Annotated in this window: 54 protein-coding genes, 1 tRNA gene and 1 pseudogene (1 of these 56 cut by a window edge); 28 read left to right on the top strand and 28 right to left on the bottom strand. The window is 63.1% G+C overall.

Going from position 1 to position 55,879, the window contains the following annotated elements:
- The 7 genes from AC0L3K_RS02005 to AC0L3K_RS01975 form a co-directional block, all read right to left on the bottom strand.
- On the bottom strand, positions 1-356 hold the 5' end (the start) of the coding sequence (locus tag AC0L3K_RS02005) for a ParA family protein (RefSeq protein WP_007598621.1). Its footprint begins 499 nt before the window's first position; the window shows 356 of its 855 coding nt (coding positions 1-356); its start codon is at positions 354-356; its stop codon lies beyond the left edge, outside the window.
- 29 nt (positions 357-385) lie between these two features.
- Positions 386-1,159, bottom strand: coding sequence for a 16S rRNA (guanine(527)-N(7))-methyltransferase RsmG (gene rsmG / locus AC0L3K_RS02000; protein ID WP_219681893.1), 774 nt, complete (start codon positions 1,157-1,159; stop codon positions 386-388).
- 7 nt (positions 1,160-1,166) lie between these two features.
- Positions 1,167-3,047, bottom strand: a complete 1,881-nt coding sequence (mnmG, locus tag AC0L3K_RS01995; protein WP_473365424.1) for a tRNA uridine-5-carboxymethylaminomethyl(34) synthesis enzyme MnmG — start codon at positions 3,045-3,047, stop codon at positions 1,167-1,169.
- 446 nt (positions 3,048-3,493) lie between these two features.
- On the bottom strand, positions 3,494-4,852 hold the full coding sequence (mnmE, locus tag AC0L3K_RS01990; protein ID WP_473365423.1) for a tRNA uridine-5-carboxymethylaminomethyl(34) synthesis GTPase MnmE: 1,359 nt from the start codon (positions 4,850-4,852) through the stop codon (positions 3,494-3,496).
- A gap of 307 nt (positions 4,853-5,159) precedes the next feature.
- Positions 5,160-6,425 carry a transcription termination factor Rho gene (gene rho / locus AC0L3K_RS01985; RefSeq protein ID WP_007598612.1) on the bottom strand — a complete coding sequence of 422 codons (1,266 nt, stop codon included), beginning with the start codon at positions 6,423-6,425 and terminating at the stop codon, positions 5,160-5,162.
- A gap of 246 nt (positions 6,426-6,671) precedes the next feature.
- Positions 6,672-7,106 carry a protoporphyrinogen oxidase HemJ gene (hemJ, locus tag AC0L3K_RS01980; protein ID WP_473365422.1) on the bottom strand — a complete coding sequence of 145 codons (435 nt, stop codon included), beginning with the start codon at positions 7,104-7,106 and terminating at the stop codon, positions 6,672-6,674.
- Positions 7,107-7,282: 176 nt separating this feature from the next.
- On the bottom strand, positions 7,283-7,498 hold the full coding sequence (locus tag AC0L3K_RS01975; RefSeq protein ID WP_473365421.1) for a hypothetical protein: 216 nt from the start codon (positions 7,496-7,498) through the stop codon (positions 7,283-7,285).
- A 66-nt stretch (positions 7,499-7,564) separates the two neighbouring features.
- Between AC0L3K_RS01975 and AC0L3K_RS01970 the strand changes: the two genes are divergently transcribed.
- The 4 genes from AC0L3K_RS01970 to dnaQ are packed head-to-tail and all read left to right on the top strand — an operon-like array spanning position 7,565 to position 10,400.
- Positions 7,565-8,404 carry a pyruvate, water dikinase regulatory protein gene (locus AC0L3K_RS01970; RefSeq protein WP_007598606.1) on the top strand — a complete coding sequence of 280 codons (840 nt, stop codon included), beginning with the start codon at positions 7,565-7,567 and terminating at the stop codon, positions 8,402-8,404.
- A 19-nt stretch (positions 8,405-8,423) separates the two neighbouring features.
- On the top strand, positions 8,424-9,032 hold the full coding sequence (locus AC0L3K_RS01965; protein ID WP_473365438.1) for a Maf family protein: 609 nt from the start codon (positions 8,424-8,426) through the stop codon (positions 9,030-9,032).
- A 23-nt stretch (positions 9,033-9,055) separates the two neighbouring features.
- The gene (coaE, locus tag AC0L3K_RS01960) at positions 9,056-9,655 is read left to right on the top strand and encodes a dephospho-CoA kinase (protein WP_007598603.1); all 600 of its coding nucleotides are present in this window, start codon (positions 9,056-9,058) and stop codon (positions 9,653-9,655) included.
- A gap of 28 nt (positions 9,656-9,683) precedes the next feature.
- A complete protein-coding gene (gene dnaQ, locus AC0L3K_RS01955) occupies positions 9,684-10,400 on the top strand; it encodes a DNA polymerase III subunit epsilon (protein ID WP_007598597.1) in 717 nt (238 codons plus the stop codon).
- Here the strand turns inward: dnaQ and secB are convergent.
- On the bottom strand, positions 10,397-10,879 hold the full coding sequence (secB, locus tag AC0L3K_RS01950) for a protein-export chaperone SecB (RefSeq protein ID WP_007598595.1): 483 nt from the start codon (positions 10,877-10,879) through the stop codon (positions 10,397-10,399). The genes dnaQ and secB overlap by 4 nt on opposite strands.
- Positions 10,880-11,293: 414 nt before the next feature.
- On the opposite strand from secB, the gene AC0L3K_RS01945 reads away from it, so the two are divergent.
- From AC0L3K_RS01945 to AC0L3K_RS01905, 9 genes are all read left to right on the top strand, one after another.
- Positions 11,294-11,989: a Tim44/TimA family putative adaptor protein gene (locus tag AC0L3K_RS01945; RefSeq protein WP_007598593.1), complete on the top strand. Its 696-nt coding sequence runs from the start codon at positions 11,294-11,296 to the stop codon at positions 11,987-11,989.
- The gene (mltA, locus tag AC0L3K_RS01940; RefSeq protein ID WP_007598591.1) at positions 11,967-13,493 is read left to right on the top strand and encodes a murein transglycosylase A; all 1,527 of its coding nucleotides are present in this window, start codon (positions 11,967-11,969) and stop codon (positions 13,491-13,493) included. Before AC0L3K_RS01945 ends, mltA begins: the two co-directional genes overlap by 23 nt.
- Positions 13,490-14,080: a Smr/MutS family protein gene (locus tag AC0L3K_RS01935; protein ID WP_007598590.1), complete on the top strand. Its 591-nt coding sequence runs from the start codon at positions 13,490-13,492 to the stop codon at positions 14,078-14,080. Before mltA ends, AC0L3K_RS01935 begins: the two co-directional genes overlap by 4 nt.
- Positions 14,081-14,377: 297 nt before the next feature.
- Positions 14,378-15,694 (top strand): sn-glycerol-3-phosphate ABC transporter substrate-binding protein UgpB, encoded by a 1,317-nt coding sequence (gene ugpB / locus AC0L3K_RS01930; protein WP_219681901.1) that lies wholly within the window; start codon positions 14,378-14,380, stop codon positions 15,692-15,694.
- 47 nt (positions 15,695-15,741) lie between these two features.
- A complete protein-coding gene (ugpA, locus tag AC0L3K_RS01925) occupies positions 15,742-16,623 on the top strand; it encodes a sn-glycerol-3-phosphate ABC transporter permease UgpA (protein ID WP_354200327.1) in 882 nt (293 codons plus the stop codon).
- Positions 16,623-17,471 (top strand): sn-glycerol-3-phosphate ABC transporter permease UgpE, encoded by an 849-nt coding sequence (gene ugpE, locus AC0L3K_RS01920; RefSeq protein WP_007598587.1) that lies wholly within the window; start codon positions 16,623-16,625, stop codon positions 17,469-17,471. The genes ugpA and ugpE overlap by 1 nt, the downstream gene beginning before the upstream one ends.
- Before the next feature lie 5 nt (positions 17,472-17,476).
- Positions 17,477-18,556 carry a sn-glycerol-3-phosphate import ATP-binding protein UgpC gene (locus AC0L3K_RS01915; RefSeq protein ID WP_354200326.1) on the top strand — a complete coding sequence of 360 codons (1,080 nt, stop codon included), beginning with the start codon at positions 17,477-17,479 and terminating at the stop codon, positions 18,554-18,556.
- Positions 18,557-18,853: 297 nt separating this feature from the next.
- Positions 18,854-19,279: an Hsp20 family protein gene (locus AC0L3K_RS01910; RefSeq protein ID WP_007598583.1), complete on the top strand. Its 426-nt coding sequence runs from the start codon at positions 18,854-18,856 to the stop codon at positions 19,277-19,279.
- 51 nt (positions 19,280-19,330) lie between these two features.
- Positions 19,331-19,603 carry a BQ00720 family protein gene (locus AC0L3K_RS01905; RefSeq protein WP_007598581.1) on the top strand — a complete coding sequence of 91 codons (273 nt, stop codon included), beginning with the start codon at positions 19,331-19,333 and terminating at the stop codon, positions 19,601-19,603.
- Positions 19,604-20,165: 562 nt separating this feature from the next.
- On the opposite strand, the gene AC0L3K_RS01900 is transcribed toward AC0L3K_RS01905, so the two are convergent.
- From AC0L3K_RS01900 to AC0L3K_RS01845, 12 genes are all read right to left on the bottom strand, one after another.
- Complete coding sequence (locus AC0L3K_RS01900; RefSeq protein ID WP_354200325.1) at positions 20,166-22,487, bottom strand: S8 family peptidase; 2,322 nt, start codon at positions 22,485-22,487, stop codon at positions 20,166-20,168.
- Between the two features lie 29 nt (positions 22,488-22,516).
- Positions 22,517-23,329 (bottom strand): AAA family ATPase, encoded by an 813-nt coding sequence (locus AC0L3K_RS01895; protein WP_354200324.1) that lies wholly within the window; start codon positions 23,327-23,329, stop codon positions 22,517-22,519.
- 478 nt (positions 23,330-23,807) lie between these two features.
- The gene (locus tag AC0L3K_RS01890) at positions 23,808-24,920 is read right to left on the bottom strand and encodes a tetratricopeptide repeat protein (protein ID WP_354200323.1); all 1,113 of its coding nucleotides are present in this window, start codon (positions 24,918-24,920) and stop codon (positions 23,808-23,810) included.
- Positions 24,921-25,023: 103 nt separating this feature from the next.
- The gene (gene ptsN / locus AC0L3K_RS01885; protein ID WP_027514736.1) at positions 25,024-25,485 is read right to left on the bottom strand and encodes a PTS IIA-like nitrogen regulatory protein PtsN; all 462 of its coding nucleotides are present in this window, start codon (positions 25,483-25,485) and stop codon (positions 25,024-25,026) included.
- Positions 25,486-25,723: 238 nt separating this feature from the next.
- Positions 25,724-26,341, bottom strand: coding sequence for a ribosome hibernation-promoting factor, HPF/YfiA family (gene hpf / locus AC0L3K_RS01880; RefSeq protein ID WP_007598572.1), 618 nt, complete (start codon positions 26,339-26,341; stop codon positions 25,724-25,726).
- 80 nt (positions 26,342-26,421) lie between these two features.
- Positions 26,422-28,035, bottom strand: a complete 1,614-nt coding sequence (gene rpoN, locus AC0L3K_RS01875) for an RNA polymerase factor sigma-54 (protein WP_354200322.1) — start codon at positions 28,033-28,035, stop codon at positions 26,422-26,424.
- A gap of 91 nt (positions 28,036-28,126) precedes the next feature.
- Positions 28,127-29,125: an LPS export ABC transporter ATP-binding protein gene (gene lptB, locus AC0L3K_RS01870; protein ID WP_354200321.1), complete on the bottom strand. Its 999-nt coding sequence runs from the start codon at positions 29,123-29,125 to the stop codon at positions 28,127-28,129.
- Positions 29,126-29,355: 230 nt separating this feature from the next.
- Entirely contained in the window at positions 29,356-30,084 is a 729-nt protein-coding gene (locus tag AC0L3K_RS01865; protein WP_354200319.1) for an LptA/OstA family protein, read from the bottom strand.
- The gene (lptC, locus tag AC0L3K_RS01860; RefSeq protein WP_354168486.1) at positions 30,081-30,806 is read right to left on the bottom strand and encodes an LPS export ABC transporter periplasmic protein LptC; all 726 of its coding nucleotides are present in this window, start codon (positions 30,804-30,806) and stop codon (positions 30,081-30,083) included. Before lptC ends, AC0L3K_RS01865 begins: the two co-directional genes overlap by 4 nt.
- A gap of 145 nt (positions 30,807-30,951) precedes the next feature.
- Positions 30,952-31,566, bottom strand: a complete 615-nt coding sequence (locus AC0L3K_RS01855; RefSeq protein WP_007598566.1) for a ribonuclease D — start codon at positions 31,564-31,566, stop codon at positions 30,952-30,954.
- A 119-nt stretch (positions 31,567-31,685) separates the two neighbouring features.
- The gene (locus tag AC0L3K_RS01850; RefSeq protein ID WP_473255373.1) at positions 31,686-33,206 is read right to left on the bottom strand and encodes a glycosyltransferase family protein; all 1,521 of its coding nucleotides are present in this window, start codon (positions 33,204-33,206) and stop codon (positions 31,686-31,688) included.
- Positions 33,203-34,726 carry a hypothetical protein gene (locus AC0L3K_RS01845; RefSeq protein WP_354200317.1) on the bottom strand — a complete coding sequence of 508 codons (1,524 nt, stop codon included), beginning with the start codon at positions 34,724-34,726 and terminating at the stop codon, positions 33,203-33,205. Before AC0L3K_RS01845 ends, AC0L3K_RS01850 begins: the two co-directional genes overlap by 4 nt.
- Before the next feature lie 241 nt (positions 34,727-34,967).
- Here AC0L3K_RS01845 and AC0L3K_RS01840 point away from each other — a divergent pair, with 241 nt between their 5' ends.
- On the top strand, positions 34,968-35,225 hold the full coding sequence (locus AC0L3K_RS01840; protein ID WP_354200315.1) for a type II toxin-antitoxin system ParD family antitoxin: 258 nt from the start codon (positions 34,968-34,970) through the stop codon (positions 35,223-35,225).
- Positions 35,222-35,482, top strand: a pseudogene (locus AC0L3K_RS01835) (type II toxin-antitoxin system RelE/ParE family toxin); the annotation flags it as partial. The gene AC0L3K_RS01840 and the pseudogene AC0L3K_RS01835, both read left to right, overlap by 4 nt.
- Before the next feature lie 70 nt (positions 35,483-35,552).
- On the opposite strand, the gene AC0L3K_RS01830 reads toward AC0L3K_RS01835, so the two are convergent.
- Positions 35,553-35,639 (bottom strand) — tRNA-Leu (locus tag AC0L3K_RS01830).
- A gap of 161 nt (positions 35,640-35,800) precedes the next feature.
- On the opposite strand from AC0L3K_RS01830, the gene AC0L3K_RS01825 reads away from it, so the two are divergent.
- Complete coding sequence (locus AC0L3K_RS01825) at positions 35,801-36,766, top strand: complex I NDUFA9 subunit family protein (protein ID WP_354200314.1); 966 nt, start codon at positions 35,801-35,803, stop codon at positions 36,764-36,766.
- Between the two features lie 133 nt (positions 36,767-36,899).
- Here the strand turns inward: AC0L3K_RS01825 and AC0L3K_RS01820 are convergent, their stop codons facing one another.
- Positions 36,900-37,706: an undecaprenyl-diphosphate phosphatase gene (locus AC0L3K_RS01820; protein WP_007598554.1), complete on the bottom strand. Its 807-nt coding sequence runs from the start codon at positions 37,704-37,706 to the stop codon at positions 36,900-36,902.
- A gap of 170 nt (positions 37,707-37,876) precedes the next feature.
- Here AC0L3K_RS01820 and AC0L3K_RS01815 point away from each other — a divergent pair, with 170 nt between their 5' ends.
- The 3 genes from AC0L3K_RS01815 (at position 37,877) to AC0L3K_RS01805 (ending at position 40,707) form a co-directional block, all read left to right on the top strand.
- The gene (locus AC0L3K_RS01815; protein ID WP_007598553.1) at positions 37,877-38,569 is read left to right on the top strand and encodes a glutathione S-transferase family protein; all 693 of its coding nucleotides are present in this window, start codon (positions 37,877-37,879) and stop codon (positions 38,567-38,569) included.
- Positions 38,518-39,708: a tRNA epoxyqueuosine(34) reductase QueG gene (gene queG / locus AC0L3K_RS01810; RefSeq protein ID WP_354200313.1), complete on the top strand. Its 1,191-nt coding sequence runs from the start codon at positions 38,518-38,520 to the stop codon at positions 39,706-39,708. The genes AC0L3K_RS01815 and queG overlap by 52 nt, the downstream gene beginning before the upstream one ends.
- Before the next feature lie 201 nt (positions 39,709-39,909).
- On the top strand, positions 39,910-40,707 hold the full coding sequence (locus AC0L3K_RS01805; RefSeq protein WP_473365420.1) for an acyl-CoA thioesterase domain-containing protein: 798 nt from the start codon (positions 39,910-39,912) through the stop codon (positions 40,705-40,707).
- 17 nt (positions 40,708-40,724) lie between these two features.
- On the opposite strand, the gene AC0L3K_RS01800 is transcribed toward AC0L3K_RS01805, so the two are convergent.
- Both AC0L3K_RS01800 and AC0L3K_RS01795 read right to left on the bottom strand, forming a co-directional pair.
- Positions 40,725-41,192 carry a nuclear transport factor 2 family protein gene (locus tag AC0L3K_RS01800; protein ID WP_354200312.1) on the bottom strand — a complete coding sequence of 156 codons (468 nt, stop codon included), beginning with the start codon at positions 41,190-41,192 and terminating at the stop codon, positions 40,725-40,727.
- 149 nt (positions 41,193-41,341) lie between these two features.
- Positions 41,342-42,178: an alpha/beta hydrolase gene (locus AC0L3K_RS01795; RefSeq protein ID WP_473365419.1), complete on the bottom strand. Its 837-nt coding sequence runs from the start codon at positions 42,176-42,178 to the stop codon at positions 41,342-41,344.
- A gap of 249 nt (positions 42,179-42,427) precedes the next feature.
- Here AC0L3K_RS01795 and infC point away from each other — a divergent pair, with 249 nt between their 5' ends.
- Positions 42,428-42,967 (top strand): translation initiation factor IF-3, encoded by a 540-nt coding sequence (gene infC / locus AC0L3K_RS01790; protein ID WP_085349942.1) that lies wholly within the window; start codon positions 42,428-42,430, stop codon positions 42,965-42,967.
- Between the two features lie 106 nt (positions 42,968-43,073).
- Here infC and AC0L3K_RS01785 read toward each other — a convergent pair whose 3' ends face one another.
- A complete protein-coding gene (locus tag AC0L3K_RS01785; RefSeq protein ID WP_473365418.1) occupies positions 43,074-43,478 on the bottom strand; it encodes a hypothetical protein in 405 nt (134 codons plus the stop codon).
- Positions 43,479-43,747: 269 nt separating this feature from the next.
- Here AC0L3K_RS01785 and rpmI point away from each other — a divergent pair, with 269 nt between their 5' ends.
- Both rpmI and rplT read left to right on the top strand, forming a co-directional pair.
- Entirely contained in the window at positions 43,748-43,948 is a 201-nt protein-coding gene (rpmI, locus tag AC0L3K_RS01780; RefSeq protein ID WP_007598540.1) for a 50S ribosomal protein L35, read from the top strand.
- Positions 43,949-44,028: 80 nt separating this feature from the next.
- Positions 44,029-44,388, top strand: coding sequence for a 50S ribosomal protein L20 (gene rplT, locus AC0L3K_RS01775; RefSeq protein WP_007598538.1), 360 nt, complete (start codon positions 44,029-44,031; stop codon positions 44,386-44,388).
- Positions 44,389-44,391: 3 nt separating this feature from the next.
- On the opposite strand, the gene AC0L3K_RS01770 is transcribed toward rplT, so the two are convergent.
- Entirely contained in the window at positions 44,392-44,802 is a 411-nt protein-coding gene (locus AC0L3K_RS01770) for a hypothetical protein (protein ID WP_354127087.1), read from the bottom strand.
- 150 nt (positions 44,803-44,952) lie between these two features.
- On the opposite strand from AC0L3K_RS01770, the gene pheS reads away from it, so the two are divergent.
- The 4 genes from pheS (at position 44,953) to AC0L3K_RS01750 (ending at position 49,790) form a co-directional block, all read left to right on the top strand.
- On the top strand, positions 44,953-46,035 hold the full coding sequence (gene pheS / locus AC0L3K_RS01765; RefSeq protein ID WP_027514765.1) for a phenylalanine--tRNA ligase subunit alpha: 1,083 nt from the start codon (positions 44,953-44,955) through the stop codon (positions 46,033-46,035).
- Positions 46,036-46,121: 86 nt separating this feature from the next.
- Positions 46,122-46,592 (top strand): endonuclease domain-containing protein, encoded by a 471-nt coding sequence (locus AC0L3K_RS01760; RefSeq protein WP_354200310.1) that lies wholly within the window; start codon positions 46,122-46,124, stop codon positions 46,590-46,592.
- A complete protein-coding gene (pheT, locus tag AC0L3K_RS01755) occupies positions 46,589-48,997 on the top strand; it encodes a phenylalanine--tRNA ligase subunit beta (RefSeq protein WP_473365417.1) in 2,409 nt (802 codons plus the stop codon). Before AC0L3K_RS01760 ends, pheT begins: the two co-directional genes overlap by 4 nt.
- A 22-nt stretch (positions 48,998-49,019) precedes the next feature.
- Positions 49,020-49,790 carry a sulfite exporter TauE/SafE family protein gene (locus AC0L3K_RS01750; protein WP_473365416.1) on the top strand — a complete coding sequence of 257 codons (771 nt, stop codon included), beginning with the start codon at positions 49,020-49,022 and terminating at the stop codon, positions 49,788-49,790.
- A gap of 148 nt (positions 49,791-49,938) precedes the next feature.
- Here the strand turns inward: AC0L3K_RS01750 and AC0L3K_RS01745 are convergent, their stop codons facing one another.
- Positions 49,939-51,336 (bottom strand): flavin monoamine oxidase family protein, encoded by a 1,398-nt coding sequence (locus AC0L3K_RS01745; RefSeq protein ID WP_473365415.1) that lies wholly within the window; start codon positions 51,334-51,336, stop codon positions 49,939-49,941.
- 192 nt (positions 51,337-51,528) lie between these two features.
- On the opposite strand from AC0L3K_RS01745, the gene AC0L3K_RS01740 reads away from it, so the two are divergent.
- The gene (locus AC0L3K_RS01740; RefSeq protein WP_354200306.1) at positions 51,529-52,506 is read left to right on the top strand and encodes a YiiX/YebB-like N1pC/P60 family cysteine hydrolase; all 978 of its coding nucleotides are present in this window, start codon (positions 51,529-51,531) and stop codon (positions 52,504-52,506) included.
- Positions 52,507-52,736: 230 nt separating this feature from the next.
- On the opposite strand, the gene AC0L3K_RS01735 is transcribed toward AC0L3K_RS01740, so the two are convergent.
- Positions 52,737-53,012 carry a metal-sensitive transcriptional regulator gene (locus tag AC0L3K_RS01735; RefSeq protein WP_007598521.1) on the bottom strand — a complete coding sequence of 92 codons (276 nt, stop codon included), beginning with the start codon at positions 53,010-53,012 and terminating at the stop codon, positions 52,737-52,739.
- 50 nt (positions 53,013-53,062) lie between these two features.
- On the opposite strand from AC0L3K_RS01735, the gene AC0L3K_RS01730 reads away from it, so the two are divergent.
- Complete coding sequence (locus AC0L3K_RS01730; protein WP_473365414.1) at positions 53,063-55,498, top strand: heavy metal translocating P-type ATPase; 2,436 nt, start codon at positions 53,063-53,065, stop codon at positions 55,496-55,498.
- The last annotated feature ends 381 nt before the right edge of the window (positions 55,499-55,879 follow it).

Raw genomic sequence — 55,879 nt, 5'->3', positions numbered from 1 at the left:
GTGGTGCCGAGCTCGAGCTCGAGGCCGGAGAGATCCATGGTCGAGGGCGCGATATGCAGCCGCGGCACCGCAGTCGACACCACCGCTTCCCGCAGGCTCGCCTCGCCCACCAGCACGTCATAGGTCGAGCAGGAGCGGTTGCGGCGATCAATGCCGAGGCCGGTCGAGGCGTTGCCCTGCGGATCGAGATCGACGATCAGGACGCGTTCGCCGATCGCAGCGAGCGCCGTGCCGAGATTGATCGCCGTGGTTGTTTTTCCCACGCCGCCCTTCTGATTCGCCAGCGCCAGGATGCGCGGATGGCCCTGCGGGACGGCGGCGGTCTGTTCTTGCTGCGGTTCGTCAATCACGCTCATCGCAAATTCCCCACTCGGCCCCTGACGCCTCACCCGCGCCGTTCGACGGAAGCCAGCTCGACGATCCAACCGTCGCCTGTCCGGCTTTGGTGGAGCTGCGGCTGAATATTCCAATATTTAGTAGCTTCGGTCAATTCAGACTCTACATCTTGACCCTTGAGAAACAACGCTTTTGCGCCCTGGCGCATCAGCGGCTCCGCAAAGCCGATGAGTTGGTGTAGCGGAGCCAGCGCACGCGCGGTGACGCAATCGACCGGGCCGGTGATTCTATCCACATTATCCCCGATCTCAGCGAGATGTACGACTCCCGGGGATGTAGTTATGCGGACGGCTTCGCGCAGGAAGGCCGCCTTCTTGGCGATTCGCTCGACCAGATGGACGCTGGCCCCGGCCGTCCCCGCCATGGCGCAAGCCAGCACTATGCCGGGGAAGCCGCCGCCGCTGCCCAAGTCAGCCCAGCGTTTGGCCGATGGCGCAAGAGCGACGAGCTGAAGCGAGTCGGCGATGTGCCGGGTCCAGAGATGCGGCAATGTCGAGGGCGCGACCAGGTTGGTCTTGGCCTGCCACTCCCGGAGCAGTGCGATGTAGCGATCGAGCCGGGCCTCCGTTTCATGTGAAACGGGAGCAAGCTTGAGCGCCGCAATCTTGTCGGCTGCGATGACGGCGTCCAGCGATCGATCGTTGGCGCTGGCCTTGTCGATCTTCGGTCTGGTCGGCGCCGGTTCGAAGCGACCACCGGCGCCCTCTCCCGCCGAGGGTTTTGCTGATGACGATCTGCCGCCGCCCGGCCCGCGCTGTTTCACGTGAAACCTATGCGATCGCTTTGGACGTCTTCCGCGCTTCGCGGCGGAGATAGGCCGCAAGGATGCCGAGCGCGGCCGGCGTCATCCCGTCGATTCGGCCGGCTTGGCCAACCGTGAACGGACGTGCCTTCTCCAGCTTGGCCCGGACCTCATTGGAGAGACCGGGGACCTGCTGGTAGTCGACGTCCGACAGCACCATCCCCTCATCCCGCCTGAAGGCTTCGACGTCGGCGCTCTGGCGCTCCAGATAGACGTCGTACTTCGCGTCGATCTCAAGATGGGTGGCAATGACGGGATCAATGGCAGCGAGCTCCGGCCAGATCGCACGGACCTGGCTCCAGCCGATGTCGGGATAGGCCATCAGCTCGAAGGCCGACCGCCGCTGGCCGTCCCGGTTCAGGGACAGTCCATGCTTGATCGCTTCGTTCGGGGTGATCGTCAGCGACTTCGACAGCGCTCGAGCCGCATTCAGGGCGTCCATCTTGGCGCGATGATGCACGGTCCGGGCGCTCCCGACGCATCCCAGGGCGATGCCCTTCTCGGTCAAGCGCTGATCGGCATTGTCTGCGCGCAGGGTCAGCCGGTACTCGGCCCTGGAGGTGAACATCCGATAGGGTTCGCTGATGCCGCGGGTGACGAGGTCGTCGATCATGACGCCGAGATAGCCATCGGCGCGGTCGAACACCGTCAGCGCGGCGCCGCTCGCGGCCAATGCCGCGTTCAGCCCGGCCACGATGCCCTGGCCAGCGGCTTCCTCGTACCCCGTGGTGCCGTTGATCTGCCCGGCCAGGAACAGGCCGCGCAGACGCTTGGTCTGGAGGGTCGGATCGAGCTCCCGGGGATCGACGTGGTCGTATTCGATGGCATAGCCCGGCCGGACCATCTTGACCCGCTCCAGGCCGGGAATGGTTGCGAGGATGGCGAGCTGGACCTCCTCCGGCAGCGAAGTGGAGATGCCGTTGGGATAGACCGTGCTGTCGTCGAGCCCCTCCGGCTCCAGGAAGATCTGGTGACCATCGCGATCGCCGAAGCGAACGATCTTGTCCTCGATCGAGGGGCAATAGCGCGGTCCGGAGCTCTTGATCTGGCCGGAGTACATCGGAGAACGATGGACATTGGCCCTGATCACGTCGTGGGTCGCAGGCGTGGTGCGGGTGATCCCGCACTGGATCTGCGGCGTCGTGATCCGCTCGGTCATCACGGAAAACGGCTCCGGAGGCTCGTCCCCCGGCTGCATCTCGACCGCCGGCCAGTCGATCGTGGTGCCATCCAGACGCGGCGGTGTCCCTGTCTTGAGCCGTCCAAGGGTGAACCCGGCGCGCTCGAAGGACGTCGAAAGGCCCATTGCCGGCGCCTCGCCAACCCTGCCGGCCGGCCAGTTCTTCTCTCCGAGATGGATCAGACCGCGGAGGAAGGTGCCGGTGGTGACGACGACAGCCCCTGCCCGAAGTTCGCGGCCATCTGCCAGGCGCAGGCCGATCACCCGTCCCTCGACCACGATCAGCTCGTCCGCCTCGCCTTCGATGACGGAAAGACCCTCGGTCTCCCGGATCGCCGCCTGCATCGCGGCGGCATAGAGCTTCCGGTCGGCCTGGGCGCGCGGACCACGCACCGCCGGGCCCTTACGTCGATTGAGGACGCGAAATTGGATGCCGCCGGCGTCTCCGACCCGGCCCATCAGACCATCGAGCGCGTCGACCTCGCGAACCAGATGGCCCTTGCCGAGACCGCCAATCGCGGGATTGCAGGACATTGCGCCGACCGTGGAGAAACGGTGCGTCACCAGGGCGGTCGCCGCGCCCATCCGGGCAGAGGCAGAAGCGGCCTCACAGCCGGCGTGGCCGCCGCCAATCACGATGACGTCGAAGCTCTCTCGCTCTGTTCGCATGGGCGGACTTCTAACTCAGAGGCGGGCAAGCCGGAAGTGGAAACTGGTCAAGGCAGTTGTTTCACGTGAAACGGGGAAAGCGGAGCCCAAGTGTTTTCCGCGAAAACAACCCCATGCACAGTAGAATGGCCCTTGGAAAGATTACCATTTTTAGTCAGGGGAAATGGAGATTACGAAGGGAAAAGCGTGGTCCGTAGGTCGCAACGCCTGAGGACGGACGGTGATCGGAAAGGCCACGGCAGAGCCTACAACCGGCATTGCGGGGTGCCCCTTCCGCACTCCCGCTCCTTAAGGCGCCATCGCTCGCAGCGCAGTCAGTCCCGAGGGCGACCGAGTGAACCTCAAGGGCCAATGTTTCACGTGAAACAGCTTGAACAGCGGCTGCCGCGTTTCACGTGAAACGGAAGAGGTGGAACAAAGGCTAGTTCTACAATGAAGAACTAGCGCTACTTCCCAACACAGAATTTCTGGAAAATGGCACCCAAGACGTCTTCGACATCCACCCGACCCAACAGCCGGCCCAAGGCATAGGCCGCAGCGCGCAGCTCTTCGGCGGCGAGCTCCTCACCCTGTTCTACGAGATCCAGACTCCGGCGCAAGCTGTCCGCTGCCCGGCGGAGCAGATCCCGTTGGCGGGCCCGGGTCACCAAGGCCCCCTCGGTCGTTCCGAAGAAGTCGGCGGCGAATTTCACGAGGGCATCGACCAGCTCGGGGATGCCGTCCCCCCGGCTCGCTGCGATTCCGAACTCACCGCGCGGGCCGACGTCCTCGACCCCGCCAAGATCGATCTTGTTGCGTACGATCCAGACCGAGCCGCCGGAGCGACTGCCTGCGTTGCCGGACTTCCCCAGCAGCGGCATCGCGGCCGGATCAACAGCGCGCCCAGCCTCCACCAGCCACAACACGAGGTCGGCGTCTTCGGCTCGCGCCCGCGCCCGGCGCACACCCTCCTGCTCGACCGGATCGTCGGTCTCGCGAATCCCGGCCGTGTCGATCACCGTGACAGGATAGCCGTCGAGATCGAGCTGCACCTCGATCACATCGCGCGTCGTACCGGCATGCGGCGAGACGATCGCGACGTCGCGGCGCGCGAGCTGGTTGATCAGCGTCGACTTGCCGACATTCGGCTCGCCCGCGATCGCAACCACCAGGCCGTCTCGCAAACGTTCAGCTTGTCCCTGTGCCGCAAGGACTTCTGTGATTTCGTCGTGCAGCGCACTGATCGCCTTGACCGCAGGCGCCATCAACTCGGCGGGCACATCGCCCTCGTCGGAGAAATCGATGCCGGCCTCGATCAAGGCCGAGGCCTCGATGATGCGCTCGCGCCAGTCGCGCGCGCGATTGCCGAGCAGACCCTGCAACTGCCGTAACGCCTGGCGGCGCTGGCGGTCGGTGTCGGCGTGAATGAGATCGTCGAGGCCCTCCGCCTCGGTCAGGTCGAGCTTGCCATTCTCGAAGGCGCGCCGGGTGAATTCGCCGGGCTCGGCGGCGCGCATATTCGGAATTACGGAAATAGCGGCGAAGAGCGCGGCCAGCACCGCGCGGCCTCCATGGACGTGGAATTCGGCGACGTCCTCCCCCGTCGCGCTGGCGGGGCCTGGAAACCACAACACTACCGAATCGTCGATCGGCTGGCCCACGCCGTCATGCAGGAGCCGGCGGCTGGCCTGTCTCGGCGCCGGCAGCTTGCCCGCCAGCGCCGTCAGCACCAGGCTGGCGCTTGGCCCGGAGACGCGCACCACCGCGAGCGCACTCGGCGGACGGCCGGACGACAGCGCAAAGATGGTGTGGTCTCGCGGATGCATGGCCTATTTGTCCGGCTGAGAGAGAAAAGGCAAACATCCGTTTCGGCTGACGAACGGCGGGTTTTGCTGCGCCAAATCCTGCAGCAAAACCTATGTTGCAATGCAATATCCAGTGGCAATTGCTGCGAGAATTACTCACTGCGGAATGATAAACGAGCCGGATAATAAATATTACCAAGTAGTATCAATGCCTTATTACAAAATCCGGTCGAGGCAACAAACACGCCGCCATGCTGCACCTTCGCTGCAGCAAAGCCGCACAAAAAAAGGGCGCCCGGAGGCGCCCTTTGATCATATTGCACCGCAATCAGGTGTTCATCGAGTCGAAGAACTCGGAATTGCTCTTGGTCGAACGCAGCTTGTCGAGCAGGAAGTCGATACCGTCCATCGTCCCCATCGGATTCAGGATGCGGCGGAGTACGTACATCTTCTTCAGGACCACCGGATCGGTGATCAGCTCTTCCTTGCGGGTGCCGGAGCGCGAAATGTCGATCGCCGGGAAGGTCCGCTTGTCCGAAACCTTGCGGTCGAGGATCAGCTCGGAGTTGCCGGTGCCCTTGAACTCTTCGAAGATGACTTCGTCCATGCGGCTGCCGGTATCGACCAGCGCGGTCGCGATGATCGTCAGCGAGCCGCCCTCTTCGATGTTGCGAGCGGCGCCGAAGAACCGCTTCGGCCGCTGCAGCGCGTTGGCATCGACACCGCCGGTCAGCACCTTGCCCGATGACGGCACCACTGTGTTGTAGGCGCGGCCGAGGCGCGTGATGGAGTCGAGCAGGATCACGACGTCGCGGCCATGCTCGACCAGACGCTTGGCCTTCTCGATCACCATCTCGGCGACCTGAACGTGGCGCACCGCCGGCTCGTCGAAGGTCGAGGAGACGACCTCGCCCTTCACCGAGCGCTGCATGTCCGTGACTTCTTCCGGACGTTCGTCGATCAGGAGTACGATCAGATAGCACTCGGGATGATTATGCGCGATCGAGTGCGCGATATTCTGCATCAGCACGGTCTTGCCTGTGCGCGGCGGCGCGACGATCAGCGCGCGCTGGCCCTTGCCGATCGGCGCGACGATGTCGATCACCCTTGCAGAAAGGTCTTTCCGCGTCGGATCGTCGATTTCCATGCGGAAGCGCTGATTCGGAAACAGTGGCGTGAGGTTGTCGAAATTGACCTTGTGCTTGGCCTTTTCCGGGTCCTCGAAATTGAGCGTGTTGACCTTCAGCAACGCGAAATAGCGCTCGCCCTCTTTCGGGCTGCGGATGTGGCCTTCGATGGTGTCGCCGGTGCGCAGGCCAAAACGGCGGATCTGCGAGGGCGAAACGTAGATGTCGTCCGGGCCCGGCAGATAATTCGCATCGGGCGAACGGAGGAAGCCGAAGCCGTCGGAGAGAACCTCGACGACGCCTTCGCCGACGATATCGGTCTCGGCGAGCGCAAGCTGCTTGAGGATGGCGAACAGCAGCTCCTGCTTGCGCATGGTGCTGGCATTCTCGACCCCGTTCTCTTCCGCGAACGAGACGAGCTCGGCCGGCGTCTTCGACTTGAGGTCCTGGAGTTTGATTTCCCGCATTGGGGTGGTCCTGTGGGGTAACCTGGGGAGGGGTGCGAGGAGGCTCTGAAATGCGGACGCGAAAAGGTAAGGTCCGCAGGTCTGGCAAGGAGAGCGCCGGTGAGGCTTCAAACCTGATGGGGTGTCCGGCCTCTGGAAAGCTCAGACACGACCACATCCGCCTGCGTTGGGTGGGATATTGCTAATATAGAAAATCGCCTCTCACTCCGCAAGCAGAAGCACTGAGCGATTGTTCGCGACCCCTGCCTAGAACGGCTTCACGATCACCATGATGACGATCAGAATCATCAGGGCAGTGGGTACCTCGTTGATAATCCGATAAAATTTCTGGCTCCGGGGGCGCCGATCCGCGGCGAAATCCTTCAGCCAGCGCGAAAAAAAGCCGTGGACCGCGGACATCGCGAGGACCAGTGCCAGTTTTACGTGCAGCCAGCCGAAGCTGAACCAATGGCCAGCCCAGGCGAGATAGAGCCCGGCGAGCCAGGTTACGATCATGGCGGGGTTGATGATGGCCTTGAACAGCCGCCGTTCCATGATCTTGAACGTTTCCGACTGCTTCGAGCCGATGTCGGCCTCGCAATGATAAACGAACAGCCGTGGCAGATAGAGCATGCCCGCCATCCAGGAGATGACGGCGATCACATGCAGCGCCTTGATCCAGAGATAGACGTCTTCAAACATGTCTGGGATCCGGATTCCTGCCCAGCCGCGGGGAACGCTGGGGATAGTAAGAACTCGTTAAGGTCTTGCCTGCACACATATCCGTCCGTAGCGCCCTTCTCCAATAAGAATCTTAGATTCTTAAGGTTTGAGTCTATGTGACGGTGAATTGGACTCACACATTTCCGTCCGCCCGTTCACACGCGCTTGTTCACATCCATCAACATATCCCTGATCACTCTGGCCGCCCTCGATAAGGCGGTCAGCTTCAAAGGCTTGCGCGCTTCTGTCGGCAGCTTATCAAGAGGGTTATCGGCACAATCCCGTTTCCCTTTCGACGGGGCGCCGAACTTGTTCTCACGGGCAGTGGTGTGAAGAAAATTGGCACTTGTCCCGCCCCCGGTGTCGCGCATCCCTTTCCGAGGGGTTAAGGTCCACAGAAATCCACAAACCAAACCGGTTTCATACAAAGGGCTTTTGTGCCGACCTCGAACAATTATTTCCATCTGCACCTCGTGTCCGATTCCACCGGTGAGACGCTGATCACGGTCGCGCGGGCCGTTGCCGCCCAGTACGCCAACGTGACCCCGGTCGAGCACGTCTATCCGCTGGTGCGCAGTCAGAAACAGCTCGATCGCGTGCTCGACGAGATCGAGGAAGCGCCGGGAATCGTGCTGTTCACGTTGCTCGAGAAGGATCTGGTCGCCAGGCTCGAGGACAAGTGCAAGGGGATCAATGTTCCGAGCCTGTCGATCATCGGCCCGGTGATGCAATTGTTCGAGGCGTATCTCGGAGCCGCCACGACCGGCCGGGTCGGTGCCCAGCACGTGCTCAACGCCGAATACTTCAAGCGCATCGACGCGCTGAACTACACGATGATCCATGATGACGGTCAGCATGTCGAAGGGCTCGACGACGCGGACGTGGTGCTCGTCGGTGTCTCCCGCACCTCCAAGACCCCGACATCGATCTATCTTGCCAACCGTGGCATCCGCACCGCCAACGTGCCGCTGGTTCCAGGCATTCCGGTGCCGTCGCAACTGGAAACGTTGACGCGACCGCTGGTGGTGAGCTTGCATGCGACGCCGGAACGCTTGATCCAGGTGCGCACGAACCGCCTGCTCTCGATGGGCGCCGATTCCAGCGGCGACACCTACACGGACAAGCAGTCGGTCGCCGAAGAGGTCGCATTTGCCCGCAAACTGAGCGCCAAGCACGATTGGCCGCTGCTCGACGTCACGCGGCGCTCGATCGAGGAAACCGCCGCGGCGATCATGAAGCTCTATAGTGATCGTCAGCGTAACCGGCCTTCTGAATAGTTTTGGGAATAGTTTCGTGATGGGTCTGTGGCTCGGCAAATCCTCATTGATCCTGGCCTCGCAGAGCAGCGCGCGAAAGATGCTGCTGGCCAATGCCGGGCTCGAGTTCAAGGTGATCACGGCTGATATCGACGAGCGCGCGATCCAGGCCGCCTCCGGGCTGTCTGGTCCGCGCGAGATTGCCTTGCTGCTGGCGCGCGAAAAGGCCGAGGCGGTCTCGGCTCATCACGCTGGAAGCACCGTCATCGGTGCGGATCAAACGCTGGCGCTTGGCGATCGCATCTTCAACAAGCCTGCGGGCCGCGCCCAGGCGCTGGCGCAACTGCGCGATCTCTCCGGACACAGCCATGAGCTGAATTCTGCCGTGGCGATAGCACGTAATGGTGAGATCATCTTCGAGGACGTCTCGGTCGCCCGCCTCACCATGCGGCAGATGACCGAGGCCGAACTTTCGACCTATCTCGACATCGCCGGCGATGCCGTCACCACCAGCGTCGGCGGCTATCAGCTCGAAAGCCTGGGGATCCATTTGTTCGAGCGTATCGAGGGCGACCACTTCACCATTCTCGGCTTGCCGCTGCTGCCGCTGCTTGCGTTCCTGCGGCACGAGCGGCTAGTTGCGGTGTGATTGGCAAAGATGGCTGGGCGCTGATGCGAATCTTGGGACTGACCGGCTCGATCGGGATGGGAAAATCCACCACCGCGAAATTATTCGCGGAGGCTGGCGTCCCTGTCTACGATGCCGATGCCGCCGTCCATCAGCTCTATGAGGGCGAGGCTGCGCCCGCGATCGAGGCCGCCTTCCCCGGCACCACCGCGAACGGCAAGGTCGATCGGTCGAAACTGTCGGCGCGTGTGGTGCACGATGCTGCGGCCATCAAGCAGCTGGAGCAGATCGTCCATCCGATGCTGGGCGCTTCCCGCAAAAAATTCTTCGCCGACGCCGAAGCCGCCAAGGCGCCCGTCGTGGTGCTGGACATTCCACTGCTGTTCGAGACTGGGGGCGAGACGCGGGTCGATGCCGTAGTCGTGGTGACGACGTCTCCGGAACTGCAGCGCGAGCGGGTGCTGGCGCGCGGCACGATGGACGAGGCCAAGCTCGACGCCATCATCGCCAAGCAGACACCCGACGCGGAAAAGCGCAGGCGTGCCGATTTCGTGGTGGATACGTCCCACGGACTCGATCCGGTGCGCGCCCAAATCGCGCACATCCTGGCGGAGGTCGTTAAGATGCCGCAGCGGCGCGCCTGATTCGCCGCCTGACACGGCTTCTCAGATCATGCGCGAAATCGTTCTCGACACAGAAACCACCGGCCTCGACCCGCTGCGGGGAGACCGCCTGGTCGAAATCGGCTGCGTCGAGATGCTCAATCGCATGCCGACGGGGCAGAGTTTCCACGTCTACATCAATCCCGAAAGGGACATGCCGGCAGAAGCCTTCGCGGTGCACGGGCTGTCGGCCGAGTTCCTGGCGACAAAGCAGCTGTTTCACGAGGTCGTCGACGATTTTCTGGAGTTCATCGGCGATGCGCCGCTGGTGATCCACAATGCCTCGTTCGACATCAGCTTCATCAATGCCGAGCTCGACCGGATCAAGCGCCCGGCGATCCCGCGTGAGCGGTTGGTCGATACGCTGCTGCTGGCACGGCGTAAGCATCCCGGCGTGTCGAACCGGCTCGACGATCTCTGCTCGCGCTATGCGATCGACAATTCACGCCGCACCAAGCACGGCGCGTTGCTCGACGCCGAGTTGCTTGCGGAAGTCTATGTGGATCTGGTCGGGGCGCGGCAATCGCAGCTGCTGCTGGCCTCGGAATCCGAGGAGACTCGCGCCAACGGGGCTGCTGATGCGCCACGGCGGCAGCGGCCAGCGCCGCTCGCGCCGCGGATTTCAGACGCCGAGCGCGAGGCCCACCGGGCCTTCATCGCAACGCTCGGCGACAAGGCGATCTGGAACGAGTTCTTGCCCGCTCCAGCTGTCGCTTCGGCTGGTTAGGCCTGACCGCTCGGCTGAGCGGCCATTTGCCGCTCCATGTTCTGACGATAGAGGCCGACGAAGTCGACCGGGTCCAGCATCAAAGGCGGGAACCCGCCGTCGCGCACGGCCGTGGCGATGATCTCACGGGCGAACGGGAACAGCAGGCGCGGGCATTCGATCATGACCAGCGGATGCAAATTGTCCTTCGGCACGTTGGAGATGCGGAACACGCCGGCATAAGCGAGCTCGAACGAGAACATGATCTTGCCGGCGGTCTCGGCCTTGCCCTCGACCGACAGGGTCACCTCGAACTCCTGTTCGCTGAGGTTGTTGGCGCTCACATTGATCTGGATGTTGATCTGGGGCGGTTGGCTCTGCTGCTGGAGCGAGCTGGGCGCATTCGGATTTTCGAACGAGAGGTCCTTGGTATATTGCGCCAGGACGTTGAGCTGGGGAGCCTGGGCCGCCTCGGGAGGGGTGCCGTTACCGTTGGTCATAAGAGTGTCTCCTTACCCGATTGGGCTGAATTTCGCGGCGGTTGGCTAACATAGGGCTACCTCGTTCCACAAGGACGAACGGTCCCGGATGGGGAATTCCGGCCACGGCCACAACTGCGGCGTTCATCCCGCCGATCCAGCGCAACTGCGCCTTAAACGATTGAAGATGCGCGATTTCCGGCCAGGATCGGGTTTCCCCTTAAGCATAAAACGCGCTACACTCGGTGCTGTGCCAAAAGGCGCCATTGGCCGGGCAAGATTTCGTGCCTACATCCCACGGACCTGACGCGCGGACCCGAAATGGTGATGTGGACTTGCCGTTCCGGTATGGAACGGTCTACTGGCCGGATCGATTTTCCCGGCACGACGCCTTCGAACGGCCCCTTCTACAGACGACCAGAAAGCGAATACGACGTGGACATCTACACCATCATCTTCCTGGCGCTGGCGGTCTTCATCTTTCTGAGGCTGCGCAGCGTGCTGGGGCAGCGCACCGGCAACGAGCGGCCGCCGTTCGACCGTAACGCGCTCCAGGGTGCCCAGGACAAGAACGTCGTCACCATGCCGGGCAAGGTCATCGACCAGGCTCCGTTGGCGCCGACGGCCGAGCCGGCCCCGCCCTCCGACCGCTGGAAGGGCCTGACCGAGCCGGGCACCGTGCTCGCCCAGGGTCTCGATTCCATCGTCGAAAAGGATTCCACCTTCGATCCGCGCCATTTCATCTCCGGCGCCCGCGGCGCCTATGAGATGATCGTGCTGGCCTTTGCCAATGGCGACCGCCGCGCGCTGCGCGACCTGCTGTCGTCGGAGGTCTATGAAAGCTTCGATGCCGCGATCAAGGAGCGTGAGAAGAACGAGCAGAAGACCGAGACGCGCTTTGTCTCGATCGACAAGGCCGAGCTGGTCGGCGCCGAGCTGCGCGACCGCACCGCCCAGCTCACGATCCGCTTCGTCTCGCAGATGATCTCGGCCACGCGTGACAAGGCCGGCAACATCGTCGATGGCAGCGCCGACACGGTCGCCGACATCACCGACATCTGGACTTTCGCCCGCGACATCACCTCTCGCGATCCGAACTGGAAGCTGGTTGGCACCGGAAGCGCGAATTAAGGCTTTCCTGAAGACCAGCGCGACGGCGCTTTGCGCAGGTGCCGTCGCGCTGTCGTCGTTTTCACTCGGCGCCGAGGCGGCGCGGCGCCACTATCGCAGCCATCACCATCATCTCCCGGAATTGCCTGCCGCGCCGCCGCGCGCCTTGCCGTATCCGCAGCTTCCCCTGCCGTTCGAGATTCCCGGCGCGCAATATCTGCCGCTGGCCTGGGCCGACGTGAAGGGCTGGGGCGACGACAATCATCTCGCCGCCTACCGGACCTTTCGCGCGAGCTGCCGTCCGATCAGCGCCCAGACCGGCGCTCCCGAACCGAAGGCTTTGGGCGCCTCTCTGGCCGAACCCTGCCGGGTCGCCAAATCGCTCGAGCTTACCGACGACGCCAGGGCCAAAACCTTCTTCGAGGAGAATTTTGCGCCGCTGCGGATCTCGCGCCTCGGCGAGCCCGACGGTTTCGTCACCGGCTATTACGAGCCGGTGCTGGAGGGATCGCGCACGCAGACCGACGTCTACAACGTCCCGGTCTATCGCCGTCCCTCGAATCTTTTCGTGCGCGGCTACAAGCAGGATTCGGTCAGCCTGCCCAACAAGGGCCCGGTCTATCGCAAGATCGGCCGCCGCAAGCTGGTCCCCTATTACGACCGCGCCGAGATCGAGGACGGCAAGATCGCCGGCCGCGGACTCGAGATTGCCTGGCTGAAGGACCCGACCGATCTGCTGTTCGCCCAAATCCAGGGCTCGGCGCGGATCAAGTTCGACGATGGCGGCACGGTCCGGCTCAACTACGATGCCTATAACGGCTATCCCTATACAGCGGTCGGTCGCATCCTGATCGAGCGCGGCATCATTCCGAAGGAAGAGATGTCGATGCAGAAGATCAGGGAGTGGATGGCGCAGACACCAGACGGTGCCAAGGAGCTGCGGCGCCAGAACCGCTCCTACATCTTCTTCCGCGAGGTCAATCTGTCCGACAAGGAGGAGGCCGTCGGCGCGCAGGGCATTCCGCTGACGGCCGGCCGCTCGATCGCAGTCGACAAATCGCTCCACGTCTACGGCACGCCGTTTTTCATCGAAGGCGAGTTGCCGATCGATTCCGAACGCGCGAAGACGCCGTTCCATCGGTTGATGATCGCGCAGGACACCGGCTCGGCCATCATCGGTCCGGCGCGCGCCGATCTCTATTTCGGCGCGGGCCAGGAGGCCGGCCGCGTCTCCGGGCGTCTGCGCCATGCTATGCATTTCGTGATGCTGGTGCCGAAGGGTCTCGATCCGACGGCGCGTGCCGCGCGGCTGCCGGTGCCGGACCCGCGGCCGTCGGAGAAGATCGCGAAGCTGTTTCCGCAAACAGAGCCCGCGAAGGACAAGCCGGCGGCAGCCGAGGCGCAAAGCAGGAGCGAGACGGTCGCTGTCGCCGGTCCAGTCCCGCTGCCGGTGCCGCGTCCCGTGATCGAGCCGGTTCAGGAGCCGCGGCGGCCGGTGAAAAATCGTTCCCATCGGCAGCAATGAAGCGATCGTCCCGTCCGCCCGTGCTGGAGCCTCGTCCCTCGCCGCGCCGTCGCGCGCTGAGCGAAGAAGAGCGCGCGCTGTGGGATACGGTCGCAAAGCAGGTCAAGCCGCTGAGGAAGCCTCGTGCGGTGAAGGCGCAAGCTGCGCCGCGCACCGAGCCTTCCCCCGCAGCGCCCCCCACGCGGCCTGCGCCATCACCACGTCCGATTGCCGCTGCCCCGGCACTGCGTGCAGCGAAGCCGGCGGTGCCGCCGCTGGCGCCGCTCGGCAAGCGCGAGCGCACAAAGTTGTCGCGCGGGCGCAGCGAGATCGAGGCGCGGCTCGATCTGCACGGCATGACCCAGATGCGCGCGCATCGCGCACTGACCGGATTTCTGCACCGCGCTCATCATGACGGCCTGACCTTCGTGCTCGTCATCACCGGCAAGGGCCGAAGCGGCGGCGAAAGCGGCGTGCTGCGCCGCCAGGTGCCGGAATGGCTGAGCCTGCCGGAATTCCGGGCTTTTGTGGTCGGCTTTGAGGAAGCCGGTATCGGCCATGGCGGCGAGGGCGCGCTTTACGTGCGGATCAGGCGGGCGAGATTCTAACCGCGGGCTCGCTGCAACCTCTCCCGCGTGCCTTGCGGGTGAGGTTTCGGAGCCCGCGGGACGATCGTCTGCTCCACTATTCTGCTGAAGACGTAGCGACCAACCCATCACTCCCGAATGCTGCACCGCGAACGGAGGACGCCGCTCGCGGCATTCGCCTATTTGACGGCTTCCCTTTTGCCGCGCTTGCCGCTTTCGTTTCGGCCGCTTACACAGTCATGTGAACGTCATATGGCGCTGCTAGCGCAAGCGATCATTTTTGACGGCCCAAGAGAACGGCCAAGGGAGGTTTACTTGATGGCTCTTAGACACTTTGGAGCGGCTGCCGCTATTGCGCTCACGGTTGGACTATCGGCCTCGCCGGCCTTGGCCGCGACCGAAATCCAGTGGTGGCACGCGATGACCGGCGCCAACAATGACGTCATCGTCAAGCTCGCCACCGACTTCAACGCGTCGCAGAGCGACTACAAGGTGATCCCGACCTACAAGGGCAACTACCCCGATACGATGAACGCCGGCATCGCGGCGTTCCGCGCCGGCAACGCGCCGCACATCATGCAGGTGTTCGAAGTCGGCACCGCGACCATGATGGCTGCGACCGGCGCCGTGAAGCCCGTCTACAAGCTTATGGCGGACGCCGGCGAAAAGTTCGATCCCAAGATCTACCTGCCCGCCATCACCGGCTATTATTCGACGTCGAAGGGCGAGATGCTCTCATTCCCCTTCAACTCGTCCTCGACTGTGATGTGGGTGAACCTCGACGAGCTGAAGAAGGCGAACGTCGAGATTCCGAAGACCTGGCCCGAAACGTTCGAGGCCGCCAAGAAGCTGAAGGCTGCCGGTCATGACACCTGCGGCTTCTCGGGCTCCTGGGTCACCTGGGTCAATCTCGAGCAGCTCTCGGCCTGGCACAACGTGCCGCTCGCCAGCAAGGCCAACGGCCTCGACGGCTTCGACACCGTGCTCGAGTTCAACGGACCGCTTCAGGTCAAGCATCTCGAAACCCTGGTCGAGCTGCAGAAGACCAAGACCTATGACTACGCCGGCCGCACCAACACCGGCGAGGGTCGCTTCACCTCCGGCGAATGCCCGATCTACCTGACCTCGTCGGCGTTCTTCGGCAACGTCAAGGCGCAGGCCAAGTTCAACTTCACCGCCGTGCCGATGCCGTATTATCCCGACGTCAAGGGCGCGCCGCAGAACTCGATCATCGGCGGCGCTTCGCTCTGGGTGATGGGCGGCAAGTCGGCCGAGGAATACAAGGGCGTCGCGAAGTTCCTGACCTTCCTCTCGGACACCGATCGCCAGGTCTATATCCACAAGGCCTCGGGCTATCTGCCGATCACCAAGGCGGCCTATGCCAAGGCGAAGGAAGAGGGCTTCTACAAGGATCAGCCCTATCTCGAAACGCCGCTGCTCGAGCTGACCAACAAGGAGCCGACCGAGAACTCGCGCGGTCTGCGCCTCGGCAACATGGTGCAGCTCCGTGACGTCTGGTCGGAAGAGATCGAGCAGGCGCTGGCCGGCAAGAAGACCGCCAAGCAGGCGCTGGATTCCGCCGTCGAGCGCGGCAACACGATGCTGCGGCAGTTCGAAAAGACCGCCGTCAAGTGAGGCAATGAGCGGCAGGCCGCGACCCGGCCTGCCGCTCTGCTGACATCATGCAAAAGCAAGCCATTTTCCAGTCAAGGCTGCTACCGTACGCGCTGGTTGCGCCGCAGCTCGCGATCGTCCTGATTTTCTTCTATTGGCCGGCCCTGCAGGCGGTGATCCAGTCCTTCCTGCTCCAGGACGCCTTCGGTCTGTCGACCACCTTTGTCTGGTTCGAGAATTACATCGAGCTGTTCAAGGACGCGGCCTATTTCGAGGCGATCGTCCGAACGTTCTTCTTCTCGTTCGCGATCGCCGTCTCGTCGCTGTCCTTTGCGCTGCTGCTCGCCGTGATGGCGGACAAGCCGCTGCGTGGCTCGATGCTCTACCGCACGCTCCTGATCTGGCCCTATGCGGTGGCGCCGCCCGTGGTCGGCGTGCTCTGGATCTTCATGCTGCATCCCTCGCTCGGCGTGCTCTCGCGCTATCTGCGCAACATGGGCATCGACTGGAATCCGCTGCTCGACGGCGACCAGGCCGCGGCGCTGATCATCCTCGCCGCCGCGTGGAAGCAAATCTCCTATAATTTCCTGTTCTTCCTCGCAGGCCTGCAAGCGATCCCCAAGAGCGTGTTCGAGGCCGCCGCGATCGACGGCGCCCGTCCGATGCGGCGGTTCTGGACCGTGACTTTCCCGCTGCTATCGCCGACCATCTTCTTCCTGCTGGTGGTCAACATCGTCTACGCCTTCTTCGACACGTTCGGCATCATCGACACTATGACCCGCGGCGGACCCGGAACGTCGACGGTCACGCTGGTCTACAAGGTCTATTCCGACGGCCTGCTTGGCGGCAATCTCGGCAGCTCGGCGGCGCAGTCGGTGATCCTGATGGTCATGGTCATCGTGCTCACCGGAATCCAGTTCCGGTTCGTCGAACGCAAGGTGACCTACTGATGGTCGAGGAAGAGGGCTTCCGGCGCTACATCGCCCATATCATCCTCTGGATCGGGATCGCGATCGTCGCTTTCCCCGTCTACATCGCGTTCGTCGCTTCGACCCAGGACAACGCGCTGATCGCCAACGGACAGATGTCACTGCTGCCGGGCGGTCATTTCTTCGAGGTTTACTACCAGACCATTTTCGTCGGCACGAGCGGATCGACCCGCGAGCCCGTCGGCAACATGATGCTGAACTCGCTGGTGATGGCCTTGCTGATCGCGGTCGGCAAGATCGCAATCTCGATCATCTCGGCCTACGCGATCGTCTATTTCCGCTTTCCGTTCCGGATGCCGATCTTCTGGATCATCTTCATCACGCTGATGCTGCCGGTCGAGGTCCGCATCTATCCGACCTACAAGATCGTCGCAGATCTGCACATGCTCGACAGCTATGCGGGCCTGTCGCTGCCGCTGATCGCCTCGGCCACCGCGACGCTGCTGTTCCGCCAGTTCTTCATGACGGTGCCGGACGAGCTGCTGGAGGCCTCGCGCATCGACGGCGCCGGTCCCCTGCGCTTCTTCTGGGACACGCTGCTGCCGTTGTCGCGCACCAACATGGCGGCGCTGTTCGTGATCCTCTTCATCCTCGGCTGGAATCAATATCTCTGGCCGCTGCTGATCACCACCCGCGACGACATGCAGACCATCCAGGTCGGCATCCGCAAGATGATCACCACCACTGACGCGCTGACCGAATGGCCGATCGTGATGGCGACCGCCGTGCTCGCGATGCTGCCGCCGGTGTTCGTCGTCGTCGTAATGCAGAAATTGTTCGTGCGCGGACTCGTGGAGACGGAAAAGTAAATCCCATGGCTAACGTCACTCTGCGCAACGTCCGCAAAACCTATCCCGGCGGCTTCGAGGCCATCAAGGGCGTCAACGTCGATGTCGGCGACGGCCAGTTCTGCGTGCTGGTCGGTCCTTCCGGCTGCGGCAAGTCGACATTGCTGCGCATGGTCGCGGGCCTCGAGACCGTCACCGGCGGCGAGATCGACATCGGCGGCCGCATCGTCAACCAGATCGAGCCCGCCGACCGCGACATCGCGATGGTGTTCCAGAACTACGCGCTCTATCCGCATATGAGCGTCTTCAACAACATGGCCTACGGCCTGCGCAACCGCGGCATGAAGGAGGCCGAGGTCAAGAGCCGCGTCGACGAAGCCGCGCGCGTGCTCGAACTCACGTCGATGCTGGAGCGCAAGCCGCGCCAGCTCTCCGGCGGCCAGCGCCAGCGTGTCGCCATGGGCCGCGCCATCGTGCGTCAGCCAAAAGTGTTTCTGTTCGACGAGCCGCTGTCCAACCTCGACGCCAAACTCCGCATCGCGATGCGCGTCGAGATCCGCAAATTGCAGCGCCGGCTCAACACCACGTCGATCTACGTCACCCACGACCAGCTCGAGGCGATGACTCTCGCCGACATTCTCGTGGTCATGAATGGCGGTCAGGTCGAGCAGGTCGGCAATCCCCTGGCGATCTACGAAAAGCCGGCCACGACCTTCGTCGCCTCCTTCATCGGCGCGCCGCCGATGAATTTGATGTCGATTCGCGCCGATGAAATCAAATCGCAGCTCGGCAGCACTAACGCCGGCATCCTCGGCATCCGCCCGGAAGACTTCGTGATCACCGACCAGACCCCGGCCGGCGGCGTCACGCTCCCGCTCACCGTGGAAGCGATCGAGCGCGTCGGCGCCGAAACCTTCGTCTACGGCACGCGGGCTCAGGACGAGCAGCGCATCGCTGCCAATCCCGGCGAGCTGCCGCCCGGCGAAGTCATCGTCCGCATCCCCGGCTCAGAGGCGCCGCCGATCGGCGAGAAGATCCGCGTCGCAGCGGTGCGCCAAAAGCTGCATCTGTTCAGCGGCGATGGACGGACGCGGATCGAGCCCTGACCGGGTTCCGCGGAGCCGTCGATTAAATACGGCGAAAACAACCCCATGCACAGTAGAAGGGGGTTTGTTTTCGTTGAGAAAAATCGCGCCGCAATTTCGTCGTGTCGGGCTTGTCGCAGGCGTTTCGCACCATGACGACCAGTCAGCCTTTGTGCATGGCAGGAGCGGGTGAGCCGCCAATCCACAGCCCCCCGCTACGTCCTTGAACCGACACGCGGATATGCCCATATTGCTCATCAAGGGGTGCCTGTACGGGCCCTGATGCACCAAAGTCGCTTCGAGAGGACTTTGTAAACTATGTCTCGTGTTCCCACGCTTTCCAGTCCGTTCCTTCTGGGCTTCGACGAGATCGAGCGCGTGCTCGATCGGGTCGTCAAAGGCGCCGACGGTTACCCTCCCTACAATATCGAGAGGTGCGACCGGTCGGAGGGCCAGCCCGAGCGTTTGCGGATCACGCTGGCGGTTGCCGGATTCACCCGCGACCAACTCGATGTAACCATTGAGGAAAACCAGCTCGTCATTCGCGGGCGGCAGCAGGACGACAAGACCCGGCAATACATCCATCGCGGCATCGCCGCGCGCCACTTCCAGCGCACCTTCGTGCTGGCGGAGGGGATGCTGGTCCTGGGTGCGGATCTGAAGAACGGATTGCTGGCGATCGATCTTGCCCGGCCGGAACCGGAGAGGATCGTTAAGACAATCGCTATCAATGAGCACGAATAATGGAACGAGTAGCGGACTCGACCGCTTAGTTTCTGTGAAGGAGTCGAGACCATGAGTGAAGGTCACGTTGCGTTCGAATACGAAGCCAAGAACGTCTCGCCGGAGACGCTGGCAACCCTCGGCGAAGGCCATATCGCCTATGTGAAGCAGATCCGCTCCGAGGATGTGCCGGGCCTGTTTCCCGAAGCGCCGAAGATCGCGCCGGGCCTCAAGCTCTTCGCGCTCCACGCCGCCGACGGCACGCCGATCATGCTGACCGACAGCCGCGAAGCCGCGATCGCCAACGCCTGGAGCAACGAGTTGCAAGCGGTGAGCGTGCACTGAGCACGCGCACGTCGCATCAATAGGGTTTCAAGCGGGCACGCCTTTGAAGGAAGGCGTGCTCGTTTGTTTTGGACATGCATTTTTCAGAGCCGAATGTACGTCAGATTGGCTCAATCGAGCCGCAGGCCCCTTCGACCTTTGCCCGCTTGCGGAGAGACAGGCGGGAGTTTCCTCCTAGCTGTTTCCGTGATGGTGGCCCGCGAAAGACTTAGCCGAAGAGCGTTGTCACCATATTTTCCGGAGGATTCGCCGAGCAAGAGGGGGCGCATGAGTCAAATGGACTCAGGCAAAATCGGCGCAATGGCCTGAAGTCTTCCATGCTGCAAAGCGACAATCGCGCGGGCGCTAAGAGGGTCGTGAATCCGGCTTCAGCTAATTGAAGGGGGCACGGGGGAAGCTCCGAGCTCTTGCGACGAGGTGACCTCTCAGATTGGGGACCCATTTTAAATATCGACCGGGATCGATGCCCAATATGGCTCGATGCCCGCCAAGCTGACCTGCCACAATAATGAGTGCCTCTGAAACCCATCGACCACGGCGGCTGATGTTTCCGCAGTGAACTCTAAACACGCACCCGAACGCGTTCTTGAACTCTTTGATAGAGTTGAATGTCCGCTAGCGATCGCAACTCGATGGCAATGGCAAATCGTTGATCCTCTGAAGACCAGCCACTTTCACAGCGGACCGCGAGGAAATATCTATCTCCATAGCGTTGCGAGTTGGTGGTCATCGAGAATGTTGCACACTGAAGCGTGCCCCGTTCCCGACGTTGTGCGCCGGGCTTCAAGTCACATTTGAGACTCTCTTTGATGCGGAAGGCGTGGCCTTCGTCAGCCTCCCATTTGCGGAAGGCGTCGAATACATCGCTCGCGCTGGCGCCCCGTATCAGGTAAAATCCCATCTTGAGGCCGGCGTAGTCGAGCCGCGTGTGCTTCACCGGAGGGTCGAAACTGAGCGCCACCCGAATTTGTCGAGCCCCTTTAGTTTGGAATACGTCGGGGATAGGCACTTCGTAGACTGCAAACTTATCTGCCGAGAGAACGTCTTCTGCGATCAGAACAACTCGGTTGTCTTCGGATTCTAGTGCCTTAGCGACATCAGGCAGGCCGTACCCAAGGAGATTGAAGATCGCGTCGTCATCTCCGAAGTTTTGATCGATGGCCGTCGGATGCTCGGCGCTTAGGGCAAGTAGCGCTCTGACCAGATTTGCTGACGCGTTGGGAAAGCTCTCGAACAGCAATGCGGCCTTGTAGGCCACTAGCGGAGCAGCGAATGACGTCCCTGAGTAGTACCTAAGTAATTGTTGTAGATATTCGTGATGCGTAGAAAGAATACCTGCATTGGCCCGCGCAGACCCGTTTTGCAGTCGTTGAGTGGGTCCGTCATAAACGGCAGTTCCACCAAAGTCGACGAGGTCGGGCTTGAGCACTTTGTTAGAGCCTGGACCGGCGCGGGTGAACGGGGAGGGCTGAAATGTCTGCGCGATGGATCTCACGCCGACGTTTTCTTCATCAATCGTCGAAAGGCCGTTTGAATGCGCGATGGAACCAACGGTCAGAACATTGATTGCGCTTGCTGGCTCAAGAATGCGATTGGCTTCGTCGAGGAGGAACCTCGGATAGGCTGCGACGATACCGTCTCCAAAGGACGCAAGGTAGGCTGGAGACGCGTTTCCTGCCGAGACGACGATCAGAATGTCTAACTCCCGGGCCAAAGCATCTAGGGTCGCAGCCCAAGCGCTGGGCTTGGAGCCCGCGGACCTTTTGATATCGCCCAAAGAGATGTTTATTACTCGGCAGCCAAACTCCGCAGTCAGCTTACGGATAGAATTTTCCATTTGAGTGGGGACGAGTTCCTCGTCGTCGAAGCGCCCCGCCGCATTTACAACCCGAGCGCTTGCTACGCGAAATTTAGCTCGGAACGGAGTTTCGGATAGACGCTGGCGAACATCTCCAAAAATGGCAATACCGGAGACCGATGTGCCGTGTCCCTTTTCGTCGCTGTCCCCCAAGCTTGCAGGTTCACCAAACGCTGCGGCTAACGAGCCAGCTATTAATGGGTGTGCGGAGGTAAGCCCGCTATCAATTATACCGATAGTCAGCGCCCCATTCTCGGGAGGCAAAATCTCAGGCAAATCGCCGAGTTCGATATTGCTTGCCGGAAGCTCCGGCCAATCCGGTGTCGGGGGACGATCAATGGTGGCAATCTCCGGCAACTCCAGTAGCTGACGAACGGCGGTGCCGGACCCTTGCACCCGCATAAGCAGCGCGGACTTGCCACGATAAGAGCTGACAACAACGCCTTCAAATTGCTCTAGCACCGTGGTCACGCGGTACACGAACAAGTCCGCGTTCAAATCGGAAACGGGCCAAAGCTCCACGTCATAGAATTCCGCCGGTTCGGGGATAAGCTCAGGAGTAGCATAGCCTTCCCCCTTTAATACTGGACCGATCCGATCGGTTGCGTCGATTGGTCGAATAGCCTCGATCGCTTCGATTAGCGCAGCATACGGCTGACTCTTCTGATTCTCTGGTTTTTCGCCATTATATGCAGTGACCTTTTGTTGAAACGCAGTTAGCTCCGCATCGTCTGCAAAGAGTATCAATGTTTGGCCCGGCTCATTCGCCAAGACTGTCAAACCGATTTTAGCCCACTCGTCTTCGCTTATGTTTCCCGACGTCTGCACTTTCAAAATGAGCGCCGGATCAATGTCGCCAATTTTAGGCTTGGCTCGATGTTCCTGGAGAACTTCTTGAACTTCCGCCTGTATTTTTGCTCCATGGCTTTTGGCCTCTCGACCAGACGGTTGGCCAAAGCCCGGTCGCTTTCGGCGATCCAGTTCGCCCTCGACACGTTGTAGTGGTAAGTGTTGATATGTTGCCATCGTGAAAAGTGCCTAAGGAAAAAAGCAGATCAGCGTTGGGGGAGGCGGGCTCTGATGTCTTTGCGCCGAAGTCCTTCTCGGATTGATGAGTCGAACTCAGCCTCAAGGAGCGACCGTGATCTTTTTAGAATTGATCGCTTAATTGCATTATCGCAAATTCGCTCAACGTCAGCGAAGGACATACCTTTTAGCCGCGCTGCTTTTTCTGCAAGCGAGAAGGACGCGGGGAAATTCTTTAGTTTGATCTCGAAAAGCCGTCGAATTTCGCGCTGAGATGGATAGTCGAAAATCACGACCTCATCAAAACGTCGCCAGATAGCGGCGTCTAAGCTTTCTTCTAGATTGGTCGCGGCGACAAGAAATCCTTTTCCCTTGAAGCGATCGATTAGCATCAACAGGCTGTTGACCACTCGTCTCAGTTCATTGTGCTCGGAGCCGTCGGCTCGGGCCCTCGCGAGCGCATCAAATTCATCTAAAAACAAAACACACGGCTGCTCAGCAGCGGTCTCGAATACCTTTCGTATGTTTGTCGCAGTCTCACCGAGGAACGAGGAAATGATTGCATCCAGCCGAGCCACGATCAGAGGCAAGCCAAGTTCGTGGGCAAATACCTCTGCAGTGAGAGTTTTCCCGCATCCCGGCGGGCCGCAAAAGAGCAGCTTTGAGCGAATCGTTAGTCCATGTCTGCGCAGGAGGTCGGCCCCACGGAACTCTTCCATTAAGCCCAAGAAGGTTCGTATGTTATGGGGCGAGAGGACGAGCTGCTCCGGCGTTCGCTGCGGAACTACAACTTCCACTAGATTCGAAAAGGCAGCACTCTTGGCAAGTTTCAGCGGAATCAACGGGAGGCCAGGTTCTATTGCCGTGACTGGCTTGCGCCGAGGAGACCTCATACGTGACCCGCTAAGTGTCCGATATTTGAGCGAAATTAGATGTCAGAGGGCCTAGGAAAGTGGGTGGGGAAGTTCGCCCGGTTCCACGAGCAGCCAAGCCGATACTGCGAAGACAGTAGGACACATTCGCGTGCGTCGCACTGACGAACTTGGTTATCCAAAGATGATAGCGAGTTGACGAACAGCGCTGCGTAACAATCCGTAGAAAAACAAAAAAATTATGCTTTAGAATCAAGGTGTAAAGGGCTGCAATCCTTTCCTGGGCATCACTTTTGAACTTCGCATCAGTGGCTCGCCTGAACGTCAGGTTTTTGCTGGCACCCGCGCAAGACACGGCCAGTGCTGCGCGGAAAGTCCTGGATTGCTTCGTCGCAAGGGCTCCTCGCAATGACGGAGAGTAAGGTTACAGCACAGCCCTACATCCGCATCACTTCACAAAGCCAAGTCCTTCGCGCGCCGTGTCCACGGCCCATTTGTCGGCCGGCGGAAGCGCGAGCACGCTGTTGAAGTCCGCGCGCGCATGTTTGGGGTCGGACATCATCATGTAGAGGAGAGCGCGGTTGACCAGGGCGAGCTGATTTTTCGGATCGAGCCGGATCGCCTCGTTGTAGTCGGCGAGCGCGCGATCGTGCTGTCCCATGTCCCGAAACAGACCGGCGCGACTCTTGTAGGCTCCCGAATTCTCCGGCTGTAACCGGATCACTTCGTCGAAATCGGCAAGGGCGCGTTTGTCGTCGCCCTTGCCGTGCAGGACGACGCCGCGAACGAGATAGGCCTTTTCGAAAGACGGCATGATCCTGGTAACCTCATCCAGCTCCCGGATGGTGCTGTCGGCATCGTCCTTCTTCAGGAACACCATGGCCCGGCAATAGTGGCCGCCGGCCCTTCCGGGCTCCAGACGGACGGCGCTGTCGCAGTCGTCCAGAGCCGCATCGATCTCGCCCTTGTTGAGACGAACGGTGCTTCGCAACTGATAGGGCCAGGCGGCGGCCGGATTGCGCTGCATCGCCTCGCTGTAATCGGCGACGGCATGATCGGTGTCGCCCTTCGCCGCATACGCCTCCCCTCGCATGATGAGCGCACGGTAGGCCTGCTTGGGGCTGCGTTCGATGGCCTCGGCGAAGCCGGCGATCGCGCGATCGAAATCGCCCCTGCTGAAATACTCCTCGGCGCGCGAGGTGTAGGACGGCCCATAATTTGGGTCGAGGCGAATGGCCTCGTTGTAGTCGGCCAAAGCGTGATCGCGATCGCCTTTGGCGGAATAGGCGCGACCGCGGCAATTATAGGCCCGCCCGAAATTCGGATCGATCCGGATCGCGGCGCTGCAATCCTCGAAGGCGCGATTCCAGTCGTGCTTGATGTACCAGGCTTCGCCGCGCAGCTCGTAAGCGACCGCATTGGTTGCATCGGCTGCAATGATCTCGGTCTTCTCCGCGATGACGCGGTCGTTGGACGCCTCGTCGGCGCGGGCCACGGCGGTGGCGACAATGGTGACGGAGCAAAGCAGACCGAAAACCCGCCCGATCGAATTGCAAATCATCTTGCAAAATCCCCGCGCCGAAACCGTGCCGGAGATGAAATATCGCAGCACCCGGCTGCCCAATATGTCGCAGACGGCGCTGCGTCGGTTCGAGGGAGAAGGGTTACGCCGCGGTTGCCGGCGGCAGTGCCAGCACCGAATAGATCGCCTGGGCGTCGCGCGAGGCGCGGAGCTTTTTGGCGATGTCCTGGTCGCGCAGCAGGCGGGCGATGCGGGCGAGCGCCTTGAGGTGATCGGCGCCGGCGCCTTCGGGGGCGAGCAGCAGGAAGACGAGATCGACCGGCTGGCCGTCCATCGATTCGAAATCGATCGGGCGATCGAGACGGGCGAACAGGCCGAAGATCTTTTCCAGCTTGGGCAGCTTGCCGTGGGGAATGGCGACGCCGTAGCCGACCGCGGTGGTGCCGAGCTTCTCGCGTTGCAGGAGCACCTCGAACACGGAACGCTCGTTCTGCCCGGTCAGCTCGGCGGCCTTGGCCGCGAGTTCCTGAAGCGCCTGCTTCTTGCTGTTGACCTTCAATGCCGGGAGAATCGCCTCGGGCGCGACCAGATCGGTAATCGGCATGGAAGTCTTCCGAGGTGAATGAAAACGTCAGGTTCCGAATTGGCCAGCCTGGACAAAGAACCTGGGCGGGCCGACGTCAAGAAGATGAAGCAGGAGGCGGACTTAGCTCGCCCCTGATGTGGGGGGCTTCTACTCCAACGCAATCCCGGTGCCAACTCCCGCGTGCAGCTTTGCCCCGGTCATTGTTAAGGCGGAAAGGAGCCCCCGCGCCGGGCCGCAGGGGCGTCGCCCGACGGCCTCAGGCCTTGCCAGCCACCTTGCCGTCCGCCTTGACCCCCGGGGGGTCGATCCAGCCGACATTGCCGTCGGCCCGGCGGTAAATGATGTTCACCCGGCCCGAGGAGCCGTGCTGAAACACCAGGCAGGGCGCCCCGCTGAGGTCGAGTTCCATGACTGCTTCGCTGACGGACAGCGGCTTCAGCGAGGTGGTGGCCTCGGCGATGATGACGGGGCTGTAGCCGGTGATTTCGTCCTCGTCCTCACCTTCGCCCGGCGCCTCCAGCACGTAGCTGGTGGCATCCATGGCGGCCAACGCCGCGGAGGCGACATGGGCCTTGCGGGCGGAGCGGTCCTTGAGCCGGCTCTTGTAGCGCTTGAGGCGCTTCTCGATCATCAGCAGCGCCTGGTCGGCACTGGCATAGGCATCCGGTGCGTTCGAATCGGCCTCAAGCGTAATTCCCGAATCAAGATGCAGCGCACAGTCGGTGCGGAAGCCGAAGCCGTCCTTGCTCAGCGTGATGTGGCCGGAATAATTACCGTCGAAATATTTGCGCAGGACCTCTTCAGTCCGGTCGGTGACGCGGCCGCGCAGGGCCTCGCCGACGTTGACGCTCTTTCCCGAGATGCGGAGAGTCATGTGAACCTCGCTTGGTTCGTGCCTGGCCAGGATCGGGCCCGATAGCGGATCGAGAGTAGCGCGATTTGGCGCCGACGCAATCAGGCCGGTTCGGGATTGCGGGAGCGATCGGCCATGGCGGTGGAGAGGACGTTACCAAGAGCGCTCTGCTTGTCGCGACGGCGTTGCACCGAGGAAGGAATGCGCATGGCTTCGCGGTACTTCGCGACCGTGCGGCGGGCGATATCAATGCCCGAGCCGCGCAAGCGTTCCACGATGGTGTCGTCGGACAGGATCGCGGACGGCGCCTCCGCATCGATCAGCAGCTTGATGTGGTGACGCACGGCTTCGGCCGAATGCGCCTCGCCGCCATCGGCCGAGGCGATCGAGGCCGTGAAGAAATATTTCAGCTCGAACGTGCCGCGATTGGTCGCCATGTATTTGTTGGCGGTGACGCGCGACACCGTGGATTCATGCATCTGGATGGCGTCGGCGACGGCCTTCAGATTCAGCGGTCGCAGATGCGCCACGCCATGGGTGAAGAAGCCGTCCTGCTGGCGCACGATCTCGGTTGCGACTTTCAGGATGGTGCGAGCGCGCTGGTCGAGCGCACGCACCAGCCAGGTCGCGTTCTGAAGCGCGTCGGTGAAATACGATTTGTCGCCGTCCTTGCCGATCTTCCTCGAGAGCTGCGAATAGTAGGTCTGGTTGACCAGCACGCGCGGCAAGGTGTCGCTGTTGAGCTCGACATGCCAGCCGCCATCGGGGCCCGGGCGGACATAGACATCGGGCACCATGGTCTGGAGCCGGGCCGTACCGAACTTCATGCCGGGCTTGGGATTGAGCCGGCGGATCTCGCCGATCATGTCGGCGATGTCCTCGTCGTCGACGCCGCAGAGCTTGCGCAAGGCCGCGACGTCGCGCTTGGCGAGGAGATCGAGATGCTCGACCAGGGCCTGCATCGCGGGATCGTAGCGGTCGAGCTCGCGGAGCTGGATCGCCAGGCATTCGCTCAAATTGCGCGCGCAGACGCCGGGCGGATCGAATTTTTGCAGCACGGCAAGGACGTTCTCGACATCCTGCTGCGATGCGCCCAGCCGTTCGGCGGCCTGGCCGAGATCCGGGGGCAGATAGCCGGCCTCGTCGACGAGGTCGATCAAATACTGGCCGATCATGCGCTGCGCTGCGCCGGTGAAGGCAACCGAGAGCTGCTCGGCGAGATGGTCGCCGAGCGTGGTCTCCGCGGCGACGAAGGCTTCGAGATTGTAGTCCTCGTCACCGGAGGCGCCGCCGCCCCATTCGGTATAGGTGGTCGGCGCCGCATCCTGGGCGTTGCGCGCGGCCGCTTCGGCGGGTTCCTCGGAGAAGACGTTGTCCAGCCCCGTGTCCATGGTCTGCTCGATCTCGGCGCGGGTGCCGAGATCCTTGCTCATCCACTCTTCCTGGCCGGGCTCGAAGGCTTCGCCCGGGCCGCCGCCCGGCTCGTCGTTGTGGCCGCCATCGCTGTCGTTGAACTGGCCGGTCTCGGCCGGGCCCTCGCCCACGGGCGGCTCGTCGTTGGCCCGTTCCAGCAACGGGTTACGCTCGAGTTCCTCTTCGACGAACGTCGTGAGATCGAGGTTGGACAATTGCAGCAGCTTGATCGCCTGCATCAACTGCGGCGTCATGACTAGCGACTGCGATTGCCGGAACTCTAATCTCTGCGAAAGCGCCATGAAGCAAGAACCGATCCCAAAAAGTTGGTCCGATTTTTGCTTATCTTAGTCCGAGCCCGATGTACACGTCTTGACGAAATGGAAAAACGGGCTAGAGGCGGAATTCCTCGCCAAGGTAAAGGCGGCGCACGTCCGGATCGGCGACGATCTCATCCGGGCTGCCCTCGGTCAGGATTTCCCCGGCATAGACGATGTAGGCGCGATCGGTGAGGCCGAGCGTCTCGCGCACATTGTGGTCGGTGATCAGCACGCCGATGCCGCGGTTGGTGAGATGGCGGACGAGGTCCTGGATGTCGCCGACCGCGATCGGATCGATGCCGGCAAAGGGCTCGTCGAGCAGCATGTAGTTCGGACGCGTCGCCAGCGCGCGCGCGATCTCGACGCGGCGCCGCTCACCGCCGGACAGCGCGATCGACGGCGATTTCCGCAGGCGCGTGATGTTGAATTCGTCGAGCAGCGAGTCGAGCTGCTGCTCGCGCTTCTTGCGCGAGGGCTCGACCACTTCGAGCACGGCGCGGATGTTCTGCTCGACGGTGAGACCGCGGAAGATCGAGGCTTCCTGTGGCAGATAGCCGATGCCGAGCCGTGCGCGCTGATACATCGGCAGCTTGGTGACGTCGTGGCCGTCGAGCTCGATGGCGCCGCGATCGGCCTTGATCAGGCCGGTGATCATGTAGAACACGGTGGTCTTGCCGGCGCCGTTGGGCCCGAGCAGGCCGACCGCTTCGCCGCGGCGCACATAGATGCTGACGCCGCGCACGACTTGGCGGCTGCCAAAACTCTTTTCCACGCTATGCACAGCCAGGAAGCCCGGCCGCTTCAAGAGCTGAGGCCCGCCGGAACCGTTGGCCCTGCCGGCAGCCCTCACGGGATGAACCGCCTGGGCCCGGGGCGGCTCGGCCTCATAGTCGCCTTGGAACTGATCGGGCGCATGCATCGGCTGGTTCCGGGCGATCGACGGCGCGTCCCTGACTGGGCTGGCCACGAGGCCGCCGACGCTGTCACCGAGCGCGGTGATGTCCTGGCGCGCAAATCCTGGCCGGCCGCGTTTGGCGGGGCGCCGACGGAACATGCTGAAGAGATCGACCATCCCCGCCTTCTAGCCTTTCGCGACGATCCTGCGCGATCTTCGCGCGATCTGCCGCGCCGGCCTCAGCCGACGCAGCATGAATGAAGGCATGTCTCATGCCCAGTGAAACACGCCCGAAAAGCGGCGAACCCCGCTTCGAAAGCCCTTCGCGCTAGATACAGTCTCGCCGGGCAAGCTTCAACCTCGGATCGGGAGTCTCCAGATCAAGGCGTTGAAATCGCGAACGGAATTTACTTTGGCTTGTTTCCGCCGGGCAACTGCAAAGGCGGGGCCGCGCCCGGGGCCACCGGCGTCCCGCATTTGCCGTTCTGTCCGCCCTGGGACTGGATGAACAGGCCTTGCACCCTTCCGCTGTCCGACTCCACCCTGGAGACGCCCGTGGTCATGTCGACCAGGAGGCGGTCGCCGCGCAGCACGTTCTGGCACTGGGTCAGCACGACCTGGCTCCCAGCTCCGCCGAGCATGGTGATGAGATTGGTCTTCGTATCGAACACCGCGGTCTCGCCGGTCACCACCTGGTCCTTTTGGGTGACCACGACATTGCCGCGTGCCTCCAGCCGCTTGATCGAGGAGCTACCGCCCGGGCCCGGTGTCGCCGACTGGATCGGCGCCGCCTTCGCACCCTTTGCTGCCGCAGGCTGCGGCGTCGCCGGCTTGTCACCACCCGAGTCGTAGAACACCACCAGCGTCTTCGAGGTCATGGTGGTATCGCCCTGCACGACCTTCACGTTGCCCGAGAAGGTCGCCTCCTTTTTCTTGTCGCGCATCTCTAGCGATGCAGCGTCGATCTGGATCGGCTGATCGCGGTTCTGCGAAAAACCCTGCATCGCGTTGGGCACGCTCGCCGAGCTCTGTGCGTGCGCCGCATCTGCAGTGAGCAGCAAGAGACCGGAGACAAGCGTCGCTACACTGACAGCAATGCGACGCTTGCTCAGATGAAGATGGGTCATGAGAATCATTTTGAATTCGCGGATTTGTTCTTGGACTTCGCCGCCGGCGGCGGCGTGGGCTCGACCGGCGCGGGCGCGCTGGCGGCGGGATCGTCCAGCTTGTCGAGGTGCATCACCACATTGCCTTCGAAGCGGATGACGTCGCCGCCCTCCGTGATCCGCAGCCGATCGGCGGTCAGCGTTCCGTTGGTCAGCTTGACGTCGACATGCTCATCCGAGGAGACCGTGCCCTTGCCCATGTCGACGAAGGCCGAGTTCAGCCGCGCCTCGTAGCCGGTCGAGGTGCGCAGGAAGATGTCCTTGTGCAGGTCGAGCTGCTGCTGCTTGTTGTCGAACCTTCCGGTGCGTGCATCGAGAAACAGCGTCGATTGGTCTTCCATCAGCACTTTCGCGCGCAAATCATGGAGATCGACATGATCGGGATCAGTGATGTCCTGGGTCGCGGTCTTGGCCCAGAGCTCGTAGGGCCGTTGGTCTGGAGTGAAGCCGGACATATGCGGCGATTCCATCGTGATCTTGGTGCCTGTGACCACGAGATTTCCGGAGTCGAGCTTCACGGGGATCTGGAACGGGTTGAAAATGGTCGAGATAAGGACGAGCAGACCCATTGCCGCAGCCACTGTCGCTGGCACCGCGACGCGCAGAATCCGCACCAGGCGGCTGTGGCGCGCCGCGCTGGCGAACTTCGCCGCAAGCGCGGCATCATAGGTGACATGATGGGCCGAATTCACCTGGGCTCCTGAGGTGTCGCTCGCCTGGTCCGGCTGGCGGGCGCCCCATTGTAGCCGGCAACGCCAAAATATGCAGCCAGCGACAGGCCGTTACGAAAGTGTCTGAAACGGGGCGACCGCCCCAACCCGGCCGCGACGCGAAACGCTAGGAATGCGCGAAAATGTCCTCTTCGGCCCAACCCTGGAGATCGAGCAAAGCACGGGTCGGCAGGAAGTCGAAACAGGCCTTGGCCAGCGCGGTGCGGCCTTCCCGCGCCAGCATGGCATCGAGCCGCTCGCGCAAGCCGTGCAGATGCAGCACGTCGGAGGCGGCGTAGGCGAGCTGCGGCTCGGTCAGGCTGTCGGAACCCCAATCGCTCGATTGCTGCTGCTTGGAGAGGTCGACATTGAGCACCTCGCGCACGAGGTCCTTGAGGCCATGGCGGTCGGTATAGGTGCGGATCAGGCGGGAGGCGATCTTGGTGCAGTAGATCGGCCCGGTCATGACGCCAAACGTCTGGTACAGCACCGCGACGTCGAACCGCGCAAAGTGGAAGATTTTCGTGTTCGCGGGATTGGCCAGCAGGGCCTTCAGGTTCGGCGCGTCGGTATGACCCTTGGGGATCTGCACCACGTCCGCGCTGCCGTCGCCGGGCGAGAGCTGCACCACGCAGAGCCGGTCACGATGCGGGTTCAGGCCCATGGTCTCGGTGTCGATCGCCACCGCTCCGGTGTAGCGGGACAGATCGGGCAGGTCGCCGCGGTGCAGGCGTACGGTCATGGCGTTTCAAACCTCAATCGAATCGGTGCGCTTTTGCAAGCTAATCCCCGGGACAGATGCTGGCGAGGGCCGGCCGCGATGTATCCGCTGGCAGCCGCCGGCGCAAGCATCAGGCGCGGCTAGTAATTCAGGCGCACGAGCACGTCGTTGGTGGCGAACGGGCTGGCGGGCGCATCGCAAGCGCCGCGTCGAGCGAAGACGCAGGCCGGCTTGTCATCGCTCATCATCGCGCAACTTCGTTGCGAGAAATCCGCCGGCAGCTCGCTGGCCAGGCTCGCCGGGCCGATGATGCGGTTGAACCCGGCCTGGTGCGTCTGCACCACAGCCGGAAGGCGTCCCTTGGCCAGGGGGTCGTCCCGATAAAAGGAATAGATCGGCTTGCGGGCCGCGAGCTGCCCGCGTCCGGGCACAAAGGGATAGTTGATCGCGTAGAGGGCCAGACCGCAGGCTTCAGGATCGGCCTCGAGCTCCGCCATCAACTGGGCCACGCCGATGCCGCGCATCCAGTTGTCACGCATGATGAGCGTAGCGCCCGACAGACCGAGCGAGAGCAGCAGCCAGCCGCCACATACGACGGCGAGTGCCCGGGAGCGCCACGCGCTTTGCCGGCGCATCATCTCGACCCAATCGGCGGAGCCAAGCGCCGCCGCGATGATCAGCAGAGCGATCGACAGGAAAATGAAACGGTATTCCTTGTGCACGATCATGCTGTGAAACGCGACGTTCACGACGGCCGCGACGATCAGCAGGGGGGCATGTCGCCAGCCGCGCCAGAGCGCCAGCAGCATCAGCAGCGTCGCGCCCGACCACAGAATTGAAGCCTGCAGAACGTACGCGGCCGCCGGCGCGTCACCGAATTCCGATGCCCGGTCATGCAGGAGGTTTTGCTGAATATTCCGGACGAGCCACGCAAACGGCGCTGAGCCGTGGGCCAGGTCGAGGGCGCCGGACAGCGCCAGGACGATGCAAGCGCCCGCGACCAGCGCAATCGCGTTTCGCAGGTCGCGCCAGCACGCCGCCAACGCAAACACCGAACAAGCCGGTACATATTGAAAGCGCCAGACACAGGCGAGAGCAAGCAGTGCGCCTGCGGTGAAGAGCCGGTTTCGCGCGAGTTCGCCCGTCAGCAGATAGGCCGCCGGCAGGATCACGGCCGTCGCCAGCGGTTCGCTCAGCGTGTGGGGCGCGTAGTAGACCAGCTCAAACCAGACCGCGGCGGCAAACGCCGCGACGACGGCATGCGATCTGGAGATGCGTTCGCCGAAATGCCAGGCCGTCACGACGATCGACAACGAGGCAAGCCCGACCACCAGGCGAGGCACGACGAAGGCGCCCCACCCGCCCGGCGCAAGCCAGTCCCCCAGAGCGACCGGCCCTGCGAACAAGGTCGGCAGAAACCAGCTCCGGATACCGTCGCGCCATTCCCAGGTGACGACCCCCTGGTGGCCAAGCAGGCGCCAGGCCGGCTCGAGATATTGATACAGCTCGTCGACGTGAACGATGTTCGGCCAGAAGGCGAGCGGCAGCCGGACTGCCGCAGCCAGCAGCAGCAATGCGCACAAGGCACCGTACCGCGTCGCGAAGCTCTCGGCTCTGACGGCGGGCGCGATGTCGGGCAGAGCCGCGGCGCTGGTGGTCATTGTCGTTTGGTGTCGCCGGCCAAACCGGAGTGGGGCCTGACGTAAACGGTCTCGTAAGCGCCGGTGTATTGCTCGCGCCAGCCTCGCCGCTCCACCAGAAACTGCCGCAGCTGTTCGTGCGCCTTGACCCACAGCACCGCGTCGATCCGGTATTTGTCGAGCACCATGTCCCACGCGGCTTCGTCGATCTCCCAGCTCACCAGCTTGAAATAGTCGCGCAGCAAATCGTCCGGATAGGCGGTCGCGGCGCGACCATCGACGAATGGGGGGACGGTGCCGTGCGTCGCGAAGATCAGGTAGCCGCCGACGTTCCAATTGTTCAGGACCCGCCGACCTGCGAGATGCTCTCGCAGGTAGCCGGCATCTTCGCTCGACAGCATCGGCGGAAGCGCGAGCGCCGGCGCAACGCGCAAATAGACAATCGGCAGGGTGCCGAGACCGACGATGCCCGCGGCCAGCAACGGTCCACGCACGTCAAGCGCAGTGAGACGCCGAGGCAGCAAGCGGCTGAGGTGAAGCGCCATCGGTGCGGTCGAGAAGATGAAGAAGAAAGCGATGTACCTGAACTGATACAGTCCCAGAATCAGGAACAGCCAGGACATCAGTCTCGGCTCGAGCGGGATGGGCCTGGAATTTCTGTAGCGGAGCTCGAACGCGACAAAGGCCAGCATGTACAGGATGCCGGGAATGCTGCCCGGCATTTCCATGTTGTGATAGTAGGACAGCCATTCGCCGATATTGCCCTGGACGAAGTGCCCCATCGTCGCGGCGGCACCGGCATAAATATTCCAGCCGAGCGGATTGACGAAGGTCGCGGCAAGGCACGCGATCCCCGCGAGAGCAAGGATCCTGAGGTCGGCCCAGGCCCCTCTGAGCACGGCGCCACCGCAGAAGACGCCGATCACGAAAAAGCCGAGCAGGAAACCGCCGTGCAGATTGGCCCAGAGCACCATCAACAGGGGAAGCACGAACCATCGCGTTCGTCTCAGGCATTCGCGATAGAAGACGACGCAGAACAACATCGTGCATGTATTCGGCGAGACCGCGAGATACATGTTCGGCGAGGCTTCGTATGCGGGATAGAGCAGGCAGGCCAAGAAGACCGAAACGCAGACCGCGATCGCCGACGCGCCGTAGCCAAGAGAGATCGCGGTCAGGATGCCGACGATCGCCGCGCCGCAGGCCGCCGTCAGCAGGACGAGGCCGCCAAAGCCTGCGTATTGAAACGTCGCACTGGCAAGCGCGTCCCAGAGCCAGGACAGATTGAGCCATGGCTTGTCGCCGTGGGTTGACGACCAGGGGTCCTGCAGCGGGATGGCGTTGCGTTCCCGGATGAGATCTCCGGCCGCCAGATGCCAGCCCAAATCGTAGTGACCGAGCAGAAGCGGCGCGTTCAAGACGTAGAACAGGCAGATGAATGAGATCAGGAACAGATAAATCCCCGATCTCAGGAAAAACGGGCTGATCGCGTTCGCAACCTTGTCGAATGCCGGCTCGTGCCAGACCTGGTGCTGATCCACCGCTTCCCTCACGACAAAGCGAGCCCGATGGCTCCGCGCTCGCCGACGGCCGGATGCGAGCCTGCCGGCTGACTTAGGACCAGTTTGTCTAAAGTGGGGTAAATTTGGATCGTGCAATCGAGGGGGTTTGGCGGAATAAATTCGGCTGGAGGGCGGGCTTCCGAAGCTTTCAAGCAGCTGTTTAGACTTGAAAATTCCAGCGTCCAATAATAGTTATTAGAGGTCGAACGGAGGTTCCGGTATGGCTGTGAGCGCCGATTTAGGAGAGACGCTCGAGAGCGTGATGAACGAGCTCGTGGCGTCCGGTCGATACCATTCCAAGAGCGAGGTGCTGCGTGAGGGCGTACGCCTCGTCCAGGAAAGAGAGGCCAGGCTGGCGGCCCTGGACGCTTCGATTGCACGCGGACTCTCAGATGCCGACGCAGGCCGGACCAGAGCGGGCTCTGACGTGCTCGATCGGCTCGAAGCCAGACTGGCGGTCCAGACGGACGGCAAGTGATCCTCACCGTCAGCGCTGAGGCAGAGGCCGATCTCGAACAGATCGTGGCGTATGTCGCGGAGCAAAGTCCTGCGAGCGCCCTCAAGCTCGTTCGCACGCTACGAGAAAAATGTGAGTCTTTGCTGGACGCCCCACGCGCCTATCCCTTGGTGCCGCGCTACGAGCAATTTGGTGTGCGCAGGGGTCCGTTCGGTCAATTTCTGATTTTCTATCGTGTGGGTGACGACGCGGTTGAGATCATTCACATCCTCCACAGCGCGCGCGACTACGAGGCGTTGCTGTTCCCTGAGGAGCCCGACAAGCAATTTCAATCGCTTAGGGAAAAGATGGTGCCCAGGAAAGGACTCGAACCTTCACGGCCGTTAAGCCACTGGCACCTGAAGCCAGCGCGTCTACCAATTCCACCACCTGGGCATGCCGGTTAGGCACGGAGGCGGTTACTACGGTTCGGTGACGCGGTTGTCAATTCATGCTTGAACCCCGCTTCGGGATGCGGATTGCGCATCGCAAACCGGCCCGATACAAGCCTGACGAGACGCACTCTTCCCGCAGGAACGACCCCAGGAATGGATCCCATGGCATCGAATCTGGACACGCTCGTCACGGTTTTCGGCGGATCGGGGTTTTTGGGCCGGAATGTCGTCCGCGCACTGTGCCGGCGCGACTACCGGATCCGGGTCGCGGTGCGGCGGCCGGAGCTGGCCGGGTACCTCCAGCCCTCCGGCAAGGTCGGGCAGGTCCACACCGTGCAGGCCAACGTGCGCTATCCGGCCTCGATCGAGGCGGCACTGCGTGATTCGCAGGTCGTGATCAATCTGGTCGGCATCCTCGCCGAGGGCGGCGCGCAGAGTTTTGATGCTGTCCAGGCCAGGGGCGCCGAGACCGTCGCCAAGGCGGCCGCGGCCGCTGGGGCAGACCTGATCCATGTCTCGGCGATCGGCGCCGACGCGGAATCGCCCTCGCGCTATGCCAGGGCCAAGGCGGCTGGCGAAGCGGCGGTGTTGGCCGCGGTGCCGTCGGCGACGATCTTCCGCCCCTCCGTGATGTTCGGCCCCGAGGACCAGTTCACCAACCGCTTCGCGGCGCTGGCGCGGATGTTGCCGGTGGTGCCGCTGATCGGCGGTGAAACCAGGATGCAGCCGGTCTATGTCGGCGACGTCGCCACCGCGGTCGCGGATGCCGTCGACGGCAAGGCCAAGGCGGGCGCGACCTACGAGCTCGGCGGACCGGAAGTGCTGACCATGCGCGAGATCATCGAGGCCATTCTCGAGATCGCCGATCGCAAGCGAATGCTCATGCCGCTGCCGTTTGGCCTCGCCCGCTTCAAGGCCAACTTCCTGCAATTCGCGCCGGGCGCGCTGAAGCTGACGCCGGACCAGGTCACGCTGCTCGCGCGCGATAATGTGGTGTCGGACGCGGCGAAGGCCGCTGGGCTAACGCTGGAAGGCCTCGGCATCACGCCCGACTCGCTTGAAGCGATCGCCCCGCAATATCTCTGGCGCTTCCGCGCCGCCGGGCAATTCCAGCGCAAGAGCGCGTAACCATCCCCCACCGTCATGGCCGGGCTTGTCCCGGCCATCCACGCCTTTTCAAGGGCCAAGAACGTGGATGCCCGGCACAAGGCCGGGCATGACGAACTTCAACGTCTGGACTGCAGTTGTTTGACGTTCGGGTTTACCGCCCCAGCGCCAGCGCGATCAGGCCGAGCGTGCCGACGATCACGCGCCACCAGGCGAACACCACGAAGCCGTGGCGAGTGACGTATTCCAGGAACGTCTTCACCACGATGATCGCGGTGACGAACGACACCACGAAGCCGATCGCGACGATGCCCATGTGGTCCATCGTCATCTCGGAGCGGTTCTTGTAGAAATCGTAGGCGAACGCGCCGATCATGGTGGGAATGGCGAGGAAGAACGAGAACTCCGCCGCCGCGCGCTTGTCGGCCCCCAGGAACATCGCCGCGACGATGCTGGCACCGGAGCGCGACACGCCCGGGATCATCGCGATGCACTGCGCGATGCCGATATAGAGATACATCAGCAACGGAAACCGGGTGGCGTCGTGCTCGCGCGCCTTGAGATCGAGCTTATCGACCCAGAGCAGGATGGCGCCCCCGACGATCAGCGAGAAGCACACCACCCATGGATTGAACAGCATGCTCTTGATGTATTTGCCGGCGACGAGACCGACGACGACCGCGGGCAGGAACGCCACCAGCACGCCGAGCACGAAGCGGCGTGCATAGGCGTCGCCCGTGAACATGCCGATTGCGACGTCCCATAATTTCTTGAAGTACAACACGACGATCGCGAGGATCGCGCCGAGCTGGATCAGGACCGTAAACGAATCCCAGAACGCGCCTTCGCCGAGATGGAAGAAGCGTTCCGCGAGCAGCAAATGGCCGGTCGAGGACACGGGAAGGAACTCGGTCACACCCTCGATGATGCCGAGGATCACTGCCCGGATTGCATCTGACATATTTACGGTCCATTTCGGCTGGAAAAGCGGGGATCTTCTCGCCCATCCGCTCCCTTGCTGCAATCGCAAAATGCGGCGTCGCGCCCTTGCTTCGCGGTTTTGAATGACTAGTGTGGCGCCGCACAAAACATTGATGGATTCTTAAGCACCATCACATAGTCAAAGGCTTCATGTTTACGCTGTTTCATCATCCGTTCTGCCCGCACTCGCGGTTCATCCGCCTGATCGCGGGAGAATACGGGCTTGAGCTGAAGTTGATCGAAGAGCGCAGCTGGGAGCGGCGCGAAGCATTTCTGCTGCTCAATGCGGCGGGCACGACGCCCGTCCTGGTGGACGACGAGCAGCCGCCGATCCCGGGCGCGGCGATCGTCGCCGAATATGTCGACGAGGCCTATGGCTCCGAGATGGGACTGAAGCGCCTGATGCCGGACACGATCGGCGAGCGCGTCGAGGTCCGCCGGCTGATGGCCTGGTTCAACGAAAAGTTTTTCGAGGAAGTCTCTCACCCGCTCGTCACCGAGCGCATCTACAAGCGCTTCATGAGCGAGGACAACGGCGGCGGACCGCCCTCGGCCGACGTGATGCGCGCCGCCAAGGCAAATGTGCGCTATCATCTGGCCTATATCGGCTGGCTGGCGCAGACGCGTAATTTCCTCGCCGGCGACCGGCTCAGCTACGCGGATCTCGCCGCCGCGGCGCACCTCTCGGCGATCGACTATCTGGGCGACGTGCCATGGAGCGAGGACGACGCGGCAAAGGCGTGGTACGCGCGGGTGAAATCCCGCCCCTCGTTCCGTCCGCTGTTGAGCGAATGGCTGGCCGGCGTGCCGGCGTCGCGGACCTACGTGGACCTGGACTTCTGAACTCCGATCCGACCGAACTGAAGACGGCGCTTGCAAACGAGGCACGTGCGCTCGGCTTCGATTGCATCGGCATCACGGAGCCCGGCACGATCGAAAGCGCCGGAAAGCATTTCCTCGAATTCATCGCATCCGGCGGCCATGGCGACATGGACTGGCTCGCCGCGCAGCCGGAGCGCCGGGTCGATCCGCGCGGGCTGTGGCAGGACGTGCGCAGCGTCATCATGCTCGGCGTCAACTACGGCCCCGACCAGGATCCGCTCGCGATCCTGCAACAGCGCACGCGCGCGGCGATCTCGGTCTATGCGCAGGGCGACGACTATCACGACCTCATCAAGAAGCGCCTGAAGGCACTGGCGCGATGGCTGGTTGCGACCTCAACTTGTGAGGTGAAGCCTTGCGAAGTGAAGGTGTTCGTCGACACCGCGGCCGTGATGGAGAAGCCGCTGGCGCAAGCCGCGCATCTGGGCTGGCAGGGCAAGCACACCAATCTGGTCTCGCGCGAATTCGGCTCCTGGCTGTTTCTCGGCGCGATCTACACCACGCTGGAACTGCCGCGCGACGATTCCGAGATCGATCATTGCGGCTCGTGCCGGGCGTGCCTCGACATCTGCCCGACCGCCGCCTTCCCCGCGCCCTACAGGCTCGATGCAAGGCGATGCATCTCGTATCTCACCATCGAGAACAAGGGACCGATCCCGCGCGAATTTCGCAAAAACATCGGCAACCGCATCTATGGCTGCGATGATTGCCTCGCCGCCTGCCCCTGGAACAAGTTCGCGCAGGAGGGCCGCGAGGCCAAGCTCGCCGCACGTGACGTTTTGCGCGCGCCGGGTCTCGCCGAGCTCGCACGGCTCGACGACGCTGCGTTTCGTGCGCTGTTCACGAAGTCTCCGGTCAAGCGCATCGGCCGCGAGCGCTTTTTGCGCAACGTGCTGATCGCGATCGGCAACTCCGGCGATGCGGCACTGGCGGACGAGGCGCGGCGATTGCTGGAGGATGAGAGCGCGCTGGTGCGCGGGGCTGCGGTGTGGGCGCTAGGGCAGTTGATGCCGCGGGATGAGTTCGAAACGATCAGGACGAATGCGATTGCTGGCGAGCGCGACGAAAGCGTGCATGAGGAGTGGCGCACCGCCTCCTAGTTCCTCTGCTGTCATGCTCCGCGAAAGCGGGGCATCCAGTACGCCGCGGCGTCTCGACTGAACCACAGCCGTCTCGGAGTACTGGATCGCCCGGTCAAGCCGGGCGATGACACTGTTGTTGTGATGAGAGCGCTTCGCGCCTCCTCACCATGAGGATTGAGCATCTTGATTTCCCCGCAGCTTCCCGCAAAGTCGCGCGTCATGACAAACATGCCTTTCTTCACCCGCGACGGCGACACATTCCATCCGATGGAAGTCGCCAACGGCCCGTGGGATCCGAAATCGCTGCACGGACGCGTCATCATCGGCCTGCTCGGCTTCGCCATCGAGGAGCGCCATTCCGGCCCCGAATTCGTGCCGGCGCGGCTGACCGTCGATATGTTTCGGCTTCCGACCATCGACAAGCCGATCGAGATGACGACACGTCTGGTGCGCGACGGGATGCGCATCCGCGTCGTGGAAGCAGAGTTCTTATCCGGCGGCGTCGGCATGGCGCGCGCTTCGTGCCAGCTGTTGCGGCGAACGCAGAATCCGGACGGCAATGTCTGGTCGCCGCCGAACTGGGACGTGCCGAAGCCGGCCGACATTCCCAAGCCGACCGATCCCAGGCTCGGCATGAACGGCAAATGGACCACGCGACCGATCGTCGGCCACATGGGCTCGCTCGGGCCACGAAAGCTCTGGATGAGCGAGGTGCGCGAGCTGGTCGCGGGCGTGCCGATGACGCCGTTCGTCCGTGTCGCTACCGGCGCGGACTTCGCCAGTCCGTTCGCCAACGCCGGCGACAAGGGGCTCGGCTACATCAACAGCGACGTCACGATCTATCTGCACCGCCTGCCGGTGACGAACTGGATCGGCTTCGACGTCGTGAACCACCAGGCCACCGATGGTGTGGCGATCGGCGAGTGCTGGCTGTACGATGAAGCGGGCCCGATCGGCACCGCCACAGTTGCGGCGCTGGCGCAGCGCAAGCCGATGGTAAACCCGTCGAAGCGGTAGGTACGCAAGAACGACGGCTAGCCAAAATGCCGCTGCATTTCCGGCCGCGCCTTGAGTTCCGCGCCCTGCCTGGCGACGATCTTCGCGATTCTATCAGGTGCAAACTTCAAATCGACAAACGCCGGCGCGGTGTTGGCGACCTCGTGATAGCTGACGATCCTGCCGTCTCGAAGCGTCATGATCGCCACGCCCTCGAACATCGCCCGCGCGCCATTCGCCTCCGGCAAGGTCGAGCGATAGCTGAACGTGTAGCGCGCATAGAGCGTGGTGCTGTTCGATACCGGGTCGTGCATGTCCCAGCGGAAGTCGGTCGCCGTGCGGTAGAACCAGTCGTCGATCATCGCGGCGATCTTCTCGCGGCCGGCGAAGGCGCCATAGAACACGTCGTGATAGACGCCGTCCTCGGTGAAGAGATCAGCGAAGGCTTTTCCGTTGCGTTGTTCGACCGCGTCGCAGAAGGCGCGCAGCATGGCGGTGGTGGTCATCGGCGATTCTCCCCTCCCATTCTCAGTCATGCCCGGGCGTGACCGGGGCATCCAGTACGCCGCGGCTTCTCGGCTTGAGCACGAGCGCCTCTGGAATACTGGATCGCCCGATCAAGTCGGGCGACGACACCGAGTGCTAGGTCGCGATTTCACCCGATCTCGGCCACCGCGGCAAGAATGCGGGCGATGTCCTGCGGGCGCGAGAGGCGGTGATCGCCGTCCTGGATCATGGTCAGCACGACATCGTCGGCGGGCAGGCGATGAGTCAGCGCGAACGCGTGCTGCCAGGGCACGTCAGGATCCTGCGCTCCTTGCAGGATGCGAACGGGACAGCCGAGGTCGATGGCGCTGCCGAGCACGAGATGGTTGCGCCCCTCCTCGATCAGATTCCGCGTGATCGGATAGGGCGAGCCGTCGCCATAATCCGATGGTCTCAGCCAGACGCCTTTGGTCTCGATCTCCTTCTTCACCGCGGCCGAAAAATTCTTCCACATCAGCTCCTCGGTGAAATCGGGCGCCGGCGCGATCAGCACCAGGCCCGCCAGCGAGGCTTTGGCTTGCTGTGTCTCTTGCCGCTTTTTGATTTCGCGCGCGAGCAACAGCGCCATCCAGCCGCCCATGGACGAGCCGATCAGGACTTGCGGGCCGGCGCAGAACCGCTCGAACACCGCGACGCTTTCCTCGAGCCAGCGCCCGATGGTTCCGTCGGCGAAATCGCCACCGGATTCGCCGTGGCCGGAATAATCGAACCGGACCAATGCACGGCCGTGATCCCGGGCCCATTCGTCCAGCGCCACGGCCTTGCTGCCCCGCATGTCCGATTTGAACCCGCCGAGCCAGACCAGCCCCGGTCCTTGAGCAGATTCTTGACCAGATTCTTGACCAGATTCTTGCGCCGCGCGGCGGCGCACTGCGATCCGGCGTGCGGACGGGCCCTCGCCCAATTCGATGAAGTCGAGCACGGCATCGGGAATTGCAGGGGTCATGGAACGTTTACTCTGGCTGTGCAGTTTGAGCTGTCCAGACGCGCTCCGCAGCGCAGCCGGACGTCGGCATTTGCCCTTTGGGACGCTTGCGGAACGGAAGCAAGGTGTCTATGTCCCTCTGCGTGCCCCGCCGTGGCCAAAATGCCTCGCATTTGAGGCTTTTTCGACCGCCGCACGAGCGATTGCTTGCCGGCAACCGTATCTTCCTGCAAAATAGCCGCCTCTTTTCATAACTTTGGAGAACCACCCATTCGCCGTCCCAATAAAGCCCCGCCCACTGCCGCCAAAGACGGGCCGCGCATCAATGACGACATTCGCAATGCGCAGATCCAGCTGATCGATCAGACCGGTGACAACAAGGGCACCATCGAGACCGTCGCGGCTATCCGCCTGGCCCAGGAAGCCGGCATGGATTTGGTCGAGATCTCGCCGAACGTCAGCCCTCCCGTCTGCAAGATCATGGACTACGGGAAGTATAAGTATTCCGCGCAGAAAAAAGCCGCCGAAGCCCGCAAGCGGCAGAAGATCGTCGAGATCAAGGAGATCAAGCTCCGCCCGATGATCGACGACCACGATTACGAAGTGAAGATGCGCGCAATGCAGCGGTTCTTCGAAGAAGGCGACAAGGTCAAGATCACCCTGCGCTATCGCGGCCGCGAAATGGCGCACCAGGAGATCGGCACCAAGCTGCTCGACAAGATCAAGACCGACGTCGCCGAGCTCGCCAAGGTGGAGCAGGACGCGCGGTTCGAGGGCCGTCAGGTCGTCATGGTGCTGGCGCCGCGCTGACGCGAGTTGTTCAGGATTGAGAGTTCAACGGCCCGTCCGGCTTTCCGGCGGGCCGTTTTGTTTTGGCCGAGGAAGAAGGGGAGGGAGCGCATCGAATGCTTGACGACTAACTCCTCGTCGCCTGCCAGGTGCCGCTGCACTGATCGCCGGAGATGATACCCCTCCACGAGCCGGCGCCGTTCACGCCAGCGAGCCGACCGCCGCCGCTGGCATGGGACGCCCCGACCGAGACATGGACCGCGACGGTACCGCTGCGATTGACCTTGCCGGAGACCCGGCCACCGCCGGCGGACGACACCCGACTGCCGGCGACGGTGAAGGGAACGCTGTAGCCGGAGCTGCAGTTGCCGCGGGTGGTGGCGAAGGTGACGTTCCAGACGCCGTCGTAGCCGCGGATGCGCGCATCGGCAGTCGACGGACACGCGGCCATGGCAAGCACGGCCAACAGCGCCAGGCGGCACGGACGAGCGAGATCCGTCAAAGACGGAAGCGATTGGGAAAAATGGGGCATTCTGGTCCTGCTCCGGGCGACACGCTCGGACATGAGGTTAGCAATTCCGGATAGTCGGCGGCTAGGTTCCGCCGGTTCATCGTTGCCAATTCGCCCGTCCTCTGTCATAAGCCCAGCCTTCATTGCCCGGCTGATTAAGGGCTGCCGTGGCGGTGTCCGTGCGGGTTTCGCGCTTGTTCGTAAAACCTGAGCACAATCAACGCTCTAACGAGCATTTTGACGGCCAGCCGCCTTTGCGGGCGGATTTCTATGGCCATTAGGAGAGCCAAATGCCCAAGCTGAAGACCAAATCGGGCGCTAAAAAGCGCTTCAAGGTGACTGCCACCGGCAAAGTGATGTTCGCGCATCGTAGCAAGCGTCACGGCATGATCAAGCGGACGAAGAAGCAGATCCGGCAGCTGCGCGGCACCGCCGTGCTGTTCAAGACCGACGGCGACAACGTCAAGAAGTACTTCTTGCCGAACGCCTGATCGCGTCCACGATCATTGCCACCCGCGCCGCAGCTTTCGCGGCGATCCGAACATCAAGTCACTTCTGAAGGATATTTGTCATGGCTCGCGTCAAACGCGGTGTGACCGCCCACGCCAAGCACAAGAAAGTCTACAAGGCCGCCAAGGGTTTCCGCGGCCGCCGCAAGAACACGATCCGCACCGCCAAGCCGGCGGTCGAGAAGGCTCTCGTGTATGCCTTCCGTGATCGCAAGCGCAAGAAGCGGACGTTCCGCGCGCTCTGGATCCAGCGCATCAACGCCGCCGTGCGTCCGTTCGGCCTGACCTACAGCCGCTTTATCGACGGCATGGCCAAGTCCGGGATCACCGTGGACCGCAAGGTGCTGTCGGATCTCGCGATCAACGAGCCCGCGTCGTTCCAGGCGATCGCCGAGAAGGCCAAAGCCGCTCTGGCGGCCTGAAGCCTAACGGCCGGCTCCGCCGGCCTTCAGCGCGCGTTGCGAGTAGCGCTGGGCGATCTCCGCCCGGCAGAATGCGGTGAATGACAGATACATGGTGCCGGATTTATTCCGGTACTTCCGGTCGCACACGCGCATCTCGCGTTGGTAAGCCTGTTTCCGCGCACTGTTGAGGCTGGGCATGAAGTCCGCCTCGCATTTCTTCTCGACGGCGGCGCCGAGCTGGACATCGCCGCTCGCGGTCAATTGGCAATCCTGAAACACTTTCATCGCGCTTTCGCAGCCCTTCTGGGCACCGATGGTGTCGACGACCTCGTCCAGCGTCATGGATTTCTCCATGCAGACCATGGCGCGCGCCGGGGTGCTCGTGACAGAGAGAACGACGGCGAGAGCAGCCAGACCGGATCTTGAGAGCATCGCGAAAGTCTCCTCATATCCTCCTTGGTGCCAGCCTCCCGCGCGAGGTTCAACCCAGCCGCTCGTCAGCCCGAATCACCGGCTTTTCGCTTGACGTTACGGCCTTCGGGCGGCGACAACCCAGCCGAATTTGGCAGCAGGGATTTGACCGTGTCCGACCTCGCAATGCTCGAAACATCCATCCTCGACCAGATCGCCGCCGCCGGCGACGAGGCCGCCCTCGAAGCGGTGCGCGTCGCAGCCCTCGGCAAGAAGGGTTCGATCTCGGCACTGCTTGCCACGCTCGGAAAAATGTCGCCGGACGAGCGCAAGACGCAAGGCGCCGCGATCAACCAGGCCAAGGACAAGGTCACTGAAGCGCTCGCCGCGCGGCGCGACGTCTTGAAATCGGCGGCGCTCGACGCGCGGCTTGCGTCGGAAACCATCGACGTCACCCTGCCGCTGCGCGATGCGCCGGCTGAAGCCGGCCGCATCCATCCGCTGAGCCAGGTCTGGGACGAACTGACCACGATCTTCGCCGATATGGGATTCTCGGTCGCCGAAGGCCCGGATATCGAAACCGACGACTACAACTTCACCAAGCTGAATTTTCCGGAAGGCCATCCCGCGCGCGAGATGCACGACACCTTCTTCTTCCATCCGAAGGAGGACGGCTCCCGCATGCTGTTGCGAACCCACACCTCGCCAGTGCAGGTGCGCACCATGCTGAGCCAGAAGCCGCCGATCCGCGTGATCTGCCCGGGCCGCACCTATCGCATCGATTCGGATGCGACGCACACGCCGCAATTCCACCAGGTCGAAGGCCTCGTCATCGACAAGCACTCGCATCTCGGCCACCTCAAATGGATCCTGCACGAGTTCTGCAAAGCGTTCTTCGAGGTCGACCATATCAACATGCGTTTCCGGCCCTCGTTCTTCCCGTTCACCGAGCCGTCGCTGGAAGTCGACATCCAGTGCCGCCGCGACAAGGGCGAGATCCGCTTCGGCGAGGGCGAGGACTGGCTCGAGATTCTCGGCTGCGGCATGGTGCATCCGAACGTGCTGCGCGCCTGCGGCATCGATCCCGACGAGTACCAGGGCTTCGCCTGGGGCATGGGCATCGACCGCATCGCCATGTTGAAATACGGCATCGCCGATTTGCGCCAGCTGTTCGACAGCGACGTCCGCTGGCTCTCCCATTACGGCTTCAAGCCGCTCGAAGTGCCGACGCTGGCGGGAGGGCTGAGCTCGTGATGGGCTTGCCCGGACACGCGTACGCAAAGACTCTCTCCGTTCCCTCCCCCCTTGTGGGGGAGGGTCAGGGAGGGGGGTAGCCGCGGATGCCGCACGCAGTTGTAAGCCAGCGTCAGCGCGGCCGGGCGAAGCAGCTTCGCCAAGCGATGACGCGCGCCGAAACACTGCTGTGGCGGTATTTGAAGGCTAACCGGATGGATGGTGTCGGCATCCGACGCCAGACGCCGATCGGAAACTACATCGCCGATTTCGTTTGTTTCTCATCAAAACTCATCATCGAGGTCGATGGGGAATCTCACGATTTCGAAGAGCGCCAAAAGGCGGATCAACAGCGCGATGCGTTCTTTGCTGCCGAGGGTTTTCAGGTTCTGCGCTTCACCAACGAGCAGGTGATGACAAATCTGGAGGGCGTTGTTGAGGCAATCCGCCAGGCGGCATCCGCCGGAGCCCGCGGCTTACCCCCCTCCCTGACCCTCCCCCACAAGGGGGGAGGGAACATTGACACCGACAAAAGCAACTCAGTGAACACCGACAAGAGCCGAGGCACACAGCCATGAAATTCACTCTCTCCTGGCTGAAGGAACATCTCGACACCGACGAGCCGCTGGACAAGCTGGCCGAGAAGCTCACCATGATCGGGCTCGAGGTCGAGAACATCGAGGACAAGGCGAAGGCGCTGAAGCCCTTCACCATCGCGAAGGTGATCTCCGCCGAGCAGCATCCGAATGCGGATCGTCTGCGCGTCTGCATCGTCGACACCGGTGACGGTGGCGCGCCCGTGCAGGTGGTGTGCGGAGCGCCGAATGCGCGGACGGGGCTCGTCAGCGTGTTTTCGCCGCCCGGCACCTACATTCCCGGCAAGGACATCACGCTCGGTGTCGGCACCATCCGGGGTGTCGAGAGCCGCGGCATGCTGTGCTCGGCGGCCGAATTGCAGATTTCCAACGACCATGACGGCATCATGGAATTGCCCGCGGATGCGCCGATCGGCGCTGCTTACGCTGCATGGGCCGGCCTCGGCGATCCCGTGGTCGAGATCAATCTGACACCGAACCGGCAGGACTGCACCGGCGTGCACGGCATCGCGCGCGATCTTGCCGCCGCCGACATGGGCAAGTTCAAGGACCCCACCATCAAGCCGATCAAGGGCGAATTTCCTTGCCCGGTTAAGGTCACGGTCGAGGACGCGACGTTGTGCCCGGGTTTTGCGCTGCGGCTCGTGCGCGGCGTGAAGAACGGGCCGTCGCCGGAGTGGCTGCAGAAGCGGCTGACCGCGATCGGGCTGCGTCCGATCAACGCGCTGGTCGACATCACCAACTTCATGACTTACGACCGCGCGCGGCCGCTGCACGTGTTCGACGCGAAGAAAGTGAAGGGCAATCTCGTGGTGCGCCGCGCCCGTGACGGCGAGACGCTGCTCGCGCTGGACGGCCGCACCTACAATCTCGATCCCAACGTCTGCGTGATCGCGGACGAGCACGGCGTCGAATCGCTCGCCGGCATCATGGGCGGCGAGGCCTCGGGCTGCGACGAGACCACCACGGACGTGCTGATCGAATCGGCGCTGTGGAACGAGATCAACATCGCCCAGACCGGCCGCAAGCTCGGCATCAATTCGGACGCGCGCTACCGTTTCGAGCGCGGTGTCGATCCGGCTTTCATGGTGCCCGGGCTAGAGCTCGCGACCAAACTCGTGCTGGAGATGTGCGGCGGCACGCCGTCGGAGAACGTCGTGGTCGGCAAGACCTTCGGCGACGACCGCGTGATCGATTTTCCGGTCAACGAGGTCAAGCGGCTGTCGGGCATCGAAGTGCCGATGCCGGAGATGAAGCGCATCCTGACCCATCTCGGCTTCATGATGGCGGGCCCGGGTCCGGTCGTGAAGGTCGCCGTGCCGTCGTGGCGTACCGACGTGCACGGCAAAGCCGACATCGTCGAGGAAGTCGTCCGCATCCACGGCGTCGACAAGGTGCCGATGACGCCGTTCGAGCGCGGCGAGGACGCACGCAAACCCGTGCTGACCCCGCTCCAGCTCCGCACCCGCCGCGCCAGGCGCGCGCTGGCGAGCCGCGGCATCATCGAAGCGGTGACATGGTCCTTCATCACGAAATCCGCGGCCGAGTTGTTCGGCGGCGGCCAGCGCGAACTCGAGGTCGCCAACCCGATCGCGTCGGATTTGTCCGACATGCGCCCGACCCTGTTGGCGGGCCTGATCGCGGCGGCGCAGGCCAATGCCGATCGCGGCTTTGGCGATGTCGCGCTGTTCGAAGTCGGGCAGGTGTTCAAGGGCGATCGCCCGCAGGATCAGTTCATGGCGGCAAGCGGCGTCCGCCGCGGCTTTGCGTCATCGCAGGGTCTCGGACGGCACTGGTCGGGTTCGGCGCCGGCTGATTTGTTCGACGCCAAGGCCGATGCGCTCGCGGTGCTCGCTGCCGCCGGCGCACCGATGCAGGCCCTTCAGATCGTCGCGGGCGGCCCGTCCTGGCTGCATCCCGGGCGCTCCGGTACGATCCAGATCGGGCCGCAGAACGTGCTGGGTTATTTCGGCGAGATGCATCCGCGCGCGCTCGAGGCGCTCGGCGCCGGTGGCCCGCTGATGGTGTTCGAGGTGATCCTCGACCGCATCCCCGAGGCGAAGAAGAAGCCGACCCGTGCCAAGCCCGTGATCGAGCTGTCGGCATTTCAGCCCGTGTCGCGTGACTTCGCCTTCATCGTCGACCGCACCGTGAAGGGCGGCGACATCGTGCGCGCGGCCCAGAGCGTCGACAAGAAGCTGATCACCGCTGTGAACGTATTCGACGTCTACGAAGGCAAGGGCATCGACGACGGCAAGAAGTCGATCGCAATCGCGGTGACGATCCAGCCGCGCGAAAAGACCCTGACCGACCAGGAGATCGAGGCCGTTGGCGCGAAGATCGTGGCGGAGGTGACGAAGAAGACCGGCGGCACTTTGAGAGCATGATCATGCTCGAGAATCATAGAGCATGAATCTCACTGACTTTCTTCCAAAGGACGTCAGCCTCACCATTGCGATGGCGCTCTGCGCCGTCGCTTTCGTTTCGGGCACCGCGCGCGGCTTCTCCGGCTTCGGCTCGGCGCTGATCTTCATGCCGTTGGCGAGCAGCATCGCGGCGCCGCGTCTGGTTGCCGCGCTGCTCCTCGTGATCGATTTCGTCGCGGCCGCGCCGCTGCTGCCTGACGCCTGGCGCAAGGCCGACCGCAAGGCCACTGCCGTGATCGTGCTGGGCGCGCTGGTCGGCGTGCCCGTCGGCACCTATTTCCTCAGCGCGCTCGAACCCGTTACGACGCGATGGATCATCTCCTGCTTCGTCGCCGCGCTGTTGCTTCTGCTACTGTCGGGCTGGCGCTATCGCGGCAAGGACCACGCCTGGCTCTCGGTCGGCATCGGCAGCCTCTCCGGCTTCTGCAGCGGCCTCGCCCAGACCGGCGGCCCGCCGATCGTCGGCTACTGGCTCGGCCGTCCCATCGCCCCGATTGTCGCGCGCGCCAACATCTTGCTGTTTTTTGGCGCGTCGGATTTTTTCTCGATGGTCAGCTATGCGACGACCGGCCTGATCTCGCGCGAATCGCTCGTGCTCTCGCTCATCGTCGGTCCGGTCTATGCGATCGGCGTCGCCTTCGGTGCGTCGCTGTTCGGCCGTGCCAGCGAAAAGGTGTTTCGCGCCATTTGCTACGCGCTGATCGCGACCGCGGTGGTCGCGGGACTACCGCTGCTGGATGGGATTTTGCGGTAAGCCATCCATTTTCGTCCTGGCGAAAGCCAGGACCCATTACCCCGGTCAGTGTTTGTAGCGCGAGTTGGCGACCAAAAGTCTTCGCCAAACGACTTCCTGGGGTAATGGGTCCCGGATCTGCGCTGCGCTTGTCCAGGACGACGATGACTCAATTGCTCTGCTGCCGCGGCGCGCGCCGCTTCTTCGTCGACTGCGTCGGGACATCGGCCGGCTCGTCCTTGAGCGCGCCGATCTTGCGCAAGGCTGCGTCCGCGGCGCGCTCGCCGCTTTCCCAGGCGCCGTCGACAGTGCCCCACAGCGTCTCGTGCGTGGCTTCGCCGGCGAGGAACATGTTGCCGATCGGCTCGGCCAGGATTCTTCGCGAGAGCTGACCGCCGGGCGAGGCCGCCGACATCGCACCCATCACGAAAGGCGAGGCGTTCCAGCGCGTCACGCTGGCCTTCTGCACTGCGGCGGCGACTTCGCTGCCGAACAGCTTCGTGATCCATTCTCTGGCGAAGGCCGTCATCGCCTTCTCGCCTTGCTGAGTGAGATCGCGGCCGAACGAGCCGCCGACATCGATCGAACACAGCGAGGAGCCGCCGATATTGGCGAACATCAGCGCTGTGCGCGTCGAGTTGCTCTGCTCGATCAGGATGTCGTCGCGCGACAGGCCGAGCGGATTGCCCGGCAGTTGCAGCACGATGTGATCGTAGCTTCCGAGCGTGAGCTTCGATGCAGCATCGAGCGTGCGCTTGGGAATGTCAGGCCCAAACTTGATCGCGCCCGAAATCAGCACATTGGTCGAGACTGTGATGATGGCGGCGCGTGCGGCGATCTTGCCCGCCTGTGTCTCCACGCTGACGTCGCGATTGCTCCAGACGATCCGGCTCGCCGGCGTCGACAACGCGACCGGCGCCTGCTCACCGAGTTTGGCGATCAGGGTCCCCAGGCCCTGGCGGCAGGCGATCGCGGCGTTGCGATCCTGTGCCCGCGCCTTGTCGATCGCAGACAGCTCCTTCAGGTCCTTGCCGGCGAAGCTCGCGCCCAGCATGAACTCGGCCGCGCCGGCCCAATCACCGAGATCCTTCGGCAGCACCGAGGCGCAGGCGGTATCGAGCTTGCCGCGCGCGGCCTCGTCGATGGCGCGGTTGGCGCGCACCAGCGCCGCCAGGAACTCCTCGGTCTCGCCGGCCCGCGCATTGCGGCGGCCGATGCGCATCTTCTGGCCTGATGGGGCCGGCAACACGTCGAGCCCGGCGCTGCGCGCCAGCCGGATCATCGGATTGGTGTCGGGATTGTGCATCCAGCGCGCGCCGCGATCGAACGGCGTGTCGAAGGTGGTCGTATCCGTGATGCAGCGGCCGCCGATCTGCGACGCCGCTTCCACCACCACGACCTTGCGATTGGCCGCCATGATGCGCCGCGCCGCGGCAATTCCGGCCGCGCCCGCGCCGATCACGACAATGTCAGCCTCGCGCGGCAGGGTCGCGGCGGTTGCGCGCAGGACCGGCATCGCGGCAAGGCCCGCCGACGCCGATAGGAAGCTGCGGCGCGTGATTGTCATGGCATGGTTTCCGGAGACTTGCAGCAAACGGGAACAGCTAGCGAACCTTGCCGTATCTGATGTTGCGCGGCAACCATCATGGTGAATCAATCGTGCTTGATGTCACGGAGCGATGAACCGAATTGCAACACGTTCCGACCATGGTAGAGAAGAGAAAAAGACGGCCGGAAAAGGCCGTGGGGGAGTTTTGAAATGGGGACGGTCCTGGATTCAGTCGGCAAGCTGATTGCCGCGTACCTCTCGAAGGAGGTGCCGGGCTATGAGCCGTTCACGCCGAGCGACCCCGAGCATCTGCGCGGCATCATGGAGCCCGGCGACGTGCTGCTGGTCGAGGGCAACAACCGCATCTCCGGCATCATCAAATATCTGACGCAGTCGACCTGGTCCCACGGCGCACTCTATGTCGGCCCGATCGAGGGCGCGGAAGAGCCCGACGGCGAGCCGCACGTGCTGATCGAGGCCAATATCGGCGAAGGCGTCACCTCCGCGCCGCTGTCGAAATATTTCCCCTATCACACCCGCGTCTGCCGCCCGGTCGGGCTGTCCTATGAGGACCGCACCACGGTCTGCCGCTATGCGATCAACCGCATCGGCTTCGGCTACGACACCAAGAACATCGTCGACCTGATGCGCTTTCTGTTTCCGCTGCCGATCCCGCAGCGCTGGCGGCGCCGCATGATCTCGATCGGCTCGGGCGATCCCACCAAGATCATCTGCTCGGCCCTGATCGCGCAGGCGTTCGACGCCGTGCGCTATCCGATCCTGCCGAAGATCACCAAGGCCGGCAGCCGTGCTGCCCGCCGCGAGATCCTGCATATCCGCGATTCCTCGCTCTACATGCCCCGCGACTTCGACATCTCGCCCTATTTCGAGGTCGTCAAACCCACCATCGTGCACGGCTTCGACTACACCGCCTTGCACTGGGCCGACAAGCAGAAGCCGCTCGAGGAGGTAGCCGGCACATTCAGTGTGTTTCCAGAAACGTTCAGTGCGCCGCCGCTCGTTCCTGAAGCGATTGACGAAGAGGCGCCGGTTCCGGCTGAAGAAGTGAGCGCGCATCCAGCGGAGATGGTCGATCGCATCACCGTCTCGGAGCGCTTCCGGCGGCTGAAGAAGCTGGCCATGGACCGCCCAAGGCGGCGCGGTCGGGCGCGCGAAAGGGCGGCGTAGCCTCGACTGCCCTTGCGTCGTCCTGGCGAAAGCCAGGACCCATTATCGCAGAGAGACGTTTGGCGAAGATTCGTCGTTCGGTACAGCTACCTGGCAAGCTCGATGGATTCCGCGGTATGGGTCCTGGCTCCCGTGCGCAATTGCGCACTAGGCCACGACGACGCCAGAGGAAATATCGCGCATCCCTCTCCGCCATTGTGCGAGCGTCGCAAGGGAGCGACGAGCAGAACCTACCGCTCCGCCCGCCCGATCACCGCCATCAGCTCCGCGATCTTCTCGCGCTGGTCCGCCTTGTCGCCGCTCGCGATCGCATGCTCGACGCAATGGGCGACGTGATCTTTCAGAACCTCTTCCTCGACCCGGCGCAGCGCGGCGCGCACCGCCGAGATCTGGGTGACGATGTCGATGCAATAGCGGTCTTCCTCGACCATTTTCGAGAGGCCGCGAACCTGCCCCTCGATCCGGCCAAGACGTTTGCCGACGGATGCCTTGATGTCCTTGCGCATGCGGTCTATATACCCCCCTAGGGTATAACTTGCAAGGCCGGAGCGTGGCAATGAACGACGCCGAACATGAGCACCGTCACAGCGCGGACACACATTCCGGATGCGGCTGTTCCAGTAAGGGTGCCCCGGTCGACAAGCCCGCGGCTGCGTCCTGCTGCGGCGCGCACGGCGATCACGCGCATGACCACGGCGCCGCGGCAAAAGTCCGCGATCCCGTCTGCGGCATGACGGTCGATCCCGCGACGTCCAAGCACCGCTTCGACCATCATGCCGAGACCTTCCATTTCTGCTCGGCCGGCTGCCGCGCCAAATTCGCCGCCGACCCCGCAAAATATCTCGCCAAAGAGAAGACACCCCAGCCCGAGATGCCCGCAGGCACGATCTACACCTGTCCGATGCATCCGCAGATCCGCCAGGCCGGACCCGGCACCTGCCCGATCTGCGGCATGGCTCTGGAGCCGGAAGTGGCAAGTTTGGAGACCGGCCCCAATCCTGAGCTTGCCGACATGACGCGGCGGTTCTGGATCGGCGGCGCGCTGGCGCTGCCGGCCGTCGTGCTGGAGATGGGCGGCCATCTCGCGGGCCCGCACAACTGGATCGATGCGACGCTGTCGAACTGGATCCAGCTCGTCTTCGCCACGCCCGTGGTGCTGTGGGCCGGTTGGCCGTTCTTCGTCCGCGGCTGGCAGTCGCTGCTGACGCGCAACCTCAACATGTTCACGCTGATCGCGATGGGCACGGGCGTTGCCTATGTCTACAGCCTGATCGGCACCATCGCGCCGCAGATTTTCCCGGCCACCTTCCGCGGCCACGAAGGCGCGATCGCGGTCTATTTCGAGGCGGCGGCGGTCATCACCGTGCTGGTGCTGCTCGGGCAGGTGCTGGAGCTGCGCGCCCGCGACGCGACGTCGGGTGCGATCAAGGCGCTGCTGCAGCTCGCTCCGAAGACCGCGCGCCGCATCGATGCTGAGGGCGGCGAGCACGAGGTCGAGATCGACGCACTTCATGCCGGTGACCGCTTGCGCGTGCGTCCTGGCGAAAAAGTGCCGGTCGACGGCGTCATTCTGGAAGGTCGTTCCTCGCTCGACGAGTCGCTGGTCACAGGCGAATCCATGCCGGTGACCAAGGAGACGGACGCGAAGGTGATCGCCGGCACGCTCAACCAATCCGGCAGCTTCATCATGCGCGCCGACAAGGTCGGGCGTGAGACGCTGCTGTCGCAGATCGTGCAGATGGTTGCGGACGCGCAGCGCTCGCGCGCGCCGATCCAGCGTCTCGCCGACCAGGTCGCGGGCTGGTTCGTGCCGGCAGTGATTGCGGTCGCGGTCGCTGCTTTCGCGGCCTGGGCTTGGTTCGGGCCGGAGCCGCGACTGGCCTTCGGCCTCGTCGCCGCCGTCAGCGTGCTGATCATCGCCTGCCCCTGCGCGCTTGGCCTGGCGACTCCGATGTCGATCATGGTCGGCGTCGGCCGCGGCGCGCAGGCAGGCGTGCTGATCAAGAACGCCGAGGCGCTGGAGCGAATGGAGAAGATCGACACGCTGGTGGTCGACAAGACCGGCACCCTGACCGAGGGCAAGCCGAAGGTGGTCGCGATCGTGCCGGCCACCGGCTTTGCGGAAGATGATATCCTCCGCATGGCCGCCAGCGTCGAGCGCGCCAGCGAGCATCCTCTGGCCGATGCGATCATGCGCGCCGCAAAGGAGAAGCAGCTCGCGCTGGGCCAGGTCGAGCAATTCGATTCGCCGACGGGCAAGGGCGCGACCGGCAAGGTCGACGGCAAAACCATCGTGCTCGGCAATGCCAGATATCTGATGTCGATCGGCATCGACACCCAAGCACTCGATGGCGAGGCCGAACGGCTGCGCGGCGATGGCGCGACCGTGATCAACATGGCGGTCGACGGCCGGCTTGCCGGCCTGTTCGCGATCGCCGATCCGGTCAAGGCTTCCACGCCCGAGGCCCTGAAGGCACTGGCAGCCGAAGGCATCAAGGTCATCATGCTGACCGGTGACAACCGCACCACGGCCGAGGCCGTCGCACGCCGGCTCGGCATCGCCGATGTCGAGGCCGAGGTGCTGCTGGATCAGAAGAGCGCGGTGGTGACAAAGTTGCAGAAGGCCGGCCGCAGCGTCGCGATGGCCGGCGACGGCGTCAACGACGCGCCGGCGCTGGCCGCAGCCGAAGTCGGCATCGCCATGGGCACCGGCACGGACGTGGCGATGGAGAGCGCCGGCGTCACGCTGCTGAAGGGCGATCTCACCGGCATCGTGCGGGCGCGAAAACTGTCGCAGGCGACGATGAGCAACATCCGGCAAAACCTGTTCTTCGCCTTCATCTACAACGCCGCCGGCATTCCGATCGCGGCCGGCATCCTCTATCCGACCTTCGGCGTGCTGCTCTCGCCGATCATCGCCGCGGCCGCGATGGCGCTGTCCTCGGTCAGCGTCGTTGGAAATGCGCTGCGGCTGCGGGCAACGCGGCTGTGAGCGAGCGCCCTCTCTCTCGCACCGTTCACGAAACGAGGTAAGATGCGCGTAGCCCGGATGGAGCGGAGCGAAATCCGGGATCTGTCCACGTATCGAAGCCGCCACGGATTGCGCTTCGCTCCATCCGGGCTACCACATCATCGCCGAACGCGGCGTGCGTTATGGCCGCGTGGTGATGATCCCGACGGGGACAGCAAGCAGGCGAAGGCACGGAAGCAGGCGCACCGGCATGAGTAGATTTGCCGCGCAGGCGGTGCGTTCCCCTCTCCCCTTGTGGGAGAGGGTGGCTCGCCGCAGAGCGGCGAGACAGGTGAGGGGTATTTTTTAGCGCCAAAACCGACAGGGACAACCCGAGAGCCCCCCCACCACACGCACGTCACG

It is taken from the genome of Bradyrhizobium sp. MI1.10, from assembly GCF_055811035.1.
This window is presented reverse-complemented; position numbering and strand designations above follow the sequence as displayed.

What these genes read in the sequence shown, in the direction of transcription:
- ugpA (WP_354200327.1), top strand. Translation starts at nt 15,742, where the DNA reads ATGCAAAAGCAAGCCATTTTCCAGTCAAGGCTGCTACCGTACGCGCTG.
- AC0L3K_RS01915 (WP_354200326.1), top strand. Translation starts at nt 17,477, where the DNA reads ATGGCTAACGTCACTCTGCGCAACGTCCGCAAAACCTATCCCGGCGGC.
- AC0L3K_RS01850 (WP_473255373.1), bottom strand. Translation starts at nt 33,206, where the DNA reads ATGACCACCAGCGCCGCGGCTCTGCCCGACATCGCGCCCGCCGTCAGA.
- hpf (WP_007598572.1), bottom strand. Translation starts at nt 26,341, where the DNA reads ATGACTCTCCGCATCTCGGGAAAGAGCGTCAACGTCGGCGAGGCCCTG.
- AC0L3K_RS01770 (WP_354127087.1), bottom strand. Translation starts at nt 44,802, where the DNA reads ATGCTCTCAAGATCCGGTCTGGCTGCTCTCGCCGTCGTTCTCTCTGTC.
- AC0L3K_RS01815 (WP_007598553.1), top strand. Translation starts at nt 37,877, where the DNA reads ATGTTTACGCTGTTTCATCATCCGTTCTGCCCGCACTCGCGGTTCATC.
- ugpB (WP_219681901.1), top strand. Translation starts at nt 14,378, where the DNA reads ATGGCTCTTAGACACTTTGGAGCGGCTGCCGCTATTGCGCTCACGGTT.
- AC0L3K_RS01825 (WP_354200314.1), top strand. Translation starts at nt 35,801, where the DNA reads ATGGCATCGAATCTGGACACGCTCGTCACGGTTTTCGGCGGATCGGGG.
- AC0L3K_RS01900 (WP_354200325.1), bottom strand. Translation starts at nt 22,487, where the DNA reads ATGGCAACATATCAACACTTACCACTACAACGTGTCGAGGGCGAACTG.
- mnmE (WP_473365423.1), bottom strand. Translation starts at nt 4,852, where the DNA reads ATGCATCCGCGAGACCACACCATCTTTGCGCTGTCGTCCGGCCGTCCG.
- AC0L3K_RS01840 (WP_354200315.1), top strand. Translation starts at nt 34,968, where the DNA reads ATGGCTGTGAGCGCCGATTTAGGAGAGACGCTCGAGAGCGTGATGAAC.
- AC0L3K_RS01865 (WP_354200319.1), bottom strand. Translation starts at nt 30,084, where the DNA reads ATGATTCTCATGACCCATCTTCATCTGAGCAAGCGTCGCATTGCTGTC.
- AC0L3K_RS01805 (WP_473365420.1), top strand. Translation starts at nt 39,910, where the DNA reads ATGACAAACATGCCTTTCTTCACCCGCGACGGCGACACATTCCATCCG.
- AC0L3K_RS01905 (WP_007598581.1), top strand. Translation starts at nt 19,331, where the DNA reads ATGAGTGAAGGTCACGTTGCGTTCGAATACGAAGCCAAGAACGTCTCG.
- ugpE (WP_007598587.1), top strand. Translation starts at nt 16,623, where the DNA reads ATGGTCGAGGAAGAGGGCTTCCGGCGCTACATCGCCCATATCATCCTC.
- coaE (WP_007598603.1), top strand. Translation starts at nt 9,056, where the DNA reads ATGCGAATCTTGGGACTGACCGGCTCGATCGGGATGGGAAAATCCACC.
- queG (WP_354200313.1), top strand. Translation starts at nt 38,518, where the DNA reads ATGGCTGGCCGGCGTGCCGGCGTCGCGGACCTACGTGGACCTGGACTT.
- rpmI (WP_007598540.1), top strand. Translation starts at nt 43,748, where the DNA reads ATGCCCAAGCTGAAGACCAAATCGGGCGCTAAAAAGCGCTTCAAGGTG.
- AC0L3K_RS01760 (WP_354200310.1), top strand. Translation starts at nt 46,122, where the DNA reads ATGCCGCACGCAGTTGTAAGCCAGCGTCAGCGCGGCCGGGCGAAGCAG.
- rho (WP_007598612.1), bottom strand. Translation starts at nt 6,425, where the DNA reads ATGCGGGAAATCAAACTCCAGGACCTCAAGTCGAAGACGCCGGCCGAG.
- AC0L3K_RS01745 (WP_473365415.1), bottom strand. Translation starts at nt 51,336, where the DNA reads ATGACAATCACGCGCCGCAGCTTCCTATCGGCGTCGGCGGGCCTTGCC.
- AC0L3K_RS01785 (WP_473365418.1), bottom strand. Translation starts at nt 43,478, where the DNA reads ATGCCCCATTTTTCCCAATCGCTTCCGTCTTTGACGGATCTCGCTCGT.
- AC0L3K_RS01910 (WP_007598583.1), top strand. Translation starts at nt 18,854, where the DNA reads ATGTCTCGTGTTCCCACGCTTTCCAGTCCGTTCCTTCTGGGCTTCGAC.
- AC0L3K_RS01800 (WP_354200312.1), bottom strand. Translation starts at nt 41,192, where the DNA reads ATGACCACCACCGCCATGCTGCGCGCCTTCTGCGACGCGGTCGAACAA.
- lptB (WP_354200321.1), bottom strand. Translation starts at nt 29,125, where the DNA reads ATGGTCGATCTCTTCAGCATGTTCCGTCGGCGCCCCGCCAAACGCGGC.
- hemJ (WP_473365422.1), bottom strand. Translation starts at nt 7,106, where the DNA reads ATGTTTGAAGACGTCTATCTCTGGATCAAGGCGCTGCATGTGATCGCC.
- mnmG (WP_473365424.1), bottom strand. Translation starts at nt 3,047, where the DNA reads ATGCGAACAGAGCGAGAGAGCTTCGACGTCATCGTGATTGGCGGCGGC.
- AC0L3K_RS01740 (WP_354200306.1), top strand. Translation starts at nt 51,529, where the DNA reads ATGGGGACGGTCCTGGATTCAGTCGGCAAGCTGATTGCCGCGTACCTC.
- AC0L3K_RS01890 (WP_354200323.1), bottom strand. Translation starts at nt 24,920, where the DNA reads ATGATTTGCAATTCGATCGGGCGGGTTTTCGGTCTGCTTTGCTCCGTC.
- AC0L3K_RS01855 (WP_007598566.1), bottom strand. Translation starts at nt 31,566, where the DNA reads ATGACCGTACGCCTGCACCGCGGCGACCTGCCCGATCTGTCCCGCTAC.
- AC0L3K_RS01730 (WP_473365414.1), top strand. Translation starts at nt 53,063, where the DNA reads ATGAACGACGCCGAACATGAGCACCGTCACAGCGCGGACACACATTCC.
- rpoN (WP_354200322.1), bottom strand. Translation starts at nt 28,035, where the DNA reads ATGGCGCTTTCGCAGAGATTAGAGTTCCGGCAATCGCAGTCGCTAGTC.
- AC0L3K_RS01750 (WP_473365416.1), top strand. Translation starts at nt 49,020, where the DNA reads ATGAATCTCACTGACTTTCTTCCAAAGGACGTCAGCCTCACCATTGCG.
- AC0L3K_RS01965 (WP_473365438.1), top strand. Translation starts at nt 8,424, where the DNA reads ATGGGTCTGTGGCTCGGCAAATCCTCATTGATCCTGGCCTCGCAGAGC.
- dnaQ (WP_007598597.1), top strand. Translation starts at nt 9,684, where the DNA reads ATGCGCGAAATCGTTCTCGACACAGAAACCACCGGCCTCGACCCGCTG.
- AC0L3K_RS01795 (WP_473365419.1), bottom strand. Translation starts at nt 42,178, where the DNA reads ATGACCCCTGCAATTCCCGATGCCGTGCTCGACTTCATCGAATTGGGC.
- ptsN (WP_027514736.1), bottom strand. Translation starts at nt 25,485, where the DNA reads ATGCCGATTACCGATCTGGTCGCGCCCGAGGCGATTCTCCCGGCATTG.
- AC0L3K_RS01935 (WP_007598590.1), top strand. Translation starts at nt 13,490, where the DNA reads ATGAAGCGATCGTCCCGTCCGCCCGTGCTGGAGCCTCGTCCCTCGCCG.
- pheT (WP_473365417.1), top strand. Translation starts at nt 46,589, where the DNA reads ATGAAATTCACTCTCTCCTGGCTGAAGGAACATCTCGACACCGACGAG.
- AC0L3K_RS01820 (WP_007598554.1), bottom strand. Translation starts at nt 37,706, where the DNA reads ATGTCAGATGCAATCCGGGCAGTGATCCTCGGCATCATCGAGGGTGTG.
- rplT (WP_007598538.1), top strand. Translation starts at nt 44,029, where the DNA reads ATGGCTCGCGTCAAACGCGGTGTGACCGCCCACGCCAAGCACAAGAAA.
- secB (WP_007598595.1), bottom strand. Translation starts at nt 10,879, where the DNA reads ATGACCAACGGTAACGGCACCCCTCCCGAGGCGGCCCAGGCTCCCCAG.
- AC0L3K_RS01975 (WP_473365421.1), bottom strand. Translation starts at nt 7,498, where the DNA reads ATGCGCGACACCGGGGGCGGGACAAGTGCCAATTTTCTTCACACCACT.
- AC0L3K_RS01735 (WP_007598521.1), bottom strand. Translation starts at nt 53,012, where the DNA reads ATGCGCAAGGACATCAAGGCATCCGTCGGCAAACGTCTTGGCCGGATC.